The 55,364-nt window shown below is 57.8% G+C and carries 67 protein-coding genes, 2 tRNA genes and 2 riboswitches (2 of these 71 only partly in view); of the genes, 62 read left to right on the top strand and 7 right to left on the bottom strand.

What is annotated here, in order from left to right:
- On the top strand, positions 1-5,669 hold the final stretch of the coding sequence (locus HMPREF9163_RS08215; protein ID WP_037346674.1) for a YDG domain-containing protein. The gene continues 5,764 nt to the left of window position 1, outside the view; 5,669 of the gene's 11,433 nt are visible here — the last part of the coding sequence; the start codon falls outside the window, past its left edge; it ends in the stop codon at positions 5,667-5,669.
- 135 nt (positions 5,670-5,804) lie between these two features.
- On the opposite strand, the gene HMPREF9163_RS08210 is transcribed toward HMPREF9163_RS08215, so the two are convergent.
- A complete protein-coding gene (locus tag HMPREF9163_RS08210; protein ID WP_009441272.1) occupies positions 5,805-6,263 on the bottom strand; it encodes a low molecular weight protein-tyrosine-phosphatase in 459 nt (152 codons plus the stop codon).
- A 198-nt stretch (positions 6,264-6,461) separates the two neighbouring features.
- On the opposite strand from HMPREF9163_RS08210, the gene HMPREF9163_RS08205 reads away from it, so the two are divergent.
- From HMPREF9163_RS08205 to rplQ, 39 genes are all read left to right on the top strand, one after another.
- Entirely contained in the window at positions 6,462-8,120 is a 1,659-nt protein-coding gene (locus tag HMPREF9163_RS08205) for a ShlB/FhaC/HecB family hemolysin secretion/activation protein (RefSeq protein ID WP_009441270.1), read from the top strand.
- A gap of 94 nt (positions 8,121-8,214) precedes the next feature.
- A complete protein-coding gene (gene trmB / locus HMPREF9163_RS08200; protein WP_009441269.1) occupies positions 8,215-8,874 on the top strand; it encodes a tRNA (guanosine(46)-N7)-methyltransferase TrmB in 660 nt (219 codons plus the stop codon).
- Positions 8,874-10,055, top strand: a complete 1,182-nt coding sequence (locus HMPREF9163_RS08195) for an FtsW/RodA/SpoVE family cell cycle protein (RefSeq protein ID WP_009441268.1) — start codon at positions 8,874-8,876, stop codon at positions 10,053-10,055. Before trmB ends, HMPREF9163_RS08195 begins: the two co-directional genes overlap by 1 nt.
- Before the next feature lie 53 nt (positions 10,056-10,108).
- Positions 10,109-12,127: an LTA synthase family protein gene (locus HMPREF9163_RS08190; RefSeq protein WP_009441267.1), complete on the top strand. Its 2,019-nt coding sequence runs from the start codon at positions 10,109-10,111 to the stop codon at positions 12,125-12,127.
- 212 nt (positions 12,128-12,339) lie between these two features.
- Positions 12,340-12,585, top strand: a complete 246-nt coding sequence (locus tag HMPREF9163_RS08185; RefSeq protein WP_009441266.1) for a ribosomal L7Ae/L30e/S12e/Gadd45 family protein — start codon at positions 12,340-12,342, stop codon at positions 12,583-12,585.
- A 63-nt stretch (positions 12,586-12,648) separates the two neighbouring features.
- Positions 12,649-13,026: a 30S ribosomal protein S12 gene (gene rpsL, locus HMPREF9163_RS08180; RefSeq protein WP_006307578.1), complete on the top strand. Its 378-nt coding sequence runs from the start codon at positions 12,649-12,651 to the stop codon at positions 13,024-13,026.
- Between the two features lie 27 nt (positions 13,027-13,053).
- Positions 13,054-13,524, top strand: coding sequence for a 30S ribosomal protein S7 (rpsG, locus tag HMPREF9163_RS08175; RefSeq protein WP_006692921.1), 471 nt, complete (start codon positions 13,054-13,056; stop codon positions 13,522-13,524).
- A gap of 56 nt (positions 13,525-13,580) precedes the next feature.
- Positions 13,581-15,659, top strand: a complete 2,079-nt coding sequence (fusA, locus tag HMPREF9163_RS08170; RefSeq protein WP_037346671.1) for an elongation factor G — start codon at positions 13,581-13,583, stop codon at positions 15,657-15,659.
- Positions 15,660-15,673: 14 nt separating this feature from the next.
- On the top strand, positions 15,674-16,861 hold the full coding sequence (tuf, locus tag HMPREF9163_RS08165) for an elongation factor Tu (RefSeq protein WP_009441263.1): 1,188 nt from the start codon (positions 15,674-15,676) through the stop codon (positions 16,859-16,861).
- A gap of 218 nt (positions 16,862-17,079) precedes the next feature.
- Complete coding sequence (rpsJ, locus tag HMPREF9163_RS08160; RefSeq protein ID WP_006695835.1) at positions 17,080-17,391, top strand: 30S ribosomal protein S10; 312 nt, start codon at positions 17,080-17,082, stop codon at positions 17,389-17,391.
- 15 nt (positions 17,392-17,406) lie between these two features.
- Positions 17,407-18,060 (top strand): 50S ribosomal protein L3, encoded by a 654-nt coding sequence (gene rplC / locus HMPREF9163_RS08155; RefSeq protein WP_037346668.1) that lies wholly within the window; start codon positions 17,407-17,409, stop codon positions 18,058-18,060.
- An 18-nt stretch (positions 18,061-18,078) separates the two neighbouring features.
- Complete coding sequence (rplD, locus tag HMPREF9163_RS08150) at positions 18,079-18,702, top strand: 50S ribosomal protein L4 (RefSeq protein WP_006307565.1); 624 nt, start codon at positions 18,079-18,081, stop codon at positions 18,700-18,702.
- A complete protein-coding gene (gene rplW, locus HMPREF9163_RS08145) occupies positions 18,702-18,983 on the top strand; it encodes a 50S ribosomal protein L23 (RefSeq protein ID WP_006694704.1) in 282 nt (93 codons plus the stop codon). The genes rplD and rplW overlap by 1 nt, the downstream gene beginning before the upstream one ends.
- A 20-nt stretch (positions 18,984-19,003) precedes the next feature.
- Positions 19,004-19,831 carry a 50S ribosomal protein L2 gene (gene rplB / locus HMPREF9163_RS08140; protein WP_037346666.1) on the top strand — a complete coding sequence of 276 codons (828 nt, stop codon included), beginning with the start codon at positions 19,004-19,006 and terminating at the stop codon, positions 19,829-19,831.
- Positions 19,832-19,946: 115 nt separating this feature from the next.
- Complete coding sequence (rpsS, locus tag HMPREF9163_RS08135; protein WP_006307562.1) at positions 19,947-20,228, top strand: 30S ribosomal protein S19; 282 nt, start codon at positions 19,947-19,949, stop codon at positions 20,226-20,228.
- A gap of 18 nt (positions 20,229-20,246) precedes the next feature.
- Positions 20,247-20,585: a 50S ribosomal protein L22 gene (rplV, locus tag HMPREF9163_RS08130; protein WP_009441259.1), complete on the top strand. Its 339-nt coding sequence runs from the start codon at positions 20,247-20,249 to the stop codon at positions 20,583-20,585.
- Between the two features lie 16 nt (positions 20,586-20,601).
- Entirely contained in the window at positions 20,602-21,273 is a 672-nt protein-coding gene (gene rpsC, locus HMPREF9163_RS08125) for a 30S ribosomal protein S3 (protein WP_009441258.1), read from the top strand.
- Positions 21,273-21,710 carry a 50S ribosomal protein L16 gene (gene rplP / locus HMPREF9163_RS08120; protein ID WP_006307554.1) on the top strand — a complete coding sequence of 146 codons (438 nt, stop codon included), beginning with the start codon at positions 21,273-21,275 and terminating at the stop codon, positions 21,708-21,710. Before rpsC ends, rplP begins: the two co-directional genes overlap by 1 nt.
- Entirely contained in the window at positions 21,700-21,891 is a 192-nt protein-coding gene (rpmC, locus tag HMPREF9163_RS08115; RefSeq protein WP_009441256.1) for a 50S ribosomal protein L29, read from the top strand. The genes rplP and rpmC overlap by 11 nt, the downstream gene beginning before the upstream one ends.
- 52 nt (positions 21,892-21,943) lie before the next feature.
- Positions 21,944-22,201, top strand: a complete 258-nt coding sequence (gene rpsQ, locus HMPREF9163_RS08110; protein ID WP_009441255.1) for a 30S ribosomal protein S17 — start codon at positions 21,944-21,946, stop codon at positions 22,199-22,201.
- A gap of 15 nt (positions 22,202-22,216) precedes the next feature.
- Positions 22,217-22,585: a 50S ribosomal protein L14 gene (gene rplN / locus HMPREF9163_RS08105; protein ID WP_006307551.1), complete on the top strand. Its 369-nt coding sequence runs from the start codon at positions 22,217-22,219 to the stop codon at positions 22,583-22,585.
- Between the two features lie 15 nt (positions 22,586-22,600).
- Positions 22,601-22,927 (top strand): 50S ribosomal protein L24, encoded by a 327-nt coding sequence (gene rplX / locus HMPREF9163_RS08100; RefSeq protein WP_009441254.1) that lies wholly within the window; start codon positions 22,601-22,603, stop codon positions 22,925-22,927.
- A 28-nt stretch (positions 22,928-22,955) separates the two neighbouring features.
- Positions 22,956-23,495, top strand: coding sequence for a 50S ribosomal protein L5 (gene rplE, locus HMPREF9163_RS08095; RefSeq protein WP_006307549.1), 540 nt, complete (start codon positions 22,956-22,958; stop codon positions 23,493-23,495).
- Between the two features lie 19 nt (positions 23,496-23,514).
- Entirely contained in the window at positions 23,515-23,700 is a 186-nt protein-coding gene (locus HMPREF9163_RS08090) for a type Z 30S ribosomal protein S14 (RefSeq protein WP_006307548.1), read from the top strand.
- A gap of 28 nt (positions 23,701-23,728) precedes the next feature.
- Positions 23,729-24,127, top strand: coding sequence for a 30S ribosomal protein S8 (gene rpsH / locus HMPREF9163_RS08085; RefSeq protein ID WP_006307547.1), 399 nt, complete (start codon positions 23,729-23,731; stop codon positions 24,125-24,127).
- 22 nt (positions 24,128-24,149) lie between these two features.
- Positions 24,150-24,701 (top strand): 50S ribosomal protein L6, encoded by a 552-nt coding sequence (gene rplF / locus HMPREF9163_RS08080; RefSeq protein ID WP_006307546.1) that lies wholly within the window; start codon positions 24,150-24,152, stop codon positions 24,699-24,701.
- A gap of 21 nt (positions 24,702-24,722) precedes the next feature.
- A complete protein-coding gene (rplR, locus tag HMPREF9163_RS08075; protein WP_006694692.1) occupies positions 24,723-25,082 on the top strand; it encodes a 50S ribosomal protein L18 in 360 nt (119 codons plus the stop codon).
- Positions 25,083-25,094: 12 nt separating this feature from the next.
- Positions 25,095-25,601: a 30S ribosomal protein S5 gene (rpsE, locus tag HMPREF9163_RS08070; protein ID WP_006694691.1), complete on the top strand. Its 507-nt coding sequence runs from the start codon at positions 25,095-25,097 to the stop codon at positions 25,599-25,601.
- A 15-nt stretch (positions 25,602-25,616) separates the two neighbouring features.
- A complete protein-coding gene (gene rpmD / locus HMPREF9163_RS08065) occupies positions 25,617-25,802 on the top strand; it encodes a 50S ribosomal protein L30 (RefSeq protein WP_006692907.1) in 186 nt (61 codons plus the stop codon).
- 19 nt (positions 25,803-25,821) lie between these two features.
- Positions 25,822-26,265, top strand: coding sequence for a 50S ribosomal protein L15 (gene rplO / locus HMPREF9163_RS08060; RefSeq protein WP_009441253.1), 444 nt, complete (start codon positions 25,822-25,824; stop codon positions 26,263-26,265).
- Position 26,266: 1 nt separating this feature from the next.
- A complete protein-coding gene (secY, locus tag HMPREF9163_RS08055) occupies positions 26,267-27,523 on the top strand; it encodes a preprotein translocase subunit SecY (RefSeq protein WP_009441252.1) in 1,257 nt (418 codons plus the stop codon).
- Positions 27,524-27,541: 18 nt separating this feature from the next.
- A complete protein-coding gene (locus tag HMPREF9163_RS08050) occupies positions 27,542-28,186 on the top strand; it encodes an adenylate kinase (RefSeq protein ID WP_009441251.1) in 645 nt (214 codons plus the stop codon).
- An 18-nt stretch (positions 28,187-28,204) separates the two neighbouring features.
- Entirely contained in the window at positions 28,205-28,423 is a 219-nt protein-coding gene (infA, locus tag HMPREF9163_RS08045; RefSeq protein WP_006307539.1) for a translation initiation factor IF-1, read from the top strand.
- Between the two features lie 95 nt (positions 28,424-28,518).
- The gene (gene rpmJ / locus HMPREF9163_RS08040) at positions 28,519-28,632 is read left to right on the top strand and encodes a 50S ribosomal protein L36 (protein ID WP_006307538.1); all 114 of its coding nucleotides are present in this window, start codon (positions 28,519-28,521) and stop codon (positions 28,630-28,632) included.
- A 14-nt stretch (positions 28,633-28,646) separates the two neighbouring features.
- The gene (gene rpsM / locus HMPREF9163_RS08035) at positions 28,647-29,015 is read left to right on the top strand and encodes a 30S ribosomal protein S13 (protein ID WP_006307537.1); all 369 of its coding nucleotides are present in this window, start codon (positions 28,647-28,649) and stop codon (positions 29,013-29,015) included.
- Positions 29,016-29,030: 15 nt separating this feature from the next.
- Positions 29,031-29,423, top strand: a complete 393-nt coding sequence (gene rpsK / locus HMPREF9163_RS08030; protein ID WP_006307536.1) for a 30S ribosomal protein S11 — start codon at positions 29,031-29,033, stop codon at positions 29,421-29,423.
- A gap of 20 nt (positions 29,424-29,443) precedes the next feature.
- Positions 29,444-30,037, top strand: coding sequence for a 30S ribosomal protein S4 (rpsD, locus tag HMPREF9163_RS08025; protein ID WP_006692902.1), 594 nt, complete (start codon positions 29,444-29,446; stop codon positions 30,035-30,037).
- A 50-nt stretch (positions 30,038-30,087) separates the two neighbouring features.
- A complete protein-coding gene (locus HMPREF9163_RS08020) occupies positions 30,088-31,047 on the top strand; it encodes a DNA-directed RNA polymerase subunit alpha (RefSeq protein WP_009441250.1) in 960 nt (319 codons plus the stop codon).
- Positions 31,048-31,066: 19 nt separating this feature from the next.
- Positions 31,067-31,399, top strand: coding sequence for a 50S ribosomal protein L17 (gene rplQ / locus HMPREF9163_RS08015; RefSeq protein WP_006694683.1), 333 nt, complete (start codon positions 31,067-31,069; stop codon positions 31,397-31,399).
- Positions 31,400-31,516: 117 nt separating this feature from the next.
- On the opposite strand, the gene HMPREF9163_RS08010 is transcribed toward rplQ, so the two are convergent.
- The gene (locus HMPREF9163_RS08010) at positions 31,517-33,274 is read right to left on the bottom strand and encodes an NFACT family protein (RefSeq protein WP_009441249.1); all 1,758 of its coding nucleotides are present in this window, start codon (positions 33,272-33,274) and stop codon (positions 31,517-31,519) included.
- 353 nt (positions 33,275-33,627) lie between these two features.
- On the opposite strand from HMPREF9163_RS08010, the gene dapF reads away from it, so the two are divergent.
- From dapF to HMPREF9163_RS07970, 8 genes are all read left to right on the top strand, one after another.
- On the top strand, positions 33,628-34,467 hold the full coding sequence (gene dapF / locus HMPREF9163_RS08005; RefSeq protein ID WP_009441248.1) for a diaminopimelate epimerase: 840 nt from the start codon (positions 33,628-33,630) through the stop codon (positions 34,465-34,467).
- Entirely contained in the window at positions 34,464-35,345 is an 882-nt protein-coding gene (locus HMPREF9163_RS08000) for a YicC/YloC family endoribonuclease (RefSeq protein WP_037346657.1), read from the top strand. The genes dapF and HMPREF9163_RS08000 overlap by 4 nt, the downstream gene beginning before the upstream one ends.
- A gap of 2 nt (positions 35,346-35,347) precedes the next feature.
- Positions 35,348-35,596 (top strand): DUF370 domain-containing protein, encoded by a 249-nt coding sequence (locus HMPREF9163_RS07995; RefSeq protein ID WP_009441246.1) that lies wholly within the window; start codon positions 35,348-35,350, stop codon positions 35,594-35,596.
- Positions 35,593-36,186 carry a guanylate kinase gene (gene gmk / locus HMPREF9163_RS07990; RefSeq protein WP_009441245.1) on the top strand — a complete coding sequence of 198 codons (594 nt, stop codon included), beginning with the start codon at positions 35,593-35,595 and terminating at the stop codon, positions 36,184-36,186. Before HMPREF9163_RS07995 ends, gmk begins: the two co-directional genes overlap by 4 nt.
- 17 nt (positions 36,187-36,203) lie before the next feature.
- Positions 36,204-36,434, top strand: a complete 231-nt coding sequence (rpoZ, locus tag HMPREF9163_RS07985) for a DNA-directed RNA polymerase subunit omega (protein WP_009441244.1) — start codon at positions 36,204-36,206, stop codon at positions 36,432-36,434.
- 1 nt (position 36,435) lies between these two features.
- Positions 36,436-37,653, top strand: a complete 1,218-nt coding sequence (gene coaBC, locus HMPREF9163_RS07980; RefSeq protein ID WP_037346655.1) for a bifunctional phosphopantothenoylcysteine decarboxylase/phosphopantothenate--cysteine ligase CoaBC — start codon at positions 36,436-36,438, stop codon at positions 37,651-37,653.
- 59 nt (positions 37,654-37,712) lie between these two features.
- Positions 37,713-37,818, top strand: a riboswitch (SAM riboswitch).
- Between the two features lie 91 nt (positions 37,819-37,909).
- Positions 37,910-39,094, top strand: a complete 1,185-nt coding sequence (gene metK, locus HMPREF9163_RS07975) for a methionine adenosyltransferase (protein ID WP_009441242.1) — start codon at positions 37,910-37,912, stop codon at positions 39,092-39,094.
- An 80-nt stretch (positions 39,095-39,174) separates the two neighbouring features.
- On the top strand, positions 39,175-40,308 hold the full coding sequence (locus HMPREF9163_RS07970; RefSeq protein WP_009441241.1) for an amidohydrolase: 1,134 nt from the start codon (positions 39,175-39,177) through the stop codon (positions 40,306-40,308).
- A gap of 38 nt (positions 40,309-40,346) precedes the next feature.
- On the opposite strand, the gene HMPREF9163_RS07965 is transcribed toward HMPREF9163_RS07970, so the two are convergent.
- The 3 genes from HMPREF9163_RS07965 to HMPREF9163_RS07955 all read right to left on the bottom strand — a co-directional run bounded on the left by HMPREF9163_RS07965 (position 40,347) and on the right by HMPREF9163_RS07955 (position 42,545).
- Entirely contained in the window at positions 40,347-41,483 is a 1,137-nt protein-coding gene (locus HMPREF9163_RS07965) for an acyltransferase (RefSeq protein WP_037346652.1), read from the bottom strand.
- Positions 41,470-42,186: an SIMPL domain-containing protein gene (locus HMPREF9163_RS07960; RefSeq protein ID WP_009441239.1), complete on the bottom strand. Its 717-nt coding sequence runs from the start codon at positions 42,184-42,186 to the stop codon at positions 41,470-41,472. Before HMPREF9163_RS07960 ends, HMPREF9163_RS07965 begins: the two co-directional genes overlap by 14 nt.
- An 83-nt stretch (positions 42,187-42,269) precedes the next feature.
- On the bottom strand, positions 42,270-42,545 hold the full coding sequence (locus HMPREF9163_RS07955; RefSeq protein WP_009441238.1) for a hypothetical protein: 276 nt from the start codon (positions 42,543-42,545) through the stop codon (positions 42,270-42,272).
- A 183-nt stretch (positions 42,546-42,728) separates the two neighbouring features.
- Here HMPREF9163_RS07955 and HMPREF9163_RS07950 point away from each other — a divergent pair, with 183 nt between their 5' ends.
- The 11 genes from HMPREF9163_RS07950 (at position 42,729) to HMPREF9163_RS07900 (ending at position 53,159) form a co-directional block, all read left to right on the top strand.
- On the top strand, positions 42,729-43,913 hold the full coding sequence (locus tag HMPREF9163_RS07950) for a glycosyltransferase (protein ID WP_009441237.1): 1,185 nt from the start codon (positions 42,729-42,731) through the stop codon (positions 43,911-43,913).
- Positions 43,914-44,017: 104 nt separating this feature from the next.
- Complete coding sequence (gene htpG / locus HMPREF9163_RS07945; protein ID WP_009441236.1) at positions 44,018-45,967, top strand: molecular chaperone HtpG; 1,950 nt, start codon at positions 44,018-44,020, stop codon at positions 45,965-45,967.
- Between the two features lie 9 nt (positions 45,968-45,976).
- Entirely contained in the window at positions 45,977-46,648 is a 672-nt protein-coding gene (locus HMPREF9163_RS07940) for a TerC family protein (protein ID WP_009441235.1), read from the top strand.
- A 1-nt stretch (position 46,649) separates the two neighbouring features.
- The gene (dhaM, locus tag HMPREF9163_RS07935) at positions 46,650-47,036 is read left to right on the top strand and encodes a dihydroxyacetone kinase phosphoryl donor subunit DhaM (protein ID WP_009441234.1); all 387 of its coding nucleotides are present in this window, start codon (positions 46,650-46,652) and stop codon (positions 47,034-47,036) included.
- A gap of 36 nt (positions 47,037-47,072) precedes the next feature.
- A riboswitch (FMN riboswitch) is annotated at positions 47,073-47,206 on the top strand.
- Positions 47,207-47,275: 69 nt separating this feature from the next.
- The gene (gene ribD / locus HMPREF9163_RS07930) at positions 47,276-48,379 is read left to right on the top strand and encodes a bifunctional diaminohydroxyphosphoribosylaminopyrimidine deaminase/5-amino-6-(5-phosphoribosylamino)uracil reductase RibD (RefSeq protein ID WP_157049436.1); all 1,104 of its coding nucleotides are present in this window, start codon (positions 47,276-47,278) and stop codon (positions 48,377-48,379) included.
- A 4-nt stretch (positions 48,380-48,383) separates the two neighbouring features.
- A complete protein-coding gene (locus HMPREF9163_RS07925) occupies positions 48,384-49,019 on the top strand; it encodes a riboflavin synthase (RefSeq protein WP_009441232.1) in 636 nt (211 codons plus the stop codon).
- Between the two features lie 242 nt (positions 49,020-49,261).
- Positions 49,262-50,479: a bifunctional 3,4-dihydroxy-2-butanone-4-phosphate synthase/GTP cyclohydrolase II gene (locus tag HMPREF9163_RS07920; RefSeq protein WP_009441231.1), complete on the top strand. Its 1,218-nt coding sequence runs from the start codon at positions 49,262-49,264 to the stop codon at positions 50,477-50,479.
- 1 nt (position 50,480) lies between these two features.
- Entirely contained in the window at positions 50,481-50,945 is a 465-nt protein-coding gene (gene ribE / locus HMPREF9163_RS07915) for a 6,7-dimethyl-8-ribityllumazine synthase (RefSeq protein WP_037346650.1), read from the top strand.
- Between the two features lie 4 nt (positions 50,946-50,949).
- The gene (yfcE, locus tag HMPREF9163_RS07910; RefSeq protein WP_009441229.1) at positions 50,950-51,513 is read left to right on the top strand and encodes a phosphodiesterase; all 564 of its coding nucleotides are present in this window, start codon (positions 50,950-50,952) and stop codon (positions 51,511-51,513) included.
- Positions 51,514-51,522: 9 nt separating this feature from the next.
- Positions 51,523-52,428: an Hsp33 family molecular chaperone HslO gene (gene hslO, locus HMPREF9163_RS07905; protein ID WP_009441228.1), complete on the top strand. Its 906-nt coding sequence runs from the start codon at positions 51,523-51,525 to the stop codon at positions 52,426-52,428.
- Complete coding sequence (locus tag HMPREF9163_RS07900; protein ID WP_009441227.1) at positions 52,425-53,159, top strand: M48 family metallopeptidase; 735 nt, start codon at positions 52,425-52,427, stop codon at positions 53,157-53,159. The genes hslO and HMPREF9163_RS07900 overlap by 4 nt, the downstream gene beginning before the upstream one ends.
- A gap of 50 nt (positions 53,160-53,209) precedes the next feature.
- On the opposite strand, the gene HMPREF9163_RS07895 is transcribed toward HMPREF9163_RS07900, so the two are convergent.
- Both HMPREF9163_RS07895 and rpmB read right to left on the bottom strand, forming a co-directional pair.
- The gene (locus HMPREF9163_RS07895; RefSeq protein ID WP_009441226.1) at positions 53,210-53,755 is read right to left on the bottom strand and encodes a carbonic anhydrase; all 546 of its coding nucleotides are present in this window, start codon (positions 53,753-53,755) and stop codon (positions 53,210-53,212) included.
- 72 nt (positions 53,756-53,827) lie between these two features.
- Positions 53,828-54,019, bottom strand: coding sequence for a 50S ribosomal protein L28 (rpmB, locus tag HMPREF9163_RS07890; RefSeq protein WP_006307492.1), 192 nt, complete (start codon positions 54,017-54,019; stop codon positions 53,828-53,830).
- A 286-nt stretch (positions 54,020-54,305) separates the two neighbouring features.
- On the opposite strand from rpmB, the gene codY reads away from it, so the two are divergent.
- The 3 genes from codY to HMPREF9163_RS12090 all read left to right on the top strand — a co-directional run.
- Positions 54,306-55,136, top strand: coding sequence for a GTP-sensing pleiotropic transcriptional regulator CodY (gene codY, locus HMPREF9163_RS07885; RefSeq protein ID WP_009441224.1), 831 nt, complete (start codon positions 54,306-54,308; stop codon positions 55,134-55,136).
- A 114-nt stretch (positions 55,137-55,250) separates the two neighbouring features.
- Positions 55,251-55,325, top strand: a tRNA-Glu gene (locus tag HMPREF9163_RS07880).
- Positions 55,326-55,331: 6 nt separating this feature from the next.
- Positions 55,332-55,364 (top strand) — tRNA-Asp (locus tag HMPREF9163_RS12090) (it continues 82 nt past the right edge of the window).

Here is a 55,364-nt window from a genome sequence, read left to right as displayed (position 1 = left end):
GCACGGACGGTGTCATCTCGGGCGATACGGTCACACTTGGCTCGCACACGGAGTCGTTCCAGAGTGAGAACGTCAACGGTGACGGCACAACGCAGATGATTGACGGTACTCCACAGAAGAACTGGATCAACTATTCGAATCTCGCCCTTTCGGGCACGGATGCGGGCAACTATACGCTTGCGTCTACGGCGAAGGGGCTTGGCGAGATCACGCCGTACGTGCTGAATCCGACGACGGTCACGCTGACAACGAATCAGGCATCGAAGACTTATGACGGCTCGACGGCAGTCAAGTGGACGAACGGTTCGTCTGCGGTCGGTGATGTCAAGAACTATATCACGGGTGCGACTGTAAATATTGGCACGAATCAGGTGAGTGTCCTCGGCGAGCTCGAGCTCGACTCGGCGAACTATGATACGAAGAATGTTGCGGGCGGTGCACAGCCGCGCGTGACCTACAACCTCAAATATAAAGGGACAAGCGGGAATTTCTCGCTTGCACCGGGCAATACGACCTTTGCCAAGCAGGGCAACGGCATCATTACGAAGAAGGATGTCACGGTTACGGTCAAGAGCCCGCTGACAAAGACCTACGACGCGACGACGGGTGTACTCGGCGTGGCAAAGAACTCTGCGAACGCAGTCGTCAATACGGCGAACGACATCATCGGCATGACGGGGCTGGTCTCCGGCGACGGCGCGACAAACGAGTCGACGGCGACATATGCGGACAAGAACGCGGGCACGAACAAGGTCGTCAACTACGATGTCAAGCTCGACAGTGCGAATGCGGGCAACTACAATCTGAAGTACAACGGCGCGATTACGTCGTCGATCTCGACGAATGACAACACAATCACGAAGCGCAAGGTGGATGTCACCTTTGCACCTGTGACGAAGAGCTATGACGGTACACCGACGAATACGTCGATTACACCGTCTGTTTCGGTTGCCGATGCAGCGGTGCTCCGTGAGGATAGCTCTGCCAATGTCAGCGGAACGAATCTCACGGGTCTGACGGGCATTACGAGTCGGTACGGTACGGGCACAACGGATGCGACCTTTGCCGCCAACCCGAACGCGGGCACGAACAAATCCGTGCAGTACGCGGGCATCGGCACGGCGATGGGCACGGTGTTCGGTGCTAACAACTATGACTTTGCGACGAACGGCTACGGCACGGGCACGATCACGAAGGCGAATATCAATACGTCGGATATTACCTTTGCAACCACCGGCGCGCATAAGGTCTACGACGGCACGCGCACGGTGAAGTACAATGGCTCGGGCGCGTCCGATCAGGTGAAGAACTATATCACGACGGCGACGGCAAATCTCGGCGGTGGGCATACGGCGGATCTGCGCGGCGATCTCGAGATCGATACCGCAGGTACGAAGTATGCGAGCTCCAATGCGGGCACGGGGATCGGTGTCACCTATAAGTTCCGTCTGAACAACAACAACATCGAAATCTCGGGCAGGAATGAGTTCGAGATGACGGATACGGGCAGGATCGACCGCCGTGTGTTGACGCTTGACCTTGCCCAGAAAACGGGCATCAACAAAATCTACGATGCGAATGCAAACCTTGTGGATACGAATACGCGGCACTATGACAAGTTCATTGACGACGATGCAAAGGGCAATGTCACCTATGCGTCCGGTACGACGAATGACAACAAGCTCGTGCGTACATCGAATGGTGCGTCGGTGAATGACGGTGCAACGATGACGATCACGGCGAACTATGTGAATGCGGGTGTTGCGGATAAGAATGCTGGTGTCAACAAGGACATTGCATACAACGTAAAGATTGGCGGTACGCAGGGACAGAACTATACCCTTTCGTACAACGGTACGACGGCAAACGCCGAAACGGGCCTTGATCTCACGGGTGCATCGGGTACCATCGCAAAGCGCAAGATCACGCTTGGGTTCGGCGATGCGAATAAGATGTATGACACAACGCCGAACAACACCACGAAGAACATCACCTCTGTGACTGCGGGCAATACCGATGGACGCGGTGCAGCCACGCTCACGGCGGATGGGATCACGAGTGCGTCGTTTGATACGACCGGCATCGTGAGCTATTATGGTGCAGGCACGACGGATGCGACCTTCCAGCGCAATCCGAACGTTGTGACGGATGCAAACGGAAATGTCATCCCGAACGGCAAGGATGTCCAGTACTCCAACCTCGCGAATACGCTTGCGGCACAGCCCTATGCAGCCAACTATGAGATCGCGAATACGGCGTACGGCAAGGGGACGATTCGCAAGCGCATCGTCACGGCAAATGACTTTACCTTTAACATCAACAATGCCACGAAGATGTATGACGGCACGCGGGATGTCTACTGGAAAGATACAGTGACGGGCAAGTCCTACAAGGACATGGAGCATGTCAAGAACTATTTCAGCACGAGCAAGCTCGATCTCGGCGGTGGCAATCTCGTCGATATCAATCTCAATGACATCCAGCTGAATTCCGCGAAGTACAATGACGAGCGCGTTGCACACGCTGCGGGTGTCGACTATGATGTGACGATCAATACGCAGAATTTCGAGTTCTCGGGCACTCGGAACCGCATAATCAATCATACGGGTGACAAGATCGAAAAACGTGACCTCGCGACGAAGCTCCCGCCGCATCTCATCAAGGAGTACGATGGCGAGGACACGTTTACCGAGACAAATGAGATATTTGCCAATGCAATGGCACGCGCAAATCTGACGGGTGTTGTCGACCGTGACAAGAACAAGATCCAGCTGAAGGTTCAGGGGACGTACAGCAGCCCCGATGCCTCGGTGGAGACGCGCGAGGAGGCGGAGGCGCGCACACCTGCAACGGCAGGCCGCGATGTACGCTATGATCTGACCCTCTCGGGCGATGCCGACACGCTCTCGAATTACAAGATCGGCAGTGTTGAGACGCTCGACCCGAATGGAGAGATGAAGGGCGTCGGCAGCGGTAAGGCGGATATCTACAAGAAGACGCTGACGGTCAGTGCAGATCCGATCGATAAGGTCTACGACGGCACACGGACGGTTGTTCGCTCCAATGGTTCGACGACAGCACCGCATCCGGCGGCGAATAAGCTGAAACTCAATGGATTTGCGAAGTCGGCAGATCACTTTGACTTCGACCAGACGGCGGCGGATAAGATTGACGGGCTTTACTCCGATCCGAACGTCAGCCGTGCGGCGGACGGCATGATCCTTGATAAGGATATCGCGTACAGCGGTGTGAAGGCGGCGTTTAAGAACTACGCCGACAACCATGCGGGCAGCGCGGCGAGAAACTATCGCGTGGACAGCGACACGGTGTCGGGCAAGGGCAAGATCACACCGCGTTCGATCACACCGAATGATATTGCAAACGGTCTGACGCTCGCGGATGCCACAAAGGTCTATGACGGTACGACGAAAGTTAAGTACAATGGGCAGAATACGCCGGATGCACTCAAGAACTATCTCACGAGCGCGACGGTGAACATCAATGGTACGCCGATTGACATCAAGAAAGAACTCACGATTCGTGCCGACGAGGCATCAACCCACTACGATACAGCAAACGTGGCGGGCGGTGCACAGCCGCGTGTGACGTACACGCTGAACTATACGGGGCACAATTTCGATATTGCGGGTTCGATCACAAAGCAGGTGAACGGCACAATCACGAAGCGGCAGGTCACGGCGTATGCGCCGGGGCAGCTGACGAAGGAGTATGACGGAACGCCCAAGGTCTATGACAGCGGCGACCCGACGATCAAGACGTACTATCGTGGAAATCAGGTTACGTCGGGTGCGGACATCGTGCAGCTGGAGGAAGAGAACGGCGATCGCGGGCTTCTCACGAATGACGGCGTGCAGAATATCTCGACGGCGATGTTCCGCGATAAAAACGCGGGCACGCGCAAGGTTGTTGACTACAATATCGCCGTCGATGCTGCCCATGCAGGAAACTATGAACTCGTCGACCAGCGCGGGAATGTGATCTCACAGACCTCGACGAACAACAATACGATCACGCCGCGCCGCCTCGATATCACGTTCGGTGATGTGTCGCGTGCGTATGATGGGACAAGCACGAACACGGATGTGACTGCACTCGTGAAGGATTCGGATGCGCGTGCGACGCTGCGCCGCGATGGTGTGAATCCCAGCGGCGAGCAGCTGATCTTGCGTGATGCGGCAAATAACGATATTACCTTGCCGAGCGACTACGGCTACGGCAGGACGGACAGTGCCTTTACGAAAAACGCCGATGCAAATCAGACTGGCGAGCTGCCGAAGGATGTGCAGTACCGCAAGCTGGGTGATGCGATGCGTACGCTGCTCGGCAATGATGCGGGCAACTATGACTTCGATGAAACGGGCTACGGCAAGGGCCGGATTACGAAGGCAAGCGTGCGCGAGAGCGATTTCCGCATGAAGTTCAAGGATGCGGTAAAGGAGTACGATAGCACGGATGCCGTAAACGATGCACGGTTGCGCCTCGATCGATCGGATAGCCGTATGCGCCTGCCCCGCGCGGAGGGATGGAAGCCCTTCGCCCTGCAGGACAAGGATATCGCGGACATTAAGGGGACGTATCAGCCAACGGGTGGAAAACGCAGCAAGGATGCGAGCGAGAACAGCCGCGGTGTGCAGTACGAGGTGCAGCTGAGCAAGCAGAACTTCGATTTTGAGAACGGTTGGAATGGGAAAATCCGTGGCGATGGCGCGGGCAAGATCAACCGCCGAGCGATCACGGCGGAGACACTGCCGTACCTGACGAAGGAGTATGACGGCACGCGCGGCGTTGTGAATGCGGCGCGGGATGCCGACGGCAATCTCATTACGCAGAGCGGCGACGGACTCATGCGGTTCCGTCATGCCAATGATGTGGCGAAGCGTGCCCTCATCACGGGCGATGATGTGTCGAATGCAACTACGGCAACGTATGATACTGAGAATGTTGCGTGGAAGGACGGTGTCTGGAACCAAGGGAACGGCACGGCTGCTGATGTCGGTGTTACCTATGCACTTGGCCTCTCGGGGGTGGATGCCGCGAACTATAAGATCGTGGACAGCAAGGGCACTGAGGTGACAAATGCCAAGGGGCTGGGCAAGATCACGCCGAAGGACATTCGTCTGAAAGCCGACCCGCAGACACGCTGGATCAACGAGGGGCTGCCCACGAGCTATACGGGCAAACCGATGGGCAGCAATCTGGGGTATAATGATATCCCCGAGCTCCTTCCGAATGAGGTCCTGCCCGGCTCAATCGACTATTCTTCGCCGAATGCGCGCCTACGCTGGGGCGACTATATGATTCGTGGGGACTATCATGCGCTGAACGGCACGGACGGCGATGCCGTCTCGCGCAACTATCGCTTTGTGCAGGATCCCGCGAACGCCACCGCGCTCCACATTGGCCCCTATATCCCGGACTATGAGTACTACAAGGCACTCACCCAGATGAGCAAGATGATACCCGATGAGTACGCCTACGAGAACGCCTCGCTCGACCGCCGCAGCCACTTCGGCCACGACGCCGAAGCAGAGGTCTCCTATGAGCCGCCTTCCATCAACATGGTCAAGGACGGTGTCGATATCAGCAAGATCGGCATTAACGTCACGGACGAAACGGTATTCCGCCTCGTGAACGAAGTGTTCGGCTGAGATAAGTGAATAGATCAGAAACGCCCCATCGACTGATTGCTCGGTCGATGGGGCGTTTTGTACGCTATGAGATTTGGAGCGATTGGCGTGGATTGCAACCGTGTTCTTTCAATGCAGATGATATTAGCCTCGCATCTATGCATCGCGCTTTAGTTCGCATAGTAATGCGCGGCAGCCTGCATCGACATCGCGGTAGGTTGCGTCAAAGTTGCCGGTATACCACGGATCGGCGACGTCGCGCTCTTCGCCGATATAGGAGAGGAGACGGCGGACTTTGCCCTGCGGGTCGCCGCCCGTGAGGTGCGCGAGGTCGCGCATGTTCTCTGTGTCCATGCCGATGATGTGGTCGTAAGCGCTGTAGTCGGCGGTGGTCATGAGGTTCGCGCTGCGTTTGCTGAACGGGATGCCGTGCGCGCGCAGCACTTCGCGTGTGCCGCGATGCGTGTCGCTGCCGAGTTCGTCGCGATGGAGCGCCTTCGACGCGACACTGATCTCGCCCATTAGCCCCGCCTCTCGTACGAGGTGTTTCATGACGAACTCTGCCATGGGGGAGCGGCAGATGTTGCCGTGACAGACGAATAGTATTTTTTTCATGACGCGTCTCCTGCAAGTCTTGGGAAGCACGGATATAATGAAATCCGTTTTTGAAAGTCTACATCAAAAAAGAGGGGATTGCAACTGTTGTGCGCGCCTTCTCCCTTGTCTTTTAGAACTGAAAATGCTAGAATGTAAACGAAATATGAACAATGATGCAGGGGTTGAGATGCTATCGTGCGTGATGGGATGAATCGTATGAAAAAGGAAGCTGTTATGCGTGCGGGGCTTGCCGCATGTGTCTGTGCCGGTCTTGCGTGTGCGTCGGGGACAAGCTTTGCTGCACCGTCGCTCGCGCGTCCGGGGGCAGATATTGCGAGTGAGCAGCCGCGCTCTGAGATCGGGATTGAGGATGTGACGCCGCGCTATCGACAGGATGGTGACGATGCGCAGTTCACGATTGAAAATTTCATTATGGAGGCACCTGATCTCTTCCTCGATAAAGCGGAGCTGACGCGCATTCTCGAGGAGGGGATGGGCGAGAATCGGACGATGGCACAGCTGCGTCGTACGGTAGATACACTGACCTCTTACTGCCGTACACATGGCTATCCTGCCGCGGCGGTGTATCTGCCGCCGCAGGACAGCCCCGATGGGGTTGTCGTTCTGCGTGTGCTGCCAGGGCGCTACGATGAGATTGTAATCGAGAATAACAGCCGTCTCAAGACGCCCGTTGCGCAGAGTATTATTGCAGGGCTGAAGGCGGATGACATCATCACAACGTCGAAGCTGGAGACGGCGCTCTACTCAGTGTCGGATGCGACGGGCGCACGCGCGGTCGGTGTGCTGAGTCCGGGCGAGGCGTTTGGCACAAGCAAGCTGACAGTGCGAATTGAAGACTCGAAGGCGTCGAATACGGTCTTCTATGTGGAGAACTACGGCAGCCCGTCGACGGGACGCTATCGCTACGGTTTGCAGGAGACGCTCTACAACCCGTCGGGAACGGGCAATAAGGTGAGTCTTGGGACGCTGATCTCGAATGGGAGTCTGCGCAATTTTTATGCGAACTATGAGACTGTGGTCGGACATGGTGGCACGACGCTTGGCCTTGGTATCTCGCGGATGAACTACAAGGTCGGCGGAACGCTCTCTGCAATCGGTGCGGAGGGACAGTCGCTGACGTTCACGGTCTTCGGACAGACGCCGCTCTATCATCTGACGGATCGCAGCTTGCTTGTGCGCTATGGCTATAACTACCGCGATCTGAACGATGACATCACGGCGTTTGACCTCGAAGGAAAGAAACATTCGCATAGTATCTATGCGGGTCTGGTCGGCACACAGCGCTTTACAGGCGGGACGACGCTGAGTTACAATGCCAATCTGACGATGGGCTGGCTCGGGTATGACTCGCTTTATAGCGAGATCCTCGGGCGTCTGAATCAGACGGATGAGGGGATGTATGTGAAGCTGGAGGCGGATGCGACTGCGGTGCAGCGCCTCGGGAATATGACGGACTTCCTCGTGAAGGTTTCGGGACAGAAGGCGAGCCGCAATCTCGACAGCTCGGAGGAGTTCTACCTCGGCGGCCCGAATGGCGTGCGGGCTTATGCGCAGGGTGAGGGTGCAGGAGATGAGGGCATCCTTGCGACGGCGGAGCTGCGCTATCATACGCCTGTGCACGGTCTGACGTTCAGCACCTTCTATGATGTGGGCTCGGTGCGAAAGAGCAGGGCGCCGCTCTCTGAGGATAACGCCATCACGCTGCGTGGCTGGGGGCTCGCGGCGGCATATAACAATCCGGGAGATTGGTTCGCACGCGTGGACTATGCGCGGCGGATTGGGTTGGATGAATCCGTATCGGCGAAGAACAATGCGCGGAACCGTGTCTGGTTCATGACAGGGAAAATCTGGTAATAACGCATCGATTCCTTTCGCTGCGCCCTCGATGTGAACGGGGGCGCAGCGCGTTCATGTGGACAGGGGAAGAACGGGGGAGAGAGGATAGTCTATGAGACTGAGGCGAAAGCCGTGGATTGATACGGCGATTCTGGACTATGCGGATTTCGTCACGCCGCTTGGCGGGGATTGGGCTGCACTTACGGGGCACTGGGCGGAGGCGTTTGGTCGTGAGGCACCGCTTCATGTGGAGATTGGTGTGGGCAAGGGCGATTTTCTGACGGAGCTTGCTGCGCGGCACCCCGATGTGAACTATGTCGGGCTGGAGATGCAGCAGGGGGTGCTCTACTTTGCCGCGCGCAAGGCGGCGGAGCGCGGGCTGGAAAATCTCCGTCTCGTGGTCTTCGATGCGGCACGTCTGACGGAGCTCTTTGCGCCCTGTGAGGTGGATCGCATCTATCTGAACTTCTCTGATCCGTGGCCGAAGGCGCGCCATGCGAAACGACGTCTGACAAGTCCGCTCTTTCTCGCGCGCTATCGCACTGTCTTGAAGGCGGATGGGGAGCTGCGCTTTAAGACGGACAATATGGGTCTGTTCGACTACTCGATCGAGACGATGGCAGCGGAAGCATGGCAGCTTTCCAATGTAACGCATGATCTGCACGCGCTTGCAGAAGCCGATAATATCATGACGGAGTACGAGCGTAAGTTCAGCGCGCGCGGGGCGAAGATCGGGCGGCTCGTTGCGCGCCCGTCCGTGGAGCCGATCTGATGCGTACACGCTATACACTCTTTAAGAGCGATACAGAGCCGATCGTCATCATTATGGCGATCCTGCTCGTGACGGGGACGATCAATGTCTTCAGCTCGAGCTATGTGCTTGCGGCGATGGATTTTGAGAATCCATATTACTTCCTGCAGCGCCATCTGCAGTGGCTCGTGATCGGGATCGTGGCGTGCTGGTTCTGCCGCCGCATGAACTATCAGCGGATGCGTGGGCTGATGTTCGTCGGCATGGGCATCACAGTGTTTTTTTTGGTTGCGGTGCTCTTTGTTGGAACGACGATAAATGGGGCGCAGCGATGGCTCGCGTTCGGCCCGCTGAGCTTTCAACCCGCGGAGTTTGCAAAGCTGATGGCGGTGCTCATGGGGGCGTTCTCGATCTCGGCGGTGCTCAGCAAGGAGCATTTTCGCATGGAGCGGGATGGAAGCCAAGTTGCGATCCCGTTCGGGGCAATTCTCGTGATGGCATTCCTTGTCTATCGCGAGCCGGACTTTGGTACGGCGTGCATTGTGTTCGGCGTGCCGCTCCTCATGGCACTTGTCCTGCTCGTCCGCCCGCTGCTCTGGCTCTGGATTGTGCCGGTCACCTTTGGCTTGGCATTTGCGATCGGGACGCTGCAGCCGTACCGCATGAAGCGTATTGATGTCTGGTTCGACCCGTGGTCGGATGCGCGTGCTGCGGGCTATCAGATGGTGCAGTCCCTCTCGACGATCGGCTCGGGCGGGATCTTTGGTATGGGGTTCGGCGATGGTGTGAGCAAGTACGAGTATTTGCCTGAGGCACATACGGACTTTGCCTTTGCAATCTTCAGTCAGGAGCACGGGTTCTTTGGCGTTCTGCTGATCTTCTTCCTATTCGCCGTGCTGCTCATCACGTGCATGCGTGTTGCGGCGCGTGCAAAGGATACGTTTGGGCAGGTACTCGCGCTCGGTATTATCTTCCTCGTGCTCGGACAGGCACTCGCCAATCTCGCAATGGTTGCGGGGCTGTTGCCCGTCGTGGGGGTGCCGCTGCCGTTCATCAGCTACGGAGGTTCGTCGCTGATCGTGACAATGGCGGGCATGGGGATGCTGCTTGGTATTGCCGATCGCAGTCAGGATGCGCCGCCCGCGAAGAAAAAGCCGGAGACGGTGGAGGAGCGGCGGAGCAAGATGCACGCAGTCCGATGATGGGAGGGGCTACGCCATTTTCGGCGTCAGCCCCATTTTAGTGAGGTTATTGGATGTTCAGTGATTTCTTTTTGGGGATGCAGCAGGATCTGAAGATCTTTCTTTTGCCGCCCGTCATCTGCGCCGTCTTTCGCCTGATTTTTATTCTGGTCTACCGGCCGAAGAAGTCGCCTGTCGGGGAGTGGCGAAAGTGGATTACCTGCTTCTGTTACGGATTTTGGTGGGGGATGGATTTCAACGCCTTTGCCTTCCTGATTCCTCTCGTCCTCGTCTCCCTGCCTGGGGCGTTCCTCCCTGCGTACTTTGCCGTGGGGGATACGGTGCGCGTCGTCCTCTTCCTTGTCTATGCTGCAGCCCTCTATACGGCGTTCATCGGCAAGATGATTTTCTACGCGCATTTTCACGACACGTTTAATCAGACAATCTGGCTTGGTAAACATGCGGATAAGAAAAATTTTGCCGATATTTTCTTCCATCAAAATCATGGAGCATGGCTGCTCCTCGGCTATCTTCCCTACCTGGCACTCTGCACGTTTGCGGCGCATGCCGTCCTTGGCCTGCCGTCCTTCGCCTATCCCGTGCTGACAGATGGTGTGGGGCAGTATGCCGTGAATGCACTCGTCTTCATCGCTTCGATTGTACTTTTTTACTGGCTGCGCTACGGTGGGACGCTGCGGCATCGGTTGAAGCCTGAATGGGACGAGGTGCCCGCCTTCGTAAAGGAAGATCTCGTTCTAGGCAAGGCATCGATCGATGATCTGATCGCGCTCAAAATGGTGTGGAAGCGTCCCGTTCAGGATGTTCTGAATCATTCCGACGAGGAGTCGTACGCGATTTTGAAATGCGTGCTGCCGCCTGATTCGCCTGTGGAAAAACCTCTGGAGGTGTTCCAACGGACGGCGGACGGGGCACGCATCGATCCGCCGCAGCATATTTTCTTCCTTCTAGCGGAGAGCTATGGGCAGGTGCACTTCGATGCGCCATATGCCGGGCTGAATCTGATGGAGGCCGGTGCACGATTTCGTGCAGAGCCGCATACTGTCTGCATCAACAACTTCCTCTCAAGCGGGATGATCTCGCAGCCGTCCCTTGTCAGTTTGCTCCTCGGTGTCTATGATGCGGACATGGAGCTGAATGAAAATGTGCTGTTTTGGAATCATACGCTGCCTACGTCATTGCCGTTGCAGCTCAAAGCACTTGGCTATCATACCAGCTTTTGGTATGGCGGAGGTCTGAACTGGGGGAGTTTGTCCCATTTTCTCCCCGCACTTGGATTCGATGAGGCGTATGGCGGTGTGGAGATTTGCGCTTCCGATGCGCCGCGCACATGGCTTGGCGTTTACGATCATATCTTTTTAAACGAGGCTGCACGGAGGATTCGTGACGAGGGGGATGCGGTACCGTCCTTCCACTTCCTCTATACGACCTCGAATCACGGCCCCTTCCGCATTCCCTTTGAGGAGTATGGCTTTGATGCGGCGCGCCTCAACCCCGAGATGGCGAAAGCTCTGAAGAACTCCATGAAAAAATACCGTGGTTTGGGCTGCGCATGGTACGCTGATCAGGCGCTCTGCAAATTTATTGAAGAGATGCGGGAGGCGTTTCCGAACAGCCTCTTCATCGTTACGGGCGATCACATGGGCGGGGAGGTGCCGCTCATTGAAGGGGTGACGGAGCGGCAGGAGCTTCTCCTGCGTGAGCAGATTCTCACATCGTTCTCGATGCATCATCCACAGCTCACAGCGGAGCATCTGATCCACAACGAGATTGGCGGGCATATGAATATCCTGCCGACGCTCATCGAGCTGATCGCGCCGAAGGGGTTCTCCTACTATGCTGTTGAGAAGCCTCTGACGGAGCGGATCGAGCGGGTTGTGACACCCTATGCATGGCTTACGCATGAGGAGGTCGGACGCTATCGAGATTGCAAGGCGCAGGAACTGAAGGTGACGGCGGGGCCACTGCCGTGGCGCGTCGATACGGAGCGCTTCACGGAGGAGCGCGATGCGTACTGTGAGCTGACGGCGTACTATGTGCGACATCCGGAGCTGCTTGTTGGTAAGAATTGGTGAATGGGGCGCCTTGAGCCTTTGAACAACATGCACAAAGAGCTGTTGCACAAGTCAAAGCAACTTCGTGCAACAGCCTCTTTTTTCTGATTTTTACCGAAAGACACAAGAAAGATACGCTAGGTGAAGTGTAAATAGAAAACTTTGTCAAATATGGATTGACAAGCGTTTTGACGGATGATATTATGTGACAGTCCCCTTTTTGGAGGTGAACTATGTCTCTGGAGAAATTACACACAGCGCGCACGGTCGCCGGCATTCATCAGGTTTGCCGCGCGGTGGAGAGCGGCGCGGCAGAGATGGTGTTCATCGCCTCGGATGTTGATGAGCGTGTGCTTGGCACATTGCTCGCGGTGTGCAGGGACGCGGGAATCATACCTGACCGCACGGCGACGAAGGCCGCGCTCGGAGAGCACGTACGCCTCGATGTGGGGGCTACGGCGGTCGCTACACTACGGTAAAAACGCAGCCTCTGCGTTTTCATACAAAAGAATTGAAATGACGACAAAGGAAGGAGGTGCAGTATGCCAACGATCAATCAGCTCATTCGCAAGAGCCGGAAGAGCCTTGAGGAGAAATCGAAAGCACCAGCACTGAAGAACAGCCCGCAGAAACGCGGCGTCTGCACGCGTGTCTATACGTCCACGCCGAAGAAGCCGAACTCTGCTCTTAGAAAGGTTGCTCGTGTTCGCCTGACGAACAGCATCGAGGTGACCGCATACATCCCCGGAATCGGGCACAATCTGCAGGAGCACAGCGTCGTCCTCATTCGCGGCGGTCGCGTGAAGGATCTGCCGGGTGTTCGTTACCACATCATTCGCGGCTCGCTCGATACGGCCGGTGTGCAGGATCGCGCACAGGGGCGTTCGAAGTACGGCGCGAAGCGTGCAAAGAAGAAGTAAGGAAGTATATCGTTAGGAGGTTGGGCTATGCCACGTAAGGGCCCCGTGCCGAAGCGGGATGTTCTGCCGGATCCGGTATATCATTCCAAGACGGTGACGAAGTTTATCAACAAGGTTATGCTCTCGGGCAAGAAGAGTGTTGCACAGCGCGTTGTGTACGATGCGTTTGACACGATTCGCGAGAAGACAGGGCAGGATCCGCTCGAGGTGTTCGAGACGGCTCTGCGCAATGTCATGCCTGTGCTCGAGGTCAAGGCACGCCGTGTCGGCGGTGCCAACTATCAGGTTCCAGTCGAGGTTCGTGCGGATCGCCGCATGACGCTCGGTATCCGTTGGCTTGTCGGCTATGCGCGTCTGCGCGGCGAGAAGACGATGGATGCACGCCTCTCGGCAGAGCTGATGGATGCTGCGAACAATACGGGTGCAGCGATTAAGAAGAAGGAAGATACGCACAAGATGGCGGAGGCCAACAAGGCATTCGCACATTATCGCTGGTAGGAACTTCTAAACGGAGATTCCGTAACATCCAGCAGTGTAAGGAGCGATAGGAAACAGTGGCAAGAGAATATTCCCTTGAAAAAACGCGGAATATCGGCATCATGGCTCACATCGATGCCGGCAAGACGACGACCACCGAGCGCATTCTCTTCTACACGGGCGTAACGCACAAGATCGGCGAGGTTCATGAGGGCGCTGCCACCATGGACTGGATGGTTCAGGAGCAGGAACGCGGCATTACGATTACGTCGGCGGCGACGACCTGTCACTGGAAAGACCATCGCATCAATATCATTGATACGCCGGGTCACGTTGACTTTACGGTCGAGGTAGAGCGCTCGCTGCGCGTGCTGGACGGCACGGTCGCAGTTCTGACCGCACGCGGCGGCGTTGAACCGCAGACGGAGACGGTCTGGCGTCAGGCGGAGCGTTACAATGTCCCGCGCATGGCGTATGTCAACAAGATGGACATTACGGGCGCAGATTTCTTCAATGTTATGAAGATGATGCGCGAACGTCTCAATGCAAACCCGGTGGCGATTCAGCTGCCGATCGGCGCAGAGGATGAGTTCAAAGGCATCATCGACCTCGTGAAGATGGACGCCATCGTGTACGAGGACGATCTCGGCAAGGTGACCGATGAGGTTGAGATTCCCGAGGAGTACAAGGCACAGGCTGAGGAATACCATGAGAAGCTGGTCGAGGCGTGCGCTGAGGCGGACGATGAGCTCATGGAGAAGTATCTCGGCGGTGAGGATGTTACGGAGGCGGAGATCCGCCGTGCAATCCGCAAGGCGACGATCGCCTGCCAGATGACGCCTGTCACCTGCGGTACGTCGTACCGCAACAAGGGCGTGCAGCCGCTCCTCGATGCGATCGTCGACTACATGCCGGCACCGACGGATATCCCGCCGATTGCAGGTGTGAACCCCGACACAGGTGAGGCGGACAGCCGCCCGGCATCGGATAGTGCGCCGTTCTCGGCACTCGCGTTCAAGATCATGACGGATCCGTTTGTTGGAAAGCTCGCGTTCTTCCGCGTCTACTCCGGTACGCTGAACTCCGGCTCCTACGTCTTCAATGCGACGAAGGACAACAAGGAGCGCATCGGCCGCATCCTGCAGATGCACGCAAACAACCGCAAGGAGATCGAGGTGGTCTATAGCGGCGACATCGCGGCGGCAGTCGGCCTGAAGAACACGACGACGGGCGACACGCTCTGCGATGAGAACAAGCCGATCATTCTCGAGTCGATGGAGTTCCCCGATCCCGTTATCTCCGTTGCGGTTGAGCCTGCAACGAAGAACGATCAGGAGAAGATGGGCATTGCGCTCCAGAAGCTCGCTGAGGAGGATCCGACGTTCCGCGTGCACACGGATGCAGAGACGGGACAGGTCATCATCTCGGGCATGGGCGAGCTGCACCTGCAGATCATCGTCGACCGTATGCTCCGCGAGTTCAAGGTCGACTGCAAGGTCGGCGAGCCGCAGGTTGCATACCGCGAGACGATTCGCAAGTCGGTCAAGGCGGAAGGCAAGTTCGTCCGTCAGTCCGGCGGTCATGGTCAGTACGGTCACTGCTGGCTCGAGCTCATCCCGCAGGATGCAGGCGAGGGCTTCAGCTTCGAGAACAAGGTCGTCGGCGGCGTGATTCCGAAGGAATTCATCAACCCGATCGAGGCCGGTGTTCGCCAGGCGATGGAGGGCGGCGTTGTCGCCGGCTATCCGATGGTCGACATCAAGGTCATCGTCTACGACGGATCGTTCCACGAGGTCGACTCGTCCGAGGCTGCGTTCAAGGTGGCTGGTTCGATGGCGTTCAAGGCTGGTGCCGAGAAGGCAAGCCCCGTGCTCCTCGAGCCGTATGTCAAGGTCGAGGTCACGGTGCCCGAGGAGTACATGGGCGACGTTATCGGCGATCTGAACTCGCGCCGTGGACGCATCGACGGCATGGAGCCGCGCAACGGCGTGCAGGTCATCAACGCGTTCGTTCCGCTCTCGGAGATGTTCGGTTACTCGACGGATCTCCGTTCCAAAACCCAGGGCCGCGGGAACTACTCCATGGAAGTTTCCTTCTATGACGAAGTTCCTAAGAATATAGCTGACGCTGTAGTCGCCAAGAATAAAGGCGAATAAGGAGGCAATTTTAAATGGCAAAGGAAAAGTTTAACCGCAGCAAGCCCCATGTCAACATCGGCACGATCGGCCACGTTGACCACGGCAAGACGACGCTGACGGCTGCAATCACGAAGGTTCTCTCCGAGAAGGGCTATGCGAAGTTCGAGGACTATGCGGACATCGACAAGGCTCCGGAGGAGCGCGAGCGCGGCATTACGATCAACACGGCACACGTTGAGTATGAGACGGACAATCGTCACTATGCGCACGTTGACTGCCCGGGCCACGCGGACTATGTCAAGAACATGATCACGGGTGCTGCACAGATGGACGGCGCGATCCTCGTTGTCTCCGCTGCTGACGGCCCGATGCCCCAGACGCGTGAGCACATCCTGCTCGCACGTCAGGTCGGCGTTCCGGCTCTCGTTGTCTTCCTCAACAAGGTTGACCAGGTTGACGATCCCGAGCTCCTCGAGCTCGTCGAGATGGAAGTTCGTGAGCTGCTCTCGCAGTACGAGTTCCCCGGCGACGACATCCCCGTTGTTGCAGGCTCTGCGCTGAAGGCGCTCGAGGGCGACGAGGCGATGAAGGCGAAGATCCTCGAGCTCATGGATGAGGTTGATAAGTATATCCCGACGCCGACGCGTGACACGGACAAGCCCTTCCTCATGCCGGTTGAGGACGTCTTCACGATCACGGGGCGCGGCACGGTTGCCACGGGTCGTGTGGAGCGCGGCGAGCTGAAGCTGAACGATACGGTTGAGATCGTCGGCCTTCAGGAAGAGGCGCGCAGCACGGTTGTTACGGGCATCGAGATGTTCCGCAAGCTGCTCGACAGCGCTGTTGCGGGCGACAACATCGGCGCACTGCTCCGTGGCGTTGACCGTAAGGACATCGAGCGCGGTCAGGTTCTCGCAAAGCCGGGTTCCATCAACCCGCACACGAAGTTCAAGGCGCAGGTCTACGTCCTGACGAAGGAAGAGGGCGGCCGTCATACGCCGTTCTTCACGAACTATCGTCCCCAGTTCTACTTCCGTACCACGGACGTGACGGGCGTGGTTCGTCTCCCCGAGGGCACTGAGATGGTCATGCCCGGCGACAACGTCGAGATGGAAGTCGAGCTCATCACCCCGATCGCGATCGAGCAGGGTCTCCGCTTCGCTATCCGCGAGGGCGGCCACACGGTCGGTGCGGGTCGTGTTACGGCGATTGAAGGCTAATTCTTAGTCTCTTGATATTCCCTAGGAGGAGGAGCGGCGCGCTCGCGTCGCTCCTTTTCGAGGGAGTATGATAAAACTTCTTTTCATCTTTTGGAATCATACGACAGACGACGTACTCCATGCGATGACATGGCAGATGGCTATGCCCCGGTGGGGCAGAGGGAACTGCCGTGGAGAAATGTTTGGGGCGAGACCCCGGACGAAGGAGGAAAACTACTTTGGCGAAACAGCAGAAAATCAGAATTCGTTTGAAGGCCTACGACCACAAGGCTCTCGATCAGAGTGCGGCGAAGATCGTCGACACGGCAAAAAAGACGGGCGCGATGGTCTCAGGTCCCATTCCACTTCCGACGGAGAAGAATGTCTATACGATTCTCCGTTCTCCGCACGTCAACAAGGACTCGCGCGAGCAGTTTGAGATGCGCACGCACAAGCGTCTCATCGACATCCTGCAGCCGACGAACAAGACGGTCGATTCGCTCATGCGTCTCGATCTGCCTGCCGGCGTTGACATCGAGATTAAGCTCTAATAGGAGGTGGAAGCCTTGGCTAAGGCTATTTTAGGAAGAAAACTGGGCATGACCCAGATCTTCACAGAGGAAGGCCGCGTCGTTCCCGTGACGGTCGTTGAGTCCGGCAACAACTTCGTGCTCCGGAACAAGACCAACGAGACGGACGGCTATAACGCTGTGCAGCTCGGGTTTGGCGATATCAAGGAGAAGAACGTCACGAAGCCGCTCAAGGGTCAGTTTGAGAAGGCGGGCGTGAAGGCGGTGCGTTTCATTCGTGAGATGCGTCTCGCTGCTCCTTCCGAATACAATGTTGGTGACACGATCGGCGTCGATATCTTCGCTGCGGGCGATCTCGTCGATGTGGTCGGTACGTCCAAGGGCAAGGGCTTTGCGGGCGGCATCAAGCGCCACAACTTTGCACGCGGCCCTATGGGTCACGGCTCGAAGTCGCACCGTGAGCCGGGCTCGACGGGTGCAATGATCTCGGGTCCCGGCGGACGCGTCCTCAAGGGCAAGAAGCTCCCCGGCCGTATGGGCGGCGAGCGCGTCACGGTGCAGCGCCTGACGGTTGTCCGCGTGGACAGTGACCGCAACCTCATCCTCATCAAGGGCGCAATTCCGGGCCCGAAGAAGGGATTTGTCGTGATTAAAGATACCGTAAAGCCTGCAAAGGCGACGAAAGAATAAGGAAGGGGGAAAAGCAGCATGGCGAATGTAGCAGTATACGATATGTCGCACAATCAGGTTGGCGAGATCAGCCTGAACGATGAGTTCTTCAATGTCGAAATGAATGCCGGCCTCCTTCATCAGGCGGTTGTCCTCCAGCTTGCGTCGCAGCGTCTCGGCACACACGCGACGAAGACGCGCGGTCTTGTGCGCGGCGGCGGACGCAAGCCTTGGCGCCAGAAGGGCACGGGTCGTGCCCGCGCAGGTTCGACGCGCAGCCCGCTGTGGGTTGGCGGCGGCACGGTCTTTGGACCGCATCCGCGCAAGTACGGCTTTACGATGCCGCGCAAGCAGCGCCGTCTCGCCCTCAAGTGTGCGCTCTCGGACAAGGTGCGTACGGGCGACTTCATCGTCCTCGATCAGCTCGATTTCGAGGCACCGAAGACGAAGGCAGCCGTGAAGCTCCTGAGCGATTTCGGTGTGAATGCAAAGAGCCTCTTCATCACGGCGGACGAAGCTGTCAATGTAGAGCGCTCCACTAGCAATATTCCGGGTGTAAAAGCCATCTCGGCGCGTGGAATCAATGTCTATGACATTCTCCATCACGACAAGCTCTTCATTACGAAGGATGCCATCACCCGTATCGAGGAGGTATTCGCATAATGGAAGCACGTGATATTCTCGTACGCCCGCTCATCACGGAGCGGACGACGCAGCTCATGGCTGAGGGCAAATACGTCTTCGTCGTCGCGAAGGCTGCGAACAAAATCGAGATTGCAAAGGCAGTCTCGGAGATCTTCAAGGTGAAGGTCGCAAAGGTCAACACGGTCAACGTCCTCGGCAAGAAAAAGCGCATGGGTCGCACACAGGGCAAGCGCCCGGACTACAAGAAGGCCATCGTGAAACTCGCTCCGGGCGAGACCATCGAGTTCTTTGAAGGCTGAGACGAAAGGGAGGTACGAACGTGGCAGCAAAGAGTTTTAAGCCGTATTCTGCCGGCAGACGTTTCATGACGGTCTCTTCCTTCGATGAGATCACAACGGACAAGCCGGAGAAGTCCCTCACCGTTCGCCTGACGAAGACGGGTGGACGCAACCAGCAGGGCAAGCTGACCGTGCGTCATCGCGGCGGCGGTCACAAGCGACTCTATCGCATCATTGATTTCAAGCGCACGAAGGACGGCATCCCCGCCCGCGTCGCAACGATCGAATACGATCCGAACCGCAGCGCACGCATTGCGCTCCTGAACTACGCAGATGGCGAGAAGCGCTACATCCTCGCACCGAACGGCCTGAAGGTCGGCGATGTTGTGGAGTCGGGTGCCGAGGCTGACATCAAGCCGGGCAACACGCTTCCGCTGAAGAATATCCCGCTCGGTACGGTCATCCATGCCGTCGAGCTCAAGATCGGCAAGGGTGCACAGCTCGTCCGCAGCGCAGGTACGTCCGCACAACTGATGGCAAAGGAGGGCGACTACGCACTCCTGCGCATGCCATCCGGCGAGATCCGCCGCGTGCACATCAACTGCCGTGCGACGATCGGTCAGGTCGGCAACCTCGAGCATGAGAACATCACCATCGGCAAGGCAGGCCGCAGCCGCTGGCTCGGACGCCGTCCGGAGACACGCGGTATCGCGATGAACCCGAACGACCATCCGCACGGCGGTGGTGAGGGTCGTTCGCCGGTCGGACGCAAGAGCCCGATGACGAAGTGGGGCAAGATTGCGATGGGCAAGAAGACGCGCCGCAAGAAGAAGGCGTCGAATCGTCTGATTGTTCACCGCCGTAAGTAATCGACTTGGTGGACAGCCCCTCGGGGGGCGTCCTCCTAATTATAGTTGATTCAGTCGTAACTTGCAGATAGAACCTCGTCGGATTGATTACAGTCCGGCGAAAGGAGGAAAAACTTTGTCAAGATCGATTAAGAAAGGGCCTTTCGTCGCAGAGAGCCTGATGAAGAAGATCGATGCGCTCAACGAAAAGAACGAGAAGAAGGTTGTGCGCACATGGTCGCGCAGCTCGACGATCTTTCCGGATTTCGTCGGCCACACGATCGCTGTCCATGACGGACGCAAGCATGTCCCCGTGTACGTCACGGAGGATATGGTCGGACATAAGCTCGGCGAATTTGCGCCGACACGTACATTCAAGGGTCACGCGGGCGAAGAGCGCAAGACCTCGCTGCGCTGATAGAGAGGAGGACGATTCGTGGCACAGGAAGTAAAGGCTACCGCCAAATACATCCGTATCGCACCGCGCAAGGTTCGCATTGTGATGAACCTCGTGCGCGGCAAGAGCGTTGCTGACGCTCTCGCAATCCTGAAGTTCACGCCGAAGGTCGGCGCGGACGCCGTGGAGAAGGTGCTCCGCTCTGCCATTGCAAACGCGGAGAACAACTTCGACATGGATGCAGACCGTCTGTTCATTTCCTCAGCTTTCGTTGACCAGGGGCCGACCTTGAAGCGCATTCATCCGCGTTCGCGTGGACAGGCGTTCAAGATTTTGAAGCACACGTCCCACATCACGGTTGCCGTAAACGAAAAGTAATAGGGAGGGAAACAGTTTGGGTCAGAAAGTAAATCCCCATGGCATTCGCCTTGGCATCGTCAAGGATTGGGATGCCCGCTGGTATGCAGACAAGGATTTCGCGCAGAATCTGCATGAGGACATCAAGATTCGCGATTACCTCAAGAAGAGCCTCCAGACCGCAGGTGTTCCCCGCGTGGAGACGGAGCGCAGCAAGAACCGCCTGAAGCTCACGATCCATACGGCAAAGCCGGGCATGGTTATCGGACGCGGCGGCTCCGGAATCGAGCAGATCAAGGAAGGCCTCAAGGGTCTGACGGATAAGCGCGTTGACATCAATATTGCAGAGATCAAGCAGCCGGATCTCGACGCGACGCTCGTCGCCGAGAACATTGCGGCACAGCTTGAGCGCCGCATTGCCTTCCGCCGTGCGATGAAGCAGGCTGTCGGGCGCACGATGCGTCTCGGCGCGAAGGGCATCAAGATCGCAGTCAGCGGCCGTCTCGGCGGTGCGGAAATCGCACGCCGTGAGTCCTATCGCGAGGGCAGCATTCCCCTGCACACGTTGCGTGCAGACATTGACTACGGCACGGCCGAGGCGCATACGACATACGGCCGCATCGGCATCAAGGTCTGGATCTTCAAGGGCGAGGTTCTCCCCGACAAGAAGCAGGCGCCGAAGAACGGTAAGGAAAGGAGCGAGGCGTAATGTTACTCCCAAAGCGTGTAAAGTACCGCAAGCAGTTCCGCGGACGCATGAAGGGTAAGGCACAGCGCGGCAACACAGTCAGCCACGGCCAGTACGGTCTCGTTGCTCTGGAGCCGGCATGGATCACGAACCGCCAGATCGAGGCTGCGCGTATCGCGATGACGCGTTACATCAAGCGCGGCGGTAAGGTCTGGATCAAGATTTTCCCGGACAAGCCGGTCACGGCGAAGCCGGCAGAGACCCGCATGGGTTCCGGCAAGGGCTCGCCCGAGTACTGGGTAGCCGTCGTAAAGCCGGGTCGCGTCCTCTTTGAGATGGACGGCGTGGCACGTGACGTTGCGGCAGAGGCGATGCGTCTCGCGGGACACAAGCTCCCGATCAAGACGAAGTTCGTCGTACGCGAAGAAGTAGAGGGCGGTGAAGTGAATGAAGGTTGATGAGATCCGCGGCCTGAGCGCCGATGAGCTCAAGGAGAAACTTGCGTCGCTCAAAGAGGAGCTCTTTGGCCTCCGTTTTCAGCACGCCACCGGACAGCTCGATAACCCGATGCGTATCAAGGACGTAAAGAAGACGATTGCCCGCATCAAGACGATTCAGCGTGAGCAGGCAAACGCCTAAGACAAGTTACGGACATTCGTACAGATACGCAGAAGGAAGGAGGCTCACATAGATGAGCGATAGAAACGTACGCAAAGTGAGAATCGGCAAGGTCGTGTCCGACAAGATGGACAAGACCGTTGTCGTTGCTGTCGAGGAGCTCGAGCAGCACAAGATGTATAAGAAGCCGGTTAAGAAGACGGTGAAGTTCCACGCGCATGACGAGAAGAACGACGCGCACGTCGGCGACCGTGTCTCCATCATGGAGACGCGTCCGCTCTCCAAGACGAAGCGCTGGCGCGTGGTCGAAGTCGTCGAGCGCGCGAAGTAAGGAGGAACAGAATCAATGATACAGCAGGAAACAATCCTGAATGTCGGCGATAACACAGGAGCGAAGGAAATCCTCTGCATTCGCGTACTGGGCGGCTCGTACCGCAAGTATGCCAACATCGGCGACATCATCGTCGCCTCCGTCAAGGCGGCAGCGCCGGGCGGCACGGTGAAGAAGGGCGACGTCGTCAAGGCGGTTGTCGTCCGCAGCGTCAAGGGACTGCGTCGTCCGGACGGTTCCTACATCCGCTTCGACGAGAATGCGGCCGTCATCATCAAGGATGACCACACGCCGCGCGGAACGCGTATTTTCGGACCTGTCGCACGCGAGCTGCGCGAGAAGGACTTCATGAAGATCGTCTCGCTCGCGCCCGAAGTTCTTTAAGGAGGAGGTGTTATTTTGTCGCTGGCAAAACTGAACGTCAAGAAGGGCGATACGGTCGTCGTTCTTTCCGGTAAGGATAAGGGTAAGCAGGGCAAGGTCATCGAGGCTCAGCCGAAGAAGGGCAAGGTCATCGTTGAGGGCGTGAACAAGGTGAAACGTCACACGAAGCCGAGCCAGAGCGCACCGCAGGGCGGTATCATCACGAAGGAGGCACCGCTGTTCGCATCGAAGGTGCAGCTTGTCTGCCCCGCGTGCGGCAAGGCAACGCGCGTTGCGCACCGCATCATCGGTGAGCGCAAGGTGCGCGCCTGCAAGAAGTGCGGCGAGCCCATCGAGCAGTAATCTTTAGCGGAAAGGAGGAATACGCAAAGTGGAAAGACTCAAGGAAAAGTATCAGAAGGAAGTTGCACCGGCTCTGACGGAGAAGTTCGGCTATAAGAACGTCATGCAGCTCCCGAAGGTGGAGAAGGTCATCATCAACATGGGCGTCGGCGAGGCTGTCGGCAACCCAAAGGCACTTGATGCCGCTGTGACGGATCTCACCGCCATCGCAGGTCAGAAGCCCCAGCTCACGCGTGCGAAGAAGTCGCTCGCTGCGTGGAAGCTCCGCGAGGGCATGCCGATCGGCTGCAAGGTCACGCTACGCGGCACGCGTATGTACCAGTTCCTCGACAAGTTCATGAATGTCGCACTTCCGCGCGTCCGCGATTTCCGCGGGGTCAGCGAGAAGGCTTTCGACGGCCGCGGCAACTATGCCGTTGGTCTGCGTGAGCAGCTCATCTTCCCCGAGATTGACTACGACAAGATCGACAAGATTCGCGGCATGAACATCGTCATCGTTACGAGCGCGCATACGGACGAAGAGGCAAAAGAGCTCCTCCGTCTCATGGGTATGCCGTTCCGCGCGTAACGGGCTAGGAGGAACAACTGTGGCAAAGAAGGCAATGATTGAGAAGTGGAGCAAAGAGCCCAAGTTCTCGACACGCAAGTATAACCGCTGCAAGATCTGCGGACGTCCGCACGGCTACATCCGCAAATTCGATATGTGCCGTATCTGCTTCCGTGAGCAGAGTTACAAGGGCGCCATCCCTGGTGTAACGAAGGCAAGCTGGTAATTATCAAAACAAAGGAGGATATCGATTCATGGCAATGACTGATCCTATTGCAGATATGCTGACCCGCATCCGCAACGCAAACTCGGTCTACCACGAGAGCGTCGCGATCCCTGGGTCAAAGGTCAAGACGGCAATCGCCGAGGTCTTGAAAAAGGAAGGCTTCATCAAGGACTACTCCTTCCAGGAGGACGGCAAGCAGGGCGTCCTCACCGTCACGCTGAAGTATGGAGCGAAGCGTGAGCACGTGATCTCCGGCCTGAAGCGCGTATCAAAGCCCGGACTTCGCCAGTATGCAAAGCATGATGCGCTCCCGCGCGTCTACGGCGGCCTTGGTATCTCTGTGATCTCCACATCGAAGGGGATCATGAGCGACAAGGATGCCCGCAAGGCTGGTCTCGGCGGCGAAGTGCTCGCATTCGTATGGTAATGCACAGGCAGGAGGTGTAACAATGTCAAGAATTGGAAGAGCACCGATTCACATTCCGTCTGGCGTTACCGTCACGGTCGGTGCGGATAATCTCGTGAAAGTGAAGGGCCCGAAGGGCGAGCTTTCGCGCGAGATCCATCCGGATATGAAAATAACCGTCGAGGACGGTGTCGTCACCGTCATCCGTCCTTCGGACGATAAAATGCACAGGTCGCTCCACGGCCTTTCCCGCACACTCATCAACAACATGGTGGTCGGCGTGTCGGAAGGCTTTACGAAGACCCTTGAGATCAGCGGCGTCGGCTATCGTGCGGCAAAGCAGGGCAAGAACCTTAACCTTTCGCTCGGCTTCTCGCATCCCGTTGTCGTTGAGCCGCCCGAGGGCATTACGTTCGAGTGCCCCTCTGCAACGGTCATCACGATCTCCGGCATCAACAAGGAAGTCGTTGGTCAGACTGCAGCTGAGATCCGCGCACATCGTGAGCCGGAGCCATATAAGGGCAAGGGCATCAAGTACGCCGGAGAGCATATCCGCCGCAAGGAAGGCAAAGCCGGCGCGAAGGGCAAGAAATAAGAAGGAGAGGAGTGACACACTGTGCTTATCAAGCAGGATAAGAATAAGGCGCGCCAGAAGCGCCATCTGCGCGTGCGCAATCACATTGCAGGCACTGCGGCACGTCCGCGCCTCAATGTATTCCGCAGCCTCAAGAACATCTACGCACAGATCATCGATGATGAAAAGGGCGTGACGCTCGTCTCCGCGAGCTCCAAGGATAAGGACTTCTCCCAGTACGGCGGCAACGTCGAGGCGGCAAAGGCCATCGGCACCGCTGTTGCGAAGAAGGCTCTTGAGAAGGGTATCACCGAGGTCGTCTTTGACCGCGGCGGCTACATCTACCATGGCCGCGTCGCTGCTCTCGCTGAGGCAGCCCGCGAGGCCGGACTGAAATTCTAAAGGAGGGAAAGCATGGCTAGACATAACGAAAACGAGACGCCGGAGTTTGAGGAGCGTGTCGTATTCATCAACCGCGTATCGAAGGTTGTCAAGGGCGGCCGACGCTCCTCCTTCAGTGCGCTCGTTGTCGTCGGCAACAAGAAGGGCAAGGTAGGCTTTGGCATGGGCAAGGCCGCTGAGGTGCCCGAGGCGATCCGCAAGGGCGTCGAGGACGCAAAGAAGAGCCTGATCGAGGTTCCGCTGCGCGAGGAGCGCACGATTCCGCATGAGATCACGGGCATCTTCGGTGCCGGCCGCGTGCTTCTGAAGCCCGCTGCCAAAGGTACCGGCGTCATTGCCGGCGGCCCTGCGCGTGCGGTACTCGAGCTCGCAGGCGTGCGTGACATCCTCACGAAGTCGCTCGGCTCGTCCAACCCGAACAACATGGTGCGTGCCACGATGGAGGGACTCATCGGCCTCAAGAACCCCGCCGATGTTGCAGCTCTCCGCGGCAAGACCGTACGCGAGATTTTTGGCTGATAAGGAGGAACGAACATGGCAAAAGTCAGAGTTACCCTGACGCGCAGCTTGATCGGTCGTCCTGAGACGCAGCGCAAGACTGTGAAATCGCTCGGACTGCGCAAGCGCAACTCCGTTACCGAGCTTCCCGACACGCCCGCCGTGCGTGGGCAGCTTCACAAGGTCTCCCACCTCATCACGGTGGAAGAGATTGCAGACTGAAGAGGGGAGGCAAGAATCTATGAAACTGCATGAATTACAGCCGGCTGAGGGGGCGCGCAAGACGTCGAAGCGCGTCGGCCGCGGCATCGGCTCCGGCCTTGGCAAGACCTCGGGGCGCGGCATGAAGGGGCAGAAGTCCCGTTCCGGCGGCGGCGTCCGCAGCGGCTTTGAGGGCGGTCAGATGCCTCTCTACCGTCGTCTCCCGAAGCGTGGCTTCAAGAACATCTGGGCAAAGACCTTTGCCGAGGTGAACGTTGGCAGCCTAAACTGCTTCGAGGACGGTGCGACGGTGGATCCCGTTGCACTCATCGAGGCGGGTATCCTCAAGAATGTCCGTGACGGCATCCGCATCCTCGGCGATGGCGAGCTCACGGCGAAGAACCTCACCGTGCGCGCGCAGGGCTTTACGCAGGGCGCGGCAGACAAAATCGCAGCGGCAGGCGGCAAAGTCGAGGTGATCTAAGGTGCTCCAAGCCCTTGGAAACATCTTCCAGATTCCCGAACTTAGGCAAAAGATCGTATTCACGCTCATCATGTTCGCCGTGTTCCGCATGGGGACACACATCCCCGTGCCCGGCGTCGACCCGACGGCGATCGAGCAGCTCTTCGCACAGGGAACCCTGTTCGGACTGCTCGATCTCTTCTCGGGCGGAGCGTTCAGTAAGTTCTCCGTCTTTGCGATGAGCATCACGCCCTACATCAACGCAGCCATCATCATCCAGCTGCTCAACGTCGTTGTACCGACGCTTGAGCAGTGGTCAAAGGAAGGCGCGGAGGGACATAAGAAGACGACGAAGGTCACGCGGTACCTCACGGTTGCACTCGCGTTCTTCCAGGCGATCGGCATGTCGATCGGTCTCAAGAGCGCGATCCTCAACCCGAACCCCGTGAACATCCTCATCATCGCGATTACGCTCACTGCAGGCACGGTATTCCTGATGTGGCTGGGCGAACAGATTACGGCGAACGGTGTCGGCAACGGCATCTCACTGATCATCTTTGCCGGTATTGTCGCGGCGCTGCCGAAGAACATTGGCACGATCTACGCCTACGTCAAGGCGGGCACGATCAGCTACTTCAGTGTATTCGCGTTTGCCGTCATCGCACTCGCGATGATTGTCTTCGTCATTCACATCGAGACGGGCTTCCGCCGCGTCCCAATCACGTATGCGAAGCGTGTCGTCGGCGGGCGCATGGCGAGCGGGCATTCGAGTCACATCCCGTTCAAGGTCAATCAGGCGGGCGTTATCCCGATCATCTTTGCCTCGTCGGTGCTCATGTTCCCGATCACGGTCGCGCAGTTCATCGACGTGCCGTGGGTCAAGACGGCGGCGGCGTATCTCGAGTGGGGCAAACCCCTCCAGACCACGCTCTACGTCCTCATGATCATCTTCTTCACCTACTTCTACACTTCGGTGACAGTGAAGATCCCCGATATGGCAGACAACCTCAAGAAATACGGCGGCTTCGTCCCAGGGCTGCGCCCGGGGCAAGCGACGGCGGATTATCTTGACTACGTGCTGACGCGCATCACGCTTGCGGGGGCATTCTTCCTTGCATTCATCGCGGTGCTGCCGAACATGGTGGCGGGCGCGACGAACATTCAGGGCGTGTACTTTGGCGGCACAGCGCTGCTGATCGTCGTCGGTGTTGCACTGCAGACCATGAAGCAGATTGAGTCGATGGTCGTCATGCGCCACTACGAAGGCTTTATGAAATAATGACGTAAGGAGATCACTATGCACATCATTTTGATGGGGCCTCCGGGTGCCGGCAAGGGCACCCAGGCGGCAAACCTCGTAAAACGATACGGTATTCTGCACATCTCCACGGGCGACATGTTTCGTGAAGCCGTGAAAGAGGGCACACCGCTCGGCAAAGAGGCGAAGTCCTACATGGACGCGGGCAAGCTCGTCCCCGACGAGGTGACGATCGGCATTGTGCGCGAGCGCCTCAGTAAGCCCGACTGCAAGAAGGGATTCATCCTCGATGGATTCCCGCGCACGGTCGAGCAGGCGGATGCACTCAATGAAATCCTTGCAGACAATGGGCTGACGCTCACGGGCGTCCTCAACATCAACGTCCCCACCGCCGATCTCATCGAGCGTGCCGTCGGACGCCGCATCTGCAAGAGCTGCGGACATTCCTTCCATGTGAAGTTCAACCCGACGAAGGTTGAGGGTGTCTGCGACGACTGCGGCGGTACGACCTATCAGCGTGCCGACGACAGTGAGGAGACCATGAAGAGCCGTCTTTCCGTCTATGAATCCTCCACGCGCCCCCTCATCGACTACTACACGAAGGCGGGCGTCTACAAGGAGATCGACGGCAGACAGGACATCGCGAAGGTCGAGGCGGATCTCGCCGCCGTCCTTGAGGCGTAAAAGGAGCGAAAGGGAAGTATGTCAAAACAGGATGTCATCGAGGTAGAGGGAAGAGTCGTTGAGAAACTTCCCAATGCGATGTTCCAGGTCGAACTTGAGAACGGACACGTTGTCCTGGCTCATGTTTCCGGAAAGATACGCATGAACTTCATCCGTATTTTGCCGGGCGACAAGGTAACCATCGAACTCACCCCGTACGATCTGACTCGTGGACGTATTACGTATCGCTTCAAATAGTCCTGAAAAAACCTAGCCAGACAGAATGATCTGTGCTAGAATAGAAAAGATCGACTTGAACCTTGAATGTAAGGAGACGGAAGGAGGCAAGCGCAGTGAAGGTAAGACCGTCTGTCAAGAAAATCTGCGAGAAATGCAAGATCATCAAGCGCAAGGGCCGTGTCATGGTCATTTGCGAGAACCCCAAGCATAAGCAAAGACAAGGATAAAAGGAGGTGCACTTATGGCACGTATTGCCGGTGTAGATTTGCCCCGTGACAAGAGAATTGAGATTTCCCTGACGTACATCTACGGCATTGGCCTGACGACCGCGAAGAAGCTGCTCGCGATCGCAAACGTCAATCCCGATACCCGTACGCGCGACCTCACGGAGGATGAAGTCGTCAGACTTCGTGATGCCATCGACAAGAACGCCGTGGTGGAGGGCGACCTTCGCCGCGAAATTCAGATGAACATCAAGCGTCTCGTTGATATCGGCTGCTACCGTGGCCGCCGCCACCGTCTCGGCCTGCCTGTCCGCGGACAGAACACGAAGAACAATGCGCGCACGCGCAAGGGTCCGAAGAAGGCCGTTGCAGGCAAGAAAAAGTAAAGGAGGCTCGTAGAGGTGGCTGTTAAGAAAACAACACGTTCCAAGAAAAAAGTTCGCAAGAACATAGAGTCGGGCGTTGCACACATCAGCTCGACATTCAACAACACGATCGTCACGCTCACCGATAAGAGCGGCAATGCCCTCTCGTGGGCGAGCGCCGGCGGTCTCGGCTTCCGTGGCTCGCGCAAGAGCACGCCGTTTGCAGCACAGATGGCTGCAGAGACGGCTGCAAAGGCTGCGATGGAGCACGGCCTGAAGTCCGTCGAAGTCTATGTCAAGGGTCCTGGTGCAGGCCGTGAGGCAGCAATCCGCTCGCTGCAGGCTACGGGTCTCGAAGTCAATATGATCAAAGACGTGACTCCCATCCCGCACAACGGATGCCGTCCGCCGAAGCGTCGCCGCGTCTAACAGGAGGTGCATGAAACAACATGGCAATCGATAGAGTACCAGTCCTCAAGCGCTGCCGCGCACTCGGACTCGAGCCTGCGACCCTCGGCCGCTCGCGTCAGTCGACGCGTCAGCTTCGCCGCACGAACCGCAAGGTCTCGGAGTACGGACTCCAGCTCAAGGAAAAGCAGAAGGCAAAGTTCATCTATGGTGTCCTTGAGCGTCAGTTCCGCGGCTACTATGACAAGGCGAAGAAGATGTCGGGCGTCACAGGTGAGAACCTGCTGAGCCTCCTCGAGCGCCGTCTCGACAACGTCGTCTTCCGCCTCGGGCTTGCCAACACGCGCCGTCAGGCACGTCAGCTCGTCCGTCACGGTCATTTCACCGTGAACGGCAAGCGCGTTGACATCCCCTCCGCACTCGTCCGCGAGGGCGACGTGATCGAGGTCGCCGAGAAGAGCCGCGCGAGCGCGTTCTTCAAGGAGCTGAAGGAGAGCAGCAATGCCCTTTCCGCTCCCGCATGGCTGACCGCCGATCAGGCAAACCTGACGGGCACGGTCACACGTTTCCCCCATCGTGAGGAAATCGACGTTCCGGTCAATGAACAGGCCATCGTCGAACTCTACTCCAAATAATGAATGTGAATGTGTCTGCATTACGCGTTTATTATGGAGGAGGCACATAGATGACAGATATCGAGAAACCGAAAATCGAGATCGCAGAGATCAGCGAGGACGGACGCTACGGGCGTTTCGTCTGCGAGCCGCTCGAGCCGGGCTACGGCACGACGTTCGGCAACAGTCTGCGGCGTATGCTGCTCTCCTCACTGGATGGAGCGGCGGTCACCTCCATCCAAATCGACGGCGTGCTGCACGAGTTCTCCACGATCCCGGGCGTACGGGATGATGTGACGAGCATCGTACTGGCACTCAAGCAGCTCTGCATTCGCATGCAGGGTAGCGAGCCGCATACCATCCGCATCGAGGCGGAGGGGGAGCGCGAGGTCACTGCAGCCGACATCGAATGCGGCAGCGACATCGAGATCCTGAACCCCGATCTTCACATTGCAACGCTGAATGCGACGGGCAAGCTCAAGATCGAGATGACCGTCGAGCGCGGGCGCGGCTATGTGGCGGCGGACAAGAACAAGAAGGCGGACGACAGCATCGGCGTCATCCCCATCGACTCCATCTTCTCCCCCGTCCAGCGCGTCAACTACACGGTAGAGGACACGCGCGTCGGCAACGTCACCGACTACGACCGCCTCATCCTCGACGTGTGGACGAACGGCTCCATCCGTCCGGAGGAAGCCGTGAGCAAGGCGGCTGCCATCCTCGTCATGCACCTGCGTCTGTTCCAGAACATGGACGGCACGGTCATCGAGGAGGAGGAGGAAGTCCCGAACTTCCCGCCCGAAGAGGTCGACGACAGCGCCAAGGTGCTCGAGATGACCATCGACGATCTGGATCTTTCCGTCCGTTCCTTCAACTGCCTCAAGCGCGCCGGCATCAACACCGTTGCCGATCTCGCGCAGAAGACCGAGGACGACATGATGAAGGTACGCAATCTCGGGCGCAAATCTCTGGATGAAGTGAAGAAAAAACTTGAGGAGCTTGGACTCTCCTTGAGACAGGAAAACGAATAACGATAGGAGTGGGAAACACATGAGAAAGCTCGGACGCAATTCCGCGGCCCGCAAGGCTCTCCTCAGGAGCATCCTCACATCCTTCTTCAAGTATGGACGCATTGAGACGACCGAGGCAAAGGCAAAGGAGCTCCGCTCTCTCGCCGATGGTCTCATCACGCTCGCCAAGCGCGGCGACCTCAGTGCGCGTCGTCAGGCCATCGCGGCTCTGGCAGAAGAGGATGTCGTGCGCAAGCTCTTCGGTGAAATCGCAGAGAAGTATACGGATCGCAAGAGCGGCTACACCCGCATCTTGAAGCTCGGCCCCCGTCGCGGCGATGCTGCCCCGATGGCCATCATCGAGCTCGTCTGATCTGACACACAAAAAGACCGCCTGCGGGCGGTCTTTTTTATATGGTCTCTCCCGTGCGAGACGGGGGAGGGGGACCGCGATAGCGGTGGAAGGGGCGCCTGTGCCAACTATACCAAACTATCCCACTGTCGGATCCTGTGCAAGAATTGGCACAAGCACATCCTCGTCCTCGGTGACGAAGAGGGTCTTTTCGTTCACGAAGCGGACGAAGCCGGGAACAGCACCCGAGGGCTTCTTGACGAAGCGGACGGCGGTGTAGTCGACGGGGACGTTCGAGGAGCCGCGCGCCTTGCTGAAATGCGCGGCAATCTGCGCGGCGAGATGGAGTGCCGCTTCGCTTGGTGCGTCCCCGTTCGTCCGCAAGATGACGTGCGAGCCGGGGATGTCGCGGACGTGCAGCCAGATGTCCGTTGGCGCAGCGGTCTTAAATGTGAGTGTGTCGTTCTGGACATTGTTCTTGCCGACGAGAATGATGCTGCCATCGGGGGCGGTAAAGGAGAACGGATGCGCACGGCGATCTTTGCTGCGCTTCGGCAGCTTTTCGTGGAGGTAGCTCGACGTAATCAGTTCGTCCTGAATCTCTGCAATCTCGGCAAGACGCGTGGAGGAGTCAAGGGATGCTTCGATGCTCTCAAGGTGGCGGATGTTCGCCATGCAGTGCTCCTGTTGGACGGCGAGCAGCTGTTGGGCACGCTTCAGCTTGTCGTATTTCTTGTAGTACGCCTGCATATTTGCGATGATGCCGATGCGGCGATCGAGCGGGATGGTAATCATTTCTCCTGTCTCACTGTATATGTTTGCGACCGTGATTGCCTCATCTGCATGGTCTTTGTAATTGTACTGATAGGTCATTAGATTGTCGGCATAGATTTTCTGCTCCTCGGCGTTCTCCGCCGCCGCAATCTCTGTGCCAAGCTTGTCATATTTCTCTCGTGCGCGCGCAAGCTCGGTACGCACGAGACGACGAAAGCGTTCGCGGTCGGGGATGACATAGCTGCCGAGGCGTTTGTCTGCGTCGATCATCAGTGCACTGAGCGTGGGATAGGAGATGCACTGGGTATTGGGAAGTTCGCTGAGGGGGAATGCCGCCATCGCCGTAACTTTGCCGTTCTCGTCTAGACGCAGGGAGGGGGCGGGCTCTTTCATCCATGTACGCAGCTCACTGAGTGCGTGGGAAATCTCGGCAAAGTCCGCAGCGTCCAGTTCGGAGACGCAGATGTTCGGTGCAAGTCCCGCGAGAAAGCAGATCTCCTTTGCTGAGACGGGGCCAAAGCCGAGGACGGAGCCAATGAGAGCCTGAAAGAGTTTTGCCTCGCTGTCCGACTGTATGCGTGTGATAATGTCTGCGATGTCTGCCGTAAAGAGATCATATTTGTCCTGTACGGGTGGGAGGGTGTAGGGAATGCCCTTGAACACGGTGCGCACGCGGCTCGTATTCTCGCCGATGCGGCGCAGAGCCTCGGTGATGATACCGTCCTCGTGGAGGATGATGTTGCTGTATTTGCCGATGAGTTCGATGGTGAGGGTGCGCGTTGTGATGCGCCCGCCACCCGCGATTACGTCGATGTCGAGGTGAATGATGCGGTCGCGTCCCTCCTGCCGCACGGCGGCGATGCGTCCCGTTTCGAGCTGTTTCCTGAGGAGCATGACGAAGGTTGGCGGCTCGGCTGGATTCTCGGGTGCATTTTCGATGAGATGAGCGGACGGGTTGCTTGCGTTGGTGTTGATGTAGAGGAGCAGATTTTTCCCCGGCTGACGTACGGAAAGGACAATGGACTGCTTATTCGGTTGGTTGATTTTATCGATGCGCCCGCCTGTGAGCGCGTCTGCGAGTTCGCGGGTGAGGGCGGACATGGAGAAGCCGTCAAGGCTCATGGTATCACTTCTTTCTAGTTCATAAAAATTATACACGCGAACAGCGTAATAGGCAAGGCTGGGGCATGGTAAATGCCGACGTGCGAACCCCCCGCAAACACCTCGTTACGCAAGCGGTCGGGCACTTATCTGTCTAAATACCTGCGGACTTCTTAAACGCGCTTCGCTTGAACGAAAGAAATCCGCAGGGGACAGAACGAGCCCTTTGCTCCGCTTGCTTCACTAGGGTTTGCTTAGGAGCATCGCACGTCTGTGCTCCCCCATGTTCGTAATAATTAAGAAATAAGCGACAGTCCTTGCCTTGCGCATAAGGACGTTTCATAGTACAATACGTGCAGCAAGGCGGTGAATCAATGGAGTTTACAAAATGGCAGGGCTGCGGCAACGATTTCGTGGTCGTGGATTTTCTGGATAAAGAGCCGATTGACTTTGCGACACTCGCGGTGAAGATGTGCGATCGGCATTTCGGCATCGGTGCGGATGGTCTGATGGTGGTCTGCCCCTCGGAGACGGCGGATGTGCGGATGCGCGAGTTCAACCCGGACGGGACGGAGCCGGAGATGTGCGGAAACGGCATCCGCTGTTTTGCGCGGTATCTCTATGACTATGGGCGCATGAAAACACAGCAGTTTACGATTGAGACACTCGCGGGCACGATGGTGCCGCGCATTATCACGCAGGACGACGTTGTAACGGCGGTCGAGGTGGATATGGGCGTGCCCGTGCTTGAAGGAGATAAAATACCCGTAGTGGGGTTCGGCGCGGAACGTGTTGTCGCACAGCCGCTCATGGTGGACGGTACGGAGTACAAGATGACCTGCGTCTCGATGGGCAATCCCCATTGTGTGATCTTTGTGGACGATGCAGAGGGGTTCCCTCTTTCGGAACTGGGGGCGCAGTTCGAGAATCATCCTGCATTTCCGCGCAAGATCAATACGGAGTTTGTCGAGGTGAAGAGCCGCACGCATGCGCGCATGCGCGTTTGGGAGCGAGGAGCGGGCATCACGCTCGCCTGCGGCACAGGGACGTGTGCGACGCTGACGGCGGGCGTCCTCAATGATGTCCTTGACCGTGCGGCGGACATTGAGGTCGATGGCGGAATCATTCATGTGGAGTGGCGTGCGGACGGGCATATCCTTATGACGGGACCCGCCGAACCGGTCTTTACGGGCGTATGGCAGGGCTCGCTATGAGTGCGCCGCGCAGGAGCATGACGGGCTATGGCGCGGGTACGGCGGAGACACCGGACTACCGTGTCACGGTTGAGATCAAGGCGGTCAATCAGCGGTTTCTTGAGATTGCACCGCATATGCCGCGTGCGTTTGGCGCGTGGGAGAACGATTTGCGCGACCTCATCCGCACGCGTGTTGCCCGCGGCAAGCTCGATGTCTATGTGAACTTCGAGGATCGCAGTGAAAAGCAGTACGATGTCCATGTCAATGAGGGACTGGCGCGTGCGTACTATGCGGCACTCGGAAAGGTCGCCCGCGCGGTGGATGCACCGCTGAATGACGGCGTGCGGATGACAGCGGAGTATGAGGGCGTGATCTCGGTGCGTGAGCAGGCGGATATCGCTGGCGCGCGCGCGGTGTTTCTGGATGCGGCAGTGCAGGCACTCACTGCACTCGATGCGATGCGGCTTGCTGAGGGAGCACATCTCGCACGCGACTTTGAGAAGCGGCTTGCACGACTTGAGGAGCAGCGTGCACAGGTGAAGGAGATCGCCCCGCAGATTGTGGCGGACTACCGTGCGCATCTCGCGGAGGTGCTTGCGGAGTTCAAGGAAGTCACGCCCGATGAAACACGTATCGTGCAGGAGGCGGCACTCTATGCCGATCGTGTGAACATCACGGAGGAGCTCGTACGGCTTGCGAGCCATTTCGCCCAGTTCCGCGCGATTCTCGCCGAGGCGGAGCCCGTTGGGCGACGGCTGGACTTTCTCCTGCAGGAGATCAATCGTGAGACGAATACGATTGGCTCGAAGGCGAACAATGCTGCCGCACAGCAGATCGTTGTCGCGATGAAGAACGAGGTCGAGAAACTGCGTGAGCAGGTACAGAATTTGGAGTGAGCATGGAGACGGTCAATATCGGATTCGGCGACATCGTCCTCGCGGGGCGCATGGTCGCCATCGTTGCGCCGACTTCCATGTCCGCAAAGCGCATGGTGCAGGATGCGCGTGATGTGGGGCGTCTCATTGACGCAACGTACAAGCGGCGGACGCGCGCCGTCATCGTTCTGGACAGCGGTCACATTGTGCTCTCGGCGCTCCTGCCGGAGACGATTGCGGGACGCATGACAACGAAGGAGGACGCAGAGTGAAAAAGGGACTTCTCATTGTGATTTCGGGTGCGTCCGGCACGGGAAAAGGGACGGTCTGCAAGGAGCTGCTCACGCGTGAGGCAGGCATTGCCTATTCCGTCTCTGCAACCTCACGCGCGCCGCGTGAGGGTGAGATGGATGGGCGCGAATACTATTTCCGCACGCGCGAAGCGTTCGAGGCGATGATTGCGGCGGGGGAATTCCTCGAGTACGCGGATGTGTACGGCAACTACTACGGCACGCCGCTTGCCCCAATTGAGGAACGCCGCGCGGCGGGGGAGGACATCCTGCTCGAGATCGACACGCAGGGCGCACTGAACGTGATGGAGCGATGCCCCGACGGGACGTTCATCTTTCTCCTGCCGCCGTCGCTTGAGGAACTGCGCCGTCGCATTACGGGGCGCGGGACGGAGTCGGAGGAGAGCATGGCGCGTCGCCTTGCAGCGGCACGCGATGAGATTCGGCTCGGAAAGCGTTACCGCTACGCCGTGCTCAACGATACAGTGGAGGCGGCGACGGATCGGATTCAGACGATCCTCGCGGCAGAGCGCCTGCGCGCGGATATGGATCCTGCGCAGTTTGAAATTTGAAAGATAGAGGTACAGCAATGAAGACGAATGTGGAAATCGGTATGGTGAATCCCTCGACGGATGAGCTGCTGACGAAGGTGGACAGCCGCTACGGCGTGGTTGTGCTCGCGGCAAAGCGTGCGCGGCAGCTGCTCGAGGGTGACCCCGTGAAGTCCGAGCGTGCACGCTCGACGAAGAATGTGACGAATGCCTTTGAGGAGATCGCAGAGGGCAAGATCAGTTATGATCTCTGCAAGGAGAGCGTCTGACGTGGGAGTACTCACAGGGCGGCGCATCGTCCTCGGTGTGACGGGCGGCATTGCCGCATACAAGGCGGTCGAGATTGCGAGCCGCCTCAAAAAGGCGGGAGCAGACGTGCGCGTCATCATGACGCGGGCGGCGTGCTCCTTTGTCACGTCGCTCACATTCCGTGAGATCACAGGTGCGCCTGTCGCAGAGACGATGTGGGGCGAGCCACATCATCACGTCGAGCACATTGCCCTCGCAGAGTTCGCAGAACTCGTCCTCGTCGCGCCCGCGACGGCGAACTTCATCGCAAAGGCGGCGGCGGGCATTGCGGACGATATGCTGACGACGAGCGTGCTTGCAACGCATGCGCCGCTCTTTATTGCCCCTGCGATGAACACGGGGATGTGGGAGAATCCTGTCACGCAGGAGAACGTACGCCGCCTCATGGAGCGCGGCGCCACAGTCATCCCGCCCGCCGTCGGACAGCTTGCGTGCGGCACAACGGGCGCGGGACGTCTGCCCGAACCTGCGGAAATCGTTCGCGTCGTGGAGGAGTATTTTGCGCGCGCGCAGAGCCTCGCTGGACGGCGCATTCTCGTGACGGCGGCAGGGACGGAGGAGCCGCTCGACCCTGTACGCTACCTTGGTAATCGCTCGACGGGACGCATGGGCTTCGAGATCGCCGCAGAGGCGGCACGGCGCGGCGCAGAGGTCATGCTCATCGCAGGGCCGACTTCGATTGCGACACCTGCGGGTGTGCAGCGCGTGGATGTGCGCAGTGCGCGCGATATGCATGCGGCGGTGTTCGCGGAGTACGATATGGTGGATGCTGTCGTCAAGGCGGCGGCGGTTGCGGACTACCGCCCCGCAGAGATGGCAGAGCACAAGATCAAGAAGTCGGACGGCGAACTCACGCTGACCCTCACGCGCAATCCCGACATCCTCTATGAGCTCGGGCAGAAGAAACGGCATCAGATTCTCGTTGGATTTGCGGCAGAGACGCAGAATGTCGCGGAGTATGCGCGCGGGAAACTCGCGAAGAAGAATCTGGACTTCATCGTTGCAAACAATGTCGCGGAGAAGGATGCGGGCTTTGGCGTTCCGACGAATCATGTACAGATTTTCTTTGCGGATGGGCGTGCGGAGGAGCACCCGCTGATGGCGAAATCCGCGCTTGCGGGTGTGATATTGGATCGGCTGGAGGAAGCGCTGAAAAACAAAAATGAGAAGAATGTGTGAAAATAGTCCTTGACAACGCCCCATACATTCGTTACAATGCGACGTATAGAAGAGAATATACCTCATCCAGAGCAGTGGAGGGAATGGCCCGATGAAGCTGCGGCAACCATGGCGACTGCGCCAACGGTGCCAATTCCTTTAGGCGAAGCGCCTATGAGATGAGAGCGGCAGTAAAAAGCCTCCCTTATCTTAGCGGGGAGGCTTTTCTTATGCGGATGAGGATTTCAAAGTTTTTACGAACTAAGGGAGGTTCCAAATGAAGAAGATGCTTTTTACATCTGAGTCTGTCACCGAGGGGCATCCGGATAAGCTCGCCGATCAGATTTCGGACAGCATTCTGGATGCGATTCTCGCGCAGGATCCGCAGGGGCGCGTTGCGTGTGAGACGCTTGTCACGACGGGACAGGCACATGTGGTCGGCGAGATCTCGACGACCTGCTATGCGGATATTCCGAAGATCATCCGTCAGACCGTGCGCGAAGTCGGCTACACGAATGCAAGCTATGGCTTTGACGCTGATACCTGCGGCATCCTTGTCTCGCTCGACGAGCAGTCGCCGGACATCGCACAGGGCGTCAATCAGGCGATTGAGTCCCGCGAGGGCAATATGGATGCGGCTGAGGCAATCGGCGCGGGCGATCAGGGCATGATGTTCGGCTATGCGACGAACGAGACGCCTGAGTATATGCCGCTCACGACGGTGCTTGCCCATAAGCTTGCGCGCCGCCTCACGGATGTGCGCAAGGACGGCTCGCTCAAGTATTTGCGTCCCGACGGTAAGACGCAGGTCACGGTTGCCTATGAGGATGGCAAGCCCGTCTATGTCGACACGGTCGTTATCTCGACGCAGCACGACGAGGATGTTGATCTCGCGACGATCCGCAAGGATATGATCGAGAAGGTCATCAAGGAGATCGTTCCGGCGGAGCTGCTGCGCGCGGAGACGAAGTATTTCGTCAACCCGACGGGCAAGTTCGTCATCGGCGGCCCGCACGGCGACTCGGGGCTCACGGGGCGCAAGATCATCGTCGATACATATGGCGGCTGGGCACGTCACGGCGGCGGTGCGTTCTCGGGCAAGGATCCCACGAAGGTTGACCGCAGTGCGGCGTATGCGGCGCGCTATGTCGCGAAGAATATTGTTGCGGCAGGGCTTGCAGATCGCGTTGAGATTCAGCTTGCGTACGCGATTGGCGTGGCGCATCCTGTCTCCATCATGGTGGACACGTTCGGCACGGGCAAGATCGACGATGAGAAGATCGTCGCGCTCGTGCAGAAGACGTTCGACCTGCGTCCTGCGGGCATCATCAAGATGCTCGACCTGCGCCGTCCCATCTATCGCCAAACGGCGGCATACGGGCACTTTGGCCGCACGGATGTCGATCTGCCGTGGGAGAAGACGGATAAGGCAGAGCTGCTGAAGAAGGAAGCGGGGCTGTAAGCCGTAGAGCAGAATAAAATAAGGCTGTCGCACGAAATTTTATTCGGCGGCAGCCTTTCCTTTATGAAACGAGGTGACATATGACAGAGACGGAAATCATGGATTTTGCGCGTGGTGAATTCGAGTGGCTACACGCACATCCAGAGCTTGCCTATGAGGAGTTCGAGACGACGGCGCGCCTGCGTGCAGCATTTGAACATGCAGGGATTCGTGTACTTGATCTGCCGCTTGCAACGGGTCTGATCTCTGCGATCGGCACGGGAAAGCCCATCGTCGCCCTGCGCACGGATATCGACGCGCTGCCTGTTCACGAGGAGACAGACCTGCCGTATCGCTCGCAGTACGAGGGGAAGATGCACGCCTGCGGGCATGACTTTCACATGGCGTCGGTACTCGCGGCGGCGCTCCTTCTCAAGGAGCGTGAGGCAGAGCTTGCGGGTACGGTCTATATCGTCTGTCAGCCAGCAGAGGAAGCGCCGGGCGGTGCGCGCACGGTGCTTGATACGGGTGCACTCGATGACGTCGCCGCAATCTTCGGCATCCATGCGCGTCCCATCTACCCAGTGGGTACGTTCGGACTCTGCAGAGGTGGCATGATGGCATCCGTGGATAAATTCGAGATCACATTCCACGGTGTTGGCACGCACGCGGCACAGCCGGATCGCGGCTGTGATCCCATCGTCATGGCGGCACAGTTTGTGACGGCGGCGCAGACGATTGCGGCGCGGAATATCAGCCCCCTGCGCCCCGCCGTCGTTAGCGTGACGTATATCGAGGCAGGGACGACGTGGAACGTCCTACCCGAGCGGGCATGGATGGAGGGGACGATACGCCTCTTTGACTCGGATGACCGTGCGCTCGTGAAGGAGCGTGTCGCCTCACTTGCCGAGGGGATTGCGGCAGCATTCGGCGGACGTGCAGAGGTCACATGGACGGCAGGGCCGCCCGCTGTTGTGAATACGGAGCGTTGGAACACGCTCGCGCGGGAGACGGCGGCAGAGGAGGACTTTGCTGTCGTGGATGCCGTGCCGTGGATGGCGGGCGAGGACTTCGCCTACTATCAGGAAGCGATGGAGACTTGTTTTGCATTCGTCGGCACAGGACTCTCCCCCGAGAACCATCATCCGAAATTCACGGTCGACCCTGCCGCGATCCCGCAGACGGCACACTATCTTGCGTGCATGGCGGAGGAGGCATTGCGGCGGCTGAGATAAAAATATGGCGATGCAAATTTTCTTGCATCGCCATATTTTTATTTCTTTGGTTTCAGCCCAATCGTCAGCTCATTCACAATCGGAACGCGCTCACCGATCTTTCGCACTATCACAGCTGCTAACAGCGTGAGGAGCAGCGTAGCCATATACATGGAGAGCGCAAGCGGCGCAGTGAGCACATAGCCCTGTCCATGAATCACCATGAGCAAATACGTAATCGCAACGGGATGCGCGAGATAGATGAAGTAGGAGTGTTTTCCGAGGAGTTGGAACGCACGCCCAAGGGCATTCTCCGTGCCGAGCCGCGTGAAGAACGCAAAGAGTGCAAGCGTTGCGCCGATCGTGTAGAAGATGCCGAGCGGCGAGAGCTGATGCGCTGTGTAGATGCCCTCGAGCGGTGTATATCCGTCCACGAGGATGAGCTTGTAGTACCACGCGAGGAGTGCGCCGAGACTGACGATGCCGAGCGCATAGAGCCGCGCTGTATTGCGCTCCATCCATGCACGGAACGCATCGAAATGGAGCGCGACATACCCACCGAGCAGGAAGATAAAGACGTAGTGCATCACCCAGTAGTTCAGTCGGTAGAACAGCAGGGCACGCAGCAGCGTCCCTTCGGGCAGCCCGTAGACGTAGAGATTGAATGCCGTGCTGAAGCTCGACCAGTAGTCGAATCCAATCTGTACGAGCAGGATCACGGCGAGCAACGGCAGCGTCATACGTGCGAGCAGGATCCGCCAGAGCGGCATCAGCAGGTAGAACCAGATCAGGATCACCATGAAGTAGAGTTGGTACTTTGCATTGCCGAAGAAGAGAATCCCCGGCAGTGCGGTCAGCGGCGGAAAGCCGACCCCGTATACGTATGCGTCATGAATCAGGTAGAAGAGCGACCATACGAGGTAGGGGATCATGACCGCACGCCCGCGCCGCACGAGGAAATCCCGATAGGAAAAGGGAGCGGAGGGCGACTGTCCATAGAACAGTCCGAACGCCGAGATAAAGAAAAAAATCGGTACGGCAAAGCGCGTACCGATGTCAAAAAGCGCTACAAGATGAATGTTGGGCGATGGATTCGCGAGGTACTCCGCGCCGATGTGAATGCCAATCACGCCCATCATCGAGATTCCGCGAATCGCCTCAACAGCGGACACTCGCCCCCGTTTACTCGATGACATAGGTGATGCTCGCCGAAGCCTCGAAGGAAAGTTCGCCCGCCGTAATGGGCGTCGCGGCATCGTACGCCTCCTTTGCCATGATCATGGGCATGTAGTTGTGCGGCGTGTGGGACTGCGTATCTGCGTGGACATTCAGAATGCGGACAATGTGTACGCCGAGCGCGCGTGCCACGGCATCCGCCTTGCTGCGTGCATCACGCGCGGCATCGGCAAGCGCGGCGTTCTTTGCCGCACTCGGATCGCTCGCCGAGAATTCGAGGGAATCCACGCGATTCGCGCCGTTTGCGAGTGCCGTGTCAATCACCTTGCCCACATTCGTGAGATTACGCACCTTAACGACGACTGCATTCGTTACCGTATAGCCCGTCGTGACGCTGCGCCCGTTGTCCTTTACGTCGTAGATCGGCGAAAAATCATAGCGCGTCGTCTGAATATCGCGCTCTGCGATGCCAAGTGCCTTTAGTGCAGACTGTACCTGCGTCGCCTGTGCTGCATTGTCCGCGTGCGCCTTTGCCGCGTCCCTTGCCTCCGTTACGACTCCGAGTGTGACCTCTGCCATATCCGGTGCGATCTGAGCAGAGCCGACCCCGCTCATCGTCAGCGTCGAGACAGCCTCTTCGGCGGATGCCGTTCCTGTCGGAATCACAAGCGCGAGTGCAAGCAAAGCCGCGCTCAGGAATGCACCAAATGAAAAATGCTTCATGGAACCCCTCCGTTCTTTAGAGCAGAACGCCTACAACTGTGTCCATTATAGCATAATCCCGCAGAAGTTCAATGACATGGGCATTAACCGAGTTCGGCGTACAGCTGCTCGTTGTACTTCTTGGCCGCCATGTATGCCCAGATCGCACAGATCGGCCATGTAAGGAATACACCGAATCCGAGTGTGAAGATCCCGATTACAATGTTGACGAGAAACATGATGAGTGCGCCTTTGAGTGTCGCATAGCACATGCCGAGCGGACCAAAGAAGAATCCGAGACCAGCGGCAAGCCCGACATTCTTCGTTGATTTTACAATAATCATCTGCGGCTTCTGCGGTGAGTTCTGTTCCTGTTCCATAAGACTATCTCCCTTTCTCCTATAACACAAAATGATAACAATTACCTGCAAGAGTATAATTGAAAAATCTGTGCTTGCAAATAGGAGAGTAGTCCTGTTTCTGAAAAGACCGGATTGCGATTCTATGACGGATTTGTTACAATGATCTAATACAAAGGAAGATAATGAGATGGGAGAGCCACAATGCGGATACTGCTCGCGAATTTCTCAAAGATGGTCGGAGATACAGGCGGACTTGCCAAGGTCAATGTTGCGTTCGCCAATGAGATGGCGCGGCGCGGGCATACGGTGACGACGGTGTATGCCGATGACCGAGAGGGAGCTCCTTTTTTTCCGCTCGATGAACGCGTGAGAGCCTACAATCTGCACCATTTTCGCGGACAAACGACGCTCTTTCCCGCGCATTATAAAATACGACGGGAAATTCTGCGTGCGTTCAGTCAGAAGCGCGGGCGTGCCGTCAACAATGAATTTACGGAGAAGTATCTCCTTCCTCATGTGCGAACAATTTTGACGGAGACACAGCCAGAGGTTATCATCGCTTTTCAGCCTGCATCTGCAAAAGTATTTTTATCCGATCTCGGGATCCATACGCCTGTCATTGTCATGGCACATGGGGATACAAGAGACTACTTCTACAACTATCCCGATGCCGAAGTGGCATCGCTTCGTCACGCCGCTGTCTGTCAGGCACTCCTCCCTGCGTTTGCAGAGCCTCTTCGGGCCTATGTCGCCGGTTTTCCCGTGCGGGTCGAGGTCATCGGCAACGTCGTTCCGCAGTACGCGCAGCAAGCAGATCTGGCGCGTGAGAAGGAATTCTATAAGGTCGTCTTTGTCGGGCGTCTCGTCCGCAACATCAAACAGCCGCATTTGCTCATTCAGGCATTTATACGCATTGCGGCGGAGTTTCCCAACTGGAAGCTCGAACTCTGGGGGGCGGAGGATAAGAGGCTCTATCAGAAAAAATTACAGCGTATGGTGGAGAAGGCAGGGCTTTCTGCACGCATCCACTTCTGCGGGACAACGCAGGATGTACCGCATGTTTTGGAGGGGGCGGATCTTTACGTCATGCCCAGCGCGCGTGAGGGGGTTGGAATGGCACTGGCCGAGGCTCTCAGTATGGGGCTTCCTGCCGTCGGCTTTCGCAGTTGTATCGCCGTGCGTGCGCTTCTTCGCGATGGAGAAAGTGGTCTCCTTGCAGCGGACGGGGCAGAACCTCTTGCAGAGAAAATGGCGGTGCTCATACGCGACCGCGATCTGCGTGTGCGGATGGGGAGTGCGGCACGGGAATCCATGCGCGTTTACGCCCCCAAGATTATTTGGGGACGTTGGGAGACGTTGATGGAAGACGTTATAGCCTCTCGATAAGGATATCGCACATAAATTTGACTTTTTGTCATTTTTGGTGTAAAATAAATCACAGTTTTAAAATTGCATACATAGAACAATAAATACAAGGAGAGAATGATACTATGGCAAAGGAAACGTTTGAGTTTCAAGCGGAGACAAAGCAGCTGCTCGATCTGATGATCCACTCGATCTACACGAATCGCGAGATTTTCCTGCGTGAGCTGATTTCGAATGCGTCGGACGCGATGGACAAGCTCCATTTCGAGAGCCTGACGAACCGCGATATGCTCGAGGGGAATGAAAACTATGAGATTTTCCTCGTTCCCGACAAGGAGAGTAAGACACTGACGATCTCGGACAGTGGCATCGGTATGTCGCGTGCGGAGGTTGTGGAGAACATCGGTACGATTGCAAAGTCGGGCACGAAGGCGTTCATGGAGCAGCTTGCCAAGGCGAAGGAGGAGAGCGGCGGCACAGCTGACAAGGAGCTGATCGGGCAGTTCGGCGTGGGCTTCTACTCGGCATTTATGGTCGCGGAGCGTGTGACGATTGTGACGCGCCGTGCGGGCGAGCAGCAGGCAACGCGCTGGGAGTCGGCAGGCGACGGCAGCTATACGATTGAGGATGCGGAGAAGGAGCAGCGCGGCACGACGGTGACGATCCACCTCGCGAAGGAGTTCACGGAGGGCGAGACGGACTACACGGATACGTTCGAGCTCGAGAGCCTCGTGAAGAAGTATTCGGACTATGTGCGCTATCCGATCCGCATGAATGTCACGACGGAGGAGATGCCGCGCGACGATGAGGGCAAGGTCATCGAGGGCGCGGAGAAGATCAAGAAGACGGAGCTGCGCACACTGAACTCGATGCAGCCGCTCTGGACGCGTGCAAAGTCGGAGATCAAGGCGGAGGAGTACAACGATTTCTTCCGTGACCAGTTCCACGAGTGGGAAGCACCGATGGAGGTGTTCCACACGAAGGCGGAGGGGACAGTCGAGTACACGGCACTCCTTGAGATCCCTGCGCGTGCGCCGTTCAACCTCTATCAGGCAGACTATGAGCCGGGCATTCAGCTCTACTCGCGCCACGTCTTCATCATGGACAAGTGCAAGGATCTCCTGCCGGACTATCTGCGGTTCGTCAAGGGGCTCGTGGACTCTCCCGACCTCTCGCTGAACATCTCGCGTGAACTTCTGCAGCAGAGCCGTGAGCTCAAGACCATCGGACGTGCGCTTGAGAAAAATGTGCTCAAGGCACTCGGCAAGAAGCTTGAGAAAAACCGTGAGGACTACGAAAAGTTCTGGAACGAATACGGGCGGATGCTGAAGATCGGCATCTACAACAGCATGTACGTGGGGCGCGACACGGTGGACAAGCTGAAGGATCTCCTGCTCTTCCACAGCTCGAAGGAGGGGGCGCTTGTCTCCCTCAAGGAGTATGTTGCGCGTATGCCCGAGAGCCAGAAGAGCATCTACTATGCGACGGCGAAGGATCAGGCGACGATTGAACAGCTGCCGCAGATGGAGCAGCTGCGCGAGCGCGGTCTGGAGGTGCTCTTCCTGCTCGACCCCGTGGATGAGTTTGCAATCGAGACGGTGCATGAGTACGAGGGGAAAAACTTCCACTCGATCAGCCGTGGCGATCTCGATCTAGGAGATGCGGAGAGCGAGGCGGCGAAGAAGGAGACCGAGGATATCGCCAAGGCGAACGACGATCTCATCAAGGATGTGAAGGAAGCCATCGGGGATAAGATCGCGGAGGTCAAGATCTCGCAGCGTCTGCGCTCGAGCGCGGTCTGTCTGGTCGCGGATGAGGCAGGGCCGTCGCTGTCGATGGAGCAGACCTTTGCCGAGATGAACAATCCGATGTTCAAGGCACGGCGCATTCTCGAGATCAACCCGCATCACGACCTCTTTGCGAAGCTGAAAGAGGTGCACGCAGCGGGCAAGGACAGCGAGGAGTTCAAGGACTACTGCGACTTGCTCTATACGCAGGCACTGCTGATTGAGGGCATCTTGCCGGAGAATCCCGTCGCCTTTGCGCAGAAGCTCGCAAAGATGATGGCAAAATAAGGAGAAGCTGTGGAAGTCGAACTCTTTTCGTCGCAGTTCTTTGTGGCACTCTTTTCGATCATCGTGCTCGACCTCGTGCTCGCGGGGGATAATGCCGTCGTTATTGCAATGGCATCCAACCGTTTGCCCACACACCTCCGAAAGCGTGCGATCTACGTCGGTACGGCGGGTGCGATTATCATCCGTCTGATCATGACGTACTTCGCCGTGCAGCTGCTCTCTGTGCCTTACTTGCAGGCACTCGGGGGACTGGTGCTGCTGCCGATTGCGGTGAAGCTGATGAAGCCGTCGGGCGGCGAGGAGCATATTGAGGCAGCAGAGACGTTTGCAGGAGCGGTCAAGACGATCATCATTGCCGATGCGGCAATGGGCATTGACAACGTGATTGCGATCGCCGGAGCGTCGCATGGCGATTTTCTGCTCGTTGTGCTTGGTCTTATCATCAGCATCCCTATTGTGGTCGGCGGGAGTCAGCTCATTGGGAAACTCATGGATAAATATCCCGTGCTCGTCGTGCTCGGTACTGCCATTCTCGGCTGGACGGGCGGTGCGATGATCGTACATGACCGCACGATCGGCGTGATGATATTGGAGGCTGTCCCACAGGCGGCGACACTCCTGCCCGCGGCACTCGCGGGAGCAGTGTGCGGCATCGGCGGATGGCTGCGTCAGAGAGGCTGATATGGTCGGACTTGTGATTGTAACGCACAGCGCTGCGCTCGCGCACGGCGCTGCGGAGACCTGCCGCATGATGGCAAAGGATGTGCGCCTCGCAGTTGCAGGTGGCATGGAGGACGGCGGCTTCGGGACGAGCTATGCGCGAATCGTCGCCGCTATCGACGCGGTATATACGGACGACGGCGTCGTCATCCTCATGGACGCGGGCAGTTCGATTCTGACGGTGGAAACGATCCTCGAGGAGATGCCGGAGCGTCGTCTGCGTATGGTGGACTGTCCCCTGATCGAGGGGGGCGTTGTCGCGGCGATTGCTTCGGTCTGCGGGGCAAATCTCGATGAGGTTGTGCAACGCGCGGAGGAAACGCGCAGCGCGCGCAAGATTGCCGATTGACACGGTAAACCCATAGTGTTACAATAGCATACGAACGATGCTCTTTGAGGCGGGGTGCAAATCCCCACCGGCGGTATAGCCCGCAAGCCCCTGAACGGGGCACGATTCGGTGAGATTCCGAAGCCGACAGTGAAGGAGGCAACTCCGCAGTCTGGATGGGAAAAGGCGCGTCTATTTAGGACGATTTGTGCCGCCGGAGGAGAACTCTTCCGGTGGCATTTTTTATGAATGGGATTGTTATGAAGGAAATTGACGAATCCTATATGCGCGAGGCGCTGCGCATGGCGGCGTATGCGCGCGGGCGCACGTCGCCGAATCCGCTTGTCGGGGCGGTGATTGTGCGGGATGATACGATCGTCGCGAGCGGCTGGCATCGCGCGGCGGGGGAGCCGCACGCGGAGATTCATGCACTGCGCATGGCGGGGGAGCTGGCGCGCGGCGCGACGCTCTACGTGACACTCGAACCGTGCGCGCATCACGGACGCACGGGGCCATGCGCCGAGGCTGTCATTGCGGCGGGCATTGCGCGCGTCGTGGTGGCGCTCTCCGACCCGAACCCGCTTGTTGCGGGGCGCGGGTTTTCCCTGCTCAGGGCGGCGGGAATCGAGGTTGTGAGCGGCGTATGTGAGGCAGAGGCGCGGCGGCAGAACGAGGTGTTTTTGAAATGGGTGACAACGAAGCACCCCTTTGTCACGCTCAAGACGGCAATGACGCTCGACGGGAAGATCGCAAGTCATACGGGCGCATCACAGTGGATTACGGGCGAGGCGGCGCGTGCGCGCGTCCATGAATGCCGCGATGTGCAGGACGCGATCCTCGTCGGCATCGGCACGGTACTCGCGGATGATCCGAGCCTCACGACGCGCCTGGAGGGGCGCACGGGACACAATCCCCCGCGCATCGTGCTCGACTCCGAGGCACGTACGCCGATTGATGCAAAACTCCTGACGGACGGCGCAGCGCCAACGGTGATTGCCGTGAGCGAGCGCGCCGACCATCGCCGTGTGAATCTCCTGCACGCGTGCGGTGCGGAGGTTGTGACGCTTGGCGCGGAGCGCGTGGACATCGGGCAGCTCCTTGACTGGCTCGGCGCACATGAAATCTCCTCACTCTTTGTCGAGGGGGGCGCGCAGGTGAACTGGTCGTTCCTCGCGGGGGGCTTCGTGGACAAGGTACACGCCTTCATTGCGCCTATGCTGATGGGCGGCACAGCAGCGCCGACACCCATCGGAGGCACGGGCTTTGACAGCCCGCAGGCGGCGCTCCGTCTCACGGATATGACGGTGGAGCAGGTGGGCGCGGACATCCTCGTTACGGGTTATCCGCGCGCAGCAGGGGGGTGACAGTGTGTTTACAGGAATCATCGAGGAGGTCGGCACGTTCGCGGGGCTTTCGGGCGGCAATATCTCTATCGGGGCACAGCTTGTCCAGTCGGATGGACACATCGGCGACAGCATTGCAGTCAACGGCATCTGTCTCACTGTCACAGCCTTCGATGCGCGCGGTTTCCGCGCGGCGGTCATGCCGGAGACCTTGCGGCGCACCTCGCTCGCAGGATTGACCCACGGCGCACCGCTCAACCTCGAGCGTGCCCTGCTCCCGACGACGCGTCTCGGTGGGCATTTCGTCAGCGGACACATCGACGGTGTGGGTGAGATCACGGAGATGTGCGAAGAGGGCAATGCGATCTTGATGACGGTTGCGGCAGACGCCGCAATTCTGCACGGGATTGTTGAGAAGGGCTCGGTTGCGCTCGACGGCATCAGTCTCACGGTCGCGGCGGTGGGTGTGCGGGATTTTACTGTCAGTCTCATCCCGCATACGCGCACGGTGACGAACCTTGGCGCAAAGCGCGTCGGCAGTCCGCTCAACATCGAGACGGACATTCTGGGCAAATATGCGCTGAAGCTGCTCGGCGGCGAAAATTCTGCCGTAAGGAGCACAGGGCTTACACGGGACTTTCTTTTGCAGCATGGATTTTAGACAACATGGTGTAATAGGTGTTTTCTCTGCGGTGCAAGTCCCACGCGAACGCCTCGTTGCGCAAGTGATCGCGTGCTTGTACGCTTAAATACCGTCGGACTTCTTAAACGCGCTTCGCTTGAACGAAAGAAATCCGACGGGGCGTACCGCACGCTTTACTCACTTGCTCCACTAGGGTTCGCTTAGGGACATCGCACCGCAACTATTCGCAGGAACACAGTCAAATTCTTAGGAGAGATACTATGTCAGATTTTGCAACGATTGAACAGGCGATTGAGGACATCAAAAACGGCAAGATGCTCGTCGTCGTTGACGATGAGGATCGCGAGAATGAGGGTGACATCATCGTCGCCGCCGAGAAGCTCACGCCCGAGCATATGAACTTTATGGCGACGTACGCGCGCGGGCTGATCTGCACGCCGATCGCCGGCAGCCGACTCGACGAGCTCGAGATCGGGCAGATGGTCGAGAACAACACGGACAACCACGAGACGGCGTTCACAGTCAGCGTCGATGCCTACGATACGACGACGGGCATCTCCGCATTCGAGCGCTGCCACACGGTAAAGATGCTCATCGACCCTGCGGCAAAGCCGTCGAGCTTCCGCCGCCCCGGGCATATCTTCCCCCTACGCACGGTCGAGGGCGGTGTCCTGCGCCGTGCCGGACACACGGAGGCGACCACCGATCTTGCACGCATGGCGGGACTCTTCCCTGCGGGAATGTGCTGCGAGATCATGGCGGACGACGGTCATATGATGCGCACGCCCGAGCTGAAGGGATTTGCAAAAAAGCATGGGCTGAACATCATCACGATTGCGGATCTCATCGAGTTCCGCAAGCATACGGAGACGTTTGTTCATCGCATTTCGGATGTGGATTTCCCGAGCAAATATGGACATTTCCGCCTGCTCGCCTACGAGAACACACTCAACAGCCGCTGTGATCTCGCCGTTGTCAAGGGCGATGTGCGCGGCAAGGAGAACGTGCTCGTACGTGTGCACTCGGAGTGTCTGACGGGCGATGCGCTCGGTTCGATGCGCTGTGACTGCGGCGATCAGCTGGCGGCGGCGATGCGGCAGATCGAGGCGGAGGGCGAGGGTGTCGTCCTCTATGTGCGGCAGGAGGGACGCGGCATCGGCCTTGCGAACAAGATGCGCGCGTACGCACTGCAGGATCAGGGGCGCGACACGGTGGAGGCGAACGTCGAGCTCGGCTTTGCACCGGATCTGCGCGACTATGGGCTCGGTGCGCAGATTCTCGCCGATCTTGGGCTCACGACGATCCGTCTCATGACGAACAACCCTGCGAAGCGCGCGGGACTTGAGGGCTACGGGCTGAAGATTGTCGAGCGTGTACCGATCGTCATGAGCACACATGACTTTGACCGCAAGTATATGACGGTGAAGAAGGAAAAGATGGGGCATATCCTCAGTGATGAGGAATTGGGAGGAAAATAAAATGGCAAATATCATCGAAGGTTACATCAGCGGAAAAGGGCGTAAATTCGGCATTGTCGCCGCACGGTTCAACGAGTTCATCGTGGGTAAGCTCGTCAGCGGTGCGCTCGATACGCTCCACCGTCACGAGACGGCGGATGCGGACATCGACGTCGCGTGGGTGCCGGGCGCGTTCGAGATTCCGCTTGCGGCGAAGAAGATGGCGGAGAGCGGCAAGTACGACGCCGTCCTCTGCCTCGGTGCGGTCATTCGCGGCTCGACAACGCATTACGATTATGTCTGCAATGAGGTGTCGAAGGGCGTCGCGCAGGTCGGACTGCAGACGGGTGTGCCGACGATCTTCGGCGTCGTGACGACGGAGAACATCGAGCAGGCAATCGAGCGCGCGGGCACGAAGGTGGGCAACAAGGGCGCAGATGCGGCGATGGCGGCAATGGAGATGGCAAGTCTCCTCGGGAAGATGTGAGACCATGAAGATCGGAATACTCAGCGATACGCACGGACATGAAGGTGCGTGGGTGCGCGCCTGTGAGAAATTCTTCACGGGCGCTGATCTCATCCTCCACGCGGGCGACGTCGCCTACCACGGCCCACGCAACCCGATGAAGCCGGACTACAACCCGATGGGGCTGATCGAGCGCATCAACGCCTCCGAGATCCCTGTCATCATCGCGAAGGGCAACTGCGACTCAGACGTGGATGCGAGCTGTCTCGAAGTGCCTCTGATGTCCCCCTATGCCTACGTTGTGTGGGAGGGACGGCGCATCATCGTCACGCACGGCGACGCCGTCATGACAGATGCGGAAAAGGAGGCGATGGCGCGGCATTTGAAAGCAGACCTTTTTATCAGCGGACACGTTCATGTGAACGTACTCGAAAAGCGCGGCAATACCGTCTTCCTCAACCCCGGCTCTGCCGCCCTCACAAAGCGTCCCGACGGACGCAATACCGTCGCAGTCCTTGAGGACGGAACAATTCGGATTTTTGACATAGATACGGGCGAGGTTCTGCACGAACTCGCACTTGACTGGTAAGGACAGAATATGGATCAACTCATTAAGGCGACGGCTGCAGATGGCGCGCTGCGCGCATATGCGGCGGTGACGACGGATGTTGTCGCTGAGGCGATGCGTCGGCACGACTGCTATCCCGTTGCTGCAGCGGCGCTCGGGCGCACGATGACGGGCGCGCTCCTCTTTGCCGCGAACCTCAAGAACAAGGAATCCGTGACAATCAAGTTCAAGGGCGACGGCCCTCTCGGCACGGTGACGGCGGATGCAACGGCAGACGGCTCGGTGCGCGGCTATGTCGATCATCCGCATGTCAATCTGCCGCTCAACGCACACGGAAAAATTGACGTCGGCGGCGGTATCGGGCGCGGCATCCTCTTGGTCACGCGCTTCACGGGGCTGAAAGAGCCGGTCACGGGCAGCGTCGACATCACAAACGGTGAGGTCGCAGAGGATCTCATCAGCTACCTCTACACCTCGGAACAGACGCCGTCCTCGATCGGGCTCGGCGTTCTCGTCAGCCCCGAGCTGAAATGTCTCGGCGCGGGCGGCTTCTTCATTCAGCCATTGCCGGGTGCATCTGATGATGTGATTGACCGTCTCGAGGAGAACCTCAAGGGAATTTCCTCCGTCTCCCATATGGTGGAGGAGGGGCTGGACGCTGCAGGCATCATTGGGGAAATCCTCGGCGGCTTCGATGATGTGAAGATCCTTTCGACAACCGACCTCGCCTTTCGCTGCAACTGCTCGAAGAACTACATCACCGACCGTCTGCTGACGCTCGGCGAAGCTGATTTGCGGGCACTGCGCGACGACGGTGAGGCAGAGGTGAAATGCCATTTCTGCAACGAGGCTTATACGTTTGACAGCGAGGATCTGAGCGTCATCTACAATGTCGCGGCAAAGATGCGTGAGATACGCGCACAAGAGGGGAAATGAGGAAGCGGGTGCGCCTCCTGCGGGAGAAATCACTCCTCATCGACGGCATTCCGACTGAGATACGCTACAAGAATATCAAGAATCTCTACCTCCGTGTCTGCCCGCCTGACGGGCACATCGAGCTGAGCGTGCCGCAGCGGACGTCACAGAGGGAGATTGAGCACTTTGTCAGCCGCAGGCGCACATGGATTGATGAGCGTCGGCGGCTGCTTTCTGTGCATGCAGAGAAATCCGAGCCGCAGTATGTAGAGGGGGAGCGCATTCCGCTCTGGGGGACGGCATATCCCCTCGTTTACCGTCCACTCCTGCGCGGGAAGCCGTATGCTGAACGCGTGGAGAATCAGATTTTGCTCCATGTGCCCGAGGATGCAGATACTGACGTGCGCCGTGCGGCAATCATGGCGCTCTACCGCACGCAGCTTGCGGCGGCAATCGAGCGCGAAGCGCCTGCGTGTGAGCAGACGGTCGGCAAGCGTGCCTCTCTCTGGCGCATCCGCGCAATGAAGACGCGATGGGGGAGCTGCAATGTCCGAACGGCGGCAATTACACTCAATCTCCAGCTCGCCCGCTATGATGTGCCCGCCCTCCGCTACGTCATCACGCACGAACTCACACATCTCTGGGTGCGTGGACACGACGCACGTTTTTACGCTCGTATGGATATGTATTTTCCGGACTGGCGTGAGGTGCGGAGGAGGTTGAATGAGTGGGCTCGCACAGAGGAAAATTGACAGCAAAAAAAGAACGCCCCGCATGGAGCGTTCTTTTTTGCTGCTTTGTTTTATTTTGCCGCCCCAATCCGTTCCGCTTCCTCGGAGACGATCAGGCGCCCCGTGTGTACGTCATAGACGTAGCCGTGAATCGTGATCGCGGCGGGGACGAGCGGATGATGGCGCAGGTGGCTGACATCGCGCACGAGATTCTCCTCGATCGTCCCGCTGATCGGCATGAAGTCGATGTAATGCGCCTCGACGGCGTCGATTCCCTGCTTCGCCGCATTCGCCGCAAAGCGTGCCCGTGCCTCCTCGTTCGTGAAACCCTGCATGCCGCAGTGCGTGTGCTGGATGATGAACCACTCATTTGTCCCCAGCATCTCGTAGGAGATGAGAAGCGAGCGGATCACATCCGCCGTGACGCGACCGCCCGCGTTGCGGATGACGTGCGCATCCCCCTCGAGGAGCCCCGCGAACTTTGCGGGGTCGAGGCGACAGTCCATGCAGGTGACAATGGCAAAGCGCCGCGCCGGATCGTGCGACAGCGCGCCTTTATCCCCAAACGCGGCAGCATAGCCCTCGTTCGCCGCCAGAATCTCGTTCACATTCGACATCACATCATCCCTTTCACATTTCGAAAGAAAAAACCGCCCGAACTGCGGACGGCTTCTTCTATGCGCTGATTGTTACACGGCACGCTCGACGTTGCCGGAACGCAGGCAGCGCGTGCACACATTGACGTGTTTGACCTCACCCTTCACAAGGGCGCGGACACGCTGAATATTCGGCTTCCACTTGCGTTTCGTCTTCACATGGGAGTGGCTCACATTGTTGCCGCTCATCGGCCCCTTGCCGCAGACCTCGCATACACTTGCCATTGCTACACCTCCTCGACGCGCACTTCACTCAAGTCGCGCGCAATACCGTGCTATTATACTATGATTCCCCCCATTAGGCAAGATGCAGAAAAAATTTTTTCGACAATATCGCCTGTTCCTATGGAATGATAGTAGGATTTTATCGGTCAAAGATGAAAAACATTCAAGTTTTTCTTGATATTTGGAAAAAATGTAGTATTATATCTATAGAAGGAAAAATGTCTTTTACGGGGTGTGGTTATTTGTTTCGGACTGTGCGGACAGTTCGAGAAAGAGGGGGATTCAGATGATTTCATTGCTGGGAAAAACACGGCAAATCAATCGTCTGCTTCAGCGTTCGGAAAGCGTTGAGTATGACGGGATCTCGCGCGTGTTGAGCAATGTCCTTGAGGCGAACGTCTACATCACGGACGAGGGCGGCAAAATTTGCGGATATGCGCTCTTTGACGATGATGACGACCTCATGGTGAACGAAGCGATCGAAATGGGACAGTTCCCGAGAAAGTATGTCGACTGGCTCAATCGCTTGGAGGAGACGCACGCGAACATCCGGGTGGATGCGGACGGGGCGTCCTATGAAAAAGAGATGGCGGAGCTCTTCCGCGAGCAGAACATTGTCATCACACCGATCTACGGCCCACGGCGCAGACTGGGGACTCTCGTTGTGGCAAGCGGCAAGAAAGAGTTCGGGGATCCTGACCTCCTGCTTTCGGAGTACGGCGCAACCGTAGTCGGTATGGAGATGCTGCGCGATGCGGCGCAGCGCAATGAGGTCGAGGCGCGTCAGCGCGAGGCGGTACGCATTGCAGTGGAGACACTCTCGTACTCCGAGCGCAAGGCGGCGCATGCGATCCTGCAGGAGCTTGCGAGCCAAGGGAAGTTCGAGGGCAGACTCATCGCGTCGCGCATTGCGGACGAGGCGAAGATCACGCGCTCGGTCATCGTCAACGCGCTCCGCAAATTCGAGTCCGCAGGTGTCATCGAGTCGAAGTCGCTCGGCATGAAGGGGACGTTCGTGCGCGTCACGAACTCCTACCTCATGGAGAAGCTGCCCGAACTCGAGGAGTATGCCTCGGATGTCCAGTGGGCAAATCTCGGCAGCGGTGTCAGCCTCTGATGACGTATTATAGCGTAAATAAAAGATGTTGACAAGCGGTCAAAAATCCCATATAATTGCCTTCGTGAGTGTGCGGCGGATACCCGCGGGTGTCCGCCGCAGTTCATGATGTACGGCGCGTTGGTCAAGTGGTTAAGACACCGCCCTTTCACGGCGGCTTCACGGGTTCGAATCCCGTACGCGTCACCAAAGTTCGGCCCGGTAGTTTAGTTGGTTAGAATGCCGCCC

The organism is Selenomonas sp. oral taxon 138 str. F0429 (assembly GCF_000318175.2).
GTDB lineage: Bacteria > Bacillota > Negativicutes > Selenomonadales > Selenomonadaceae > Centipeda > Centipeda timonae.
The sequence above is the reverse complement of the archived record's forward strand: the minus strand, read 5'-3'. Positions and strand labels throughout refer to the sequence as shown.

Bases quoted from the DNA above. Each gene is read 5' to 3' on its own strand.
- HMPREF9163_RS08210 (WP_009441272.1), bottom strand. From the start codon at position 6,263: ATGAAAAAAATACTATTCGTCTGTCACGGCAACATCTGCCGCTCCCCC.
- HMPREF9163_RS08205 (WP_009441270.1), top strand. From the start codon at position 6,462: ATGAAAAAGGAAGCTGTTATGCGTGCGGGGCTTGCCGCATGTGTCTGT.
- trmB (WP_009441269.1), top strand. From the start codon at position 8,215: ATGAGACTGAGGCGAAAGCCGTGGATTGATACGGCGATTCTGGACTAT.
- HMPREF9163_RS08195 (WP_009441268.1), top strand. From the start codon at position 8,874: ATGCGTACACGCTATACACTCTTTAAGAGCGATACAGAGCCGATCGTC.
- HMPREF9163_RS08190 (WP_009441267.1), top strand. From the start codon at position 10,109: ATGTTCAGTGATTTCTTTTTGGGGATGCAGCAGGATCTGAAGATCTTT.
- HMPREF9163_RS08185 (WP_009441266.1), top strand. From the start codon at position 12,340: ATGTCTCTGGAGAAATTACACACAGCGCGCACGGTCGCCGGCATTCAT.
- rpsL (WP_006307578.1), top strand. From the start codon at position 12,649: ATGCCAACGATCAATCAGCTCATTCGCAAGAGCCGGAAGAGCCTTGAG.
- rpsG (WP_006692921.1), top strand. From the start codon at position 13,054: ATGCCACGTAAGGGCCCCGTGCCGAAGCGGGATGTTCTGCCGGATCCG.
- tuf (WP_009441263.1), top strand. From the start codon at position 15,674: ATGGCAAAGGAAAAGTTTAACCGCAGCAAGCCCCATGTCAACATCGGC.
- rplD (WP_006307565.1), top strand. From the start codon at position 18,079: ATGGCGAATGTAGCAGTATACGATATGTCGCACAATCAGGTTGGCGAG.
- rplW (WP_006694704.1), top strand. From the start codon at position 18,702: ATGGAAGCACGTGATATTCTCGTACGCCCGCTCATCACGGAGCGGACG.
- rplP (WP_006307554.1), top strand. From the start codon at position 21,273: ATGTTACTCCCAAAGCGTGTAAAGTACCGCAAGCAGTTCCGCGGACGC.
- rpmC (WP_009441256.1), top strand. From the start codon at position 21,700: ATGAAGGTTGATGAGATCCGCGGCCTGAGCGCCGATGAGCTCAAGGAG.
- rpsQ (WP_009441255.1), top strand. From the start codon at position 21,944: ATGAGCGATAGAAACGTACGCAAAGTGAGAATCGGCAAGGTCGTGTCC.
- rplN (WP_006307551.1), top strand. From the start codon at position 22,217: ATGATACAGCAGGAAACAATCCTGAATGTCGGCGATAACACAGGAGCG.
- rpsH (WP_006307547.1), top strand. From the start codon at position 23,729: ATGGCAATGACTGATCCTATTGCAGATATGCTGACCCGCATCCGCAAC.
- rplF (WP_006307546.1), top strand. From the start codon at position 24,150: ATGTCAAGAATTGGAAGAGCACCGATTCACATTCCGTCTGGCGTTACC.
- rpsE (WP_006694691.1), top strand. From the start codon at position 25,095: ATGGCTAGACATAACGAAAACGAGACGCCGGAGTTTGAGGAGCGTGTC.
- rpmD (WP_006692907.1), top strand. From the start codon at position 25,617: ATGGCAAAAGTCAGAGTTACCCTGACGCGCAGCTTGATCGGTCGTCCT.
- rplO (WP_009441253.1), top strand. From the start codon at position 25,822: ATGAAACTGCATGAATTACAGCCGGCTGAGGGGGCGCGCAAGACGTCG.
- HMPREF9163_RS08050 (WP_009441251.1), top strand. From the start codon at position 27,542: ATGCACATCATTTTGATGGGGCCTCCGGGTGCCGGCAAGGGCACCCAG.
- infA (WP_006307539.1), top strand. From the start codon at position 28,205: ATGTCAAAACAGGATGTCATCGAGGTAGAGGGAAGAGTCGTTGAGAAA.
- rpsM (WP_006307537.1), top strand. From the start codon at position 28,647: ATGGCACGTATTGCCGGTGTAGATTTGCCCCGTGACAAGAGAATTGAG.
- rpsD (WP_006692902.1), top strand. From the start codon at position 29,444: ATGGCAATCGATAGAGTACCAGTCCTCAAGCGCTGCCGCGCACTCGGA.
- HMPREF9163_RS08020 (WP_009441250.1), top strand. From the start codon at position 30,088: ATGACAGATATCGAGAAACCGAAAATCGAGATCGCAGAGATCAGCGAG.
- rplQ (WP_006694683.1), top strand. From the start codon at position 31,067: ATGAGAAAGCTCGGACGCAATTCCGCGGCCCGCAAGGCTCTCCTCAGG.
- HMPREF9163_RS08010 (WP_009441249.1), bottom strand. From the start codon at position 33,274: ATGAGCCTTGACGGCTTCTCCATGTCCGCCCTCACCCGCGAACTCGCA.
- dapF (WP_009441248.1), top strand. From the start codon at position 33,628: ATGGAGTTTACAAAATGGCAGGGCTGCGGCAACGATTTCGTGGTCGTG.
- HMPREF9163_RS08000 (WP_037346657.1), top strand. From the start codon at position 34,464: ATGAGTGCGCCGCGCAGGAGCATGACGGGCTATGGCGCGGGTACGGCG.
- HMPREF9163_RS07995 (WP_009441246.1), top strand. From the start codon at position 35,348: ATGGAGACGGTCAATATCGGATTCGGCGACATCGTCCTCGCGGGGCGC.
- rpoZ (WP_009441244.1), top strand. From the start codon at position 36,204: ATGAAGACGAATGTGGAAATCGGTATGGTGAATCCCTCGACGGATGAG.
- metK (WP_009441242.1), top strand. From the start codon at position 37,910: ATGAAGAAGATGCTTTTTACATCTGAGTCTGTCACCGAGGGGCATCCG.
- HMPREF9163_RS07970 (WP_009441241.1), top strand. From the start codon at position 39,175: ATGACAGAGACGGAAATCATGGATTTTGCGCGTGGTGAATTCGAGTGG.
- HMPREF9163_RS07965 (WP_037346652.1), bottom strand. From the start codon at position 41,483: ATGTCATCGAGTAAACGGGGGCGAGTGTCCGCTGTTGAGGCGATTCGC.
- HMPREF9163_RS07960 (WP_009441239.1), bottom strand. From the start codon at position 42,186: ATGAAGCATTTTTCATTTGGTGCATTCCTGAGCGCGGCTTTGCTTGCA.
- HMPREF9163_RS07955 (WP_009441238.1), bottom strand. From the start codon at position 42,545: ATGGAACAGGAACAGAACTCACCGCAGAAGCCGCAGATGATTATTGTA.
- HMPREF9163_RS07950 (WP_009441237.1), top strand. From the start codon at position 42,729: ATGCGGATACTGCTCGCGAATTTCTCAAAGATGGTCGGAGATACAGGC.
- htpG (WP_009441236.1), top strand. From the start codon at position 44,018: ATGGCAAAGGAAACGTTTGAGTTTCAAGCGGAGACAAAGCAGCTGCTC.
- dhaM (WP_009441234.1), top strand. From the start codon at position 46,650: ATGGTCGGACTTGTGATTGTAACGCACAGCGCTGCGCTCGCGCACGGC.
- ribD (WP_157049436.1), top strand. From the start codon at position 47,276: ATGAAGGAAATTGACGAATCCTATATGCGCGAGGCGCTGCGCATGGCG.
- HMPREF9163_RS07920 (WP_009441231.1), top strand. From the start codon at position 49,262: ATGTCAGATTTTGCAACGATTGAACAGGCGATTGAGGACATCAAAAAC.
- ribE (WP_037346650.1), top strand. From the start codon at position 50,481: ATGGCAAATATCATCGAAGGTTACATCAGCGGAAAAGGGCGTAAATTC.
- yfcE (WP_009441229.1), top strand. From the start codon at position 50,950: ATGAAGATCGGAATACTCAGCGATACGCACGGACATGAAGGTGCGTGG.
- hslO (WP_009441228.1), top strand. From the start codon at position 51,523: ATGGATCAACTCATTAAGGCGACGGCTGCAGATGGCGCGCTGCGCGCA.
- HMPREF9163_RS07900 (WP_009441227.1), top strand. From the start codon at position 52,425: ATGAGGAAGCGGGTGCGCCTCCTGCGGGAGAAATCACTCCTCATCGAC.
- HMPREF9163_RS07895 (WP_009441226.1), bottom strand. From the start codon at position 53,755: ATGTCGAATGTGAACGAGATTCTGGCGGCGAACGAGGGCTATGCTGCC.
- rpmB (WP_006307492.1), bottom strand. From the start codon at position 54,019: ATGGCAAGTGTATGCGAGGTCTGCGGCAAGGGGCCGATGAGCGGCAAC.
- codY (WP_009441224.1), top strand. From the start codon at position 54,306: ATGATTTCATTGCTGGGAAAAACACGGCAAATCAATCGTCTGCTTCAG.